The following is a 57,671-nucleotide window of genomic DNA, read 5'->3' as shown; positions in this document are numbered from 1 at the left end:
CTCTCCCAAATGATCGGAAGCGTCATGATTTGGGCGGACAAGGGCGGGGAGGCTGAGGATGCGGGGCGAACAGAACGGCAGTGCGGGCGAGCATGCGCGGGCGGTGGCCGAGGATATCGCGGCGCTGAAGGAGGATGTGGCCGAGCTGATCCGCCAGATGCGCGATAGCGCCCGGCGGGAGGCGAGCCGCGTGAGCCAGGACGCGGCCGATACGCTGAGCGACAAGGCGGCCGATCTCTACGAGACGGTCTCCGATACCGGGCGGCGCTCGGCCGATGCGCTGGGCGCGCGGATGGAGGAGAAGCCGCTGACGACGCTGCTGATCGCCTTCGCCGCCGGCTTCGTCTTCAGCAAGCTTCTCACCCGTTAGGCGGCCCGGCGGTATGTCAGGGGAAATGCTGCGGCTCGCGCGGATCGCGTTCGAGCTCGCCTTCAATCCGGCCCGCCTCGCCGATGCGGCGGCGAGCCAGGCCAAGCGCATGCTGGTCTTCGCGATCGCGGGGACGGCAGCAGGTTTCGTGCTGTTGCCGGCGCTCGGCTGCGCGGCGGCGGGCTTGTGGATTTTCGTGCAGCATCGGCTGGGGCCGGTCTGGGCCGCCTTCATCACCGCCGCGGCGCTCGCCATCATCGCGATCATCATCCTGCTCGCCGGCCTGCTGGCGATGCGCGAGCGGGGCGGAGCGCGCAGGCGGCATCTGGCCGAGCGGCAGGGCGGCGGTGGGCCGCGGCCGCTCGATCAGCTTGGCGCCGTGCTGCCGGCGCTGATCGGCTTCCTCGCCGCACGGCGGGAAGCGGCCGCCGAGCGCGGCAAGGCGGCGGCGTCCGATGTGCGCGCGCGGAGCCACGGCTTCTTCGCTCGCCATAAAGGGGCTTTCGTGCTGGCCGCGCTGGCCGCGGGCCTTGTCCTCGGCCAGGATATCCTGCGGCCGCGCCGCCGCCCCCGGCGGGATTGAGCCGCGCGCGGCCGGGCCCGGCCGCCATACGCGGCGGGCATAGCGGCCAAGCCTCGTCCCGATTTTCCTTCACCCAAGAAGCGCGCGCGGCTAATCTGTCGCACGCGATCGAAATCGGTCTCTCACGGTGCGCTTGTCGTCTGGGCCGGAGGCCAGGCGGCGAGTGTTACATTCCGTGATCACCAAACGGTTACTGCCAGTTCTGGGGTAATCGCCGGCTCGTGAAGAGACGAGTGTTTTGTGATCGTTCATATTTTCGGTCAAGCACTGCGACCGAACAGAGACGAGGTGGCGCCGATCTCGGGCCACCTTCGCAGAAAGGAGTCTTTGATGGCCCTTGGCATGATCAATCTCGCCCCCGAAGGCAACCTCTCGCGTTACCTTCAGGAAATCCGCAAGTTCCCGATGTTGACGGCGGAGGAGGAGCTGAGCCTTTCGAAGGCCTGGCGGGACAATGGCGACGTGGAGGCGGCGCATAAGCTTGTCACCTCCCATCTGCGGCTCGTGGCGAAGATCGCCATGGGCTACCGTGGCTACGGCTTGCCGATTGGGGAATTGGTGAGCGAAGGCAATGTCGGCATGATGCAGGCGGTGAAGCGGTTCGACCCGGATCGCGGCTTCCGCCTCGCCACCTATGCGATGTGGTGGATCCGCGCCGCTATTCAGGAGTACATCCTGCATAGCTGGTCGCTGGTGAAGATGGGAACCACGGCGGCGCAGAAGAAGCTGTTCTTCAACCTGCGGCGGCTCAAGGGCCAGATGCAGGCGATTGAGGACGGCGATCTGCGGCCGGAGCAGGTGGCCGAGATCGCCCGCTTGCTCGACGTGCCGGAGCAGGATGTGGTGAGCATGAACCGCCGCCTCTCCGCGCCGGACCATAGCCTCAACGCCCCAGTGCGCAGCGATAGCGAGGGCGAGTGGCAGGACTGGCTGGTGGATGAGCGGGACAGCCAGGAATCGACGATCGCCGATCATGAGGAAATGACCGACCGGCGGGCGCTGCTGGCGACTGCGCTCAAGACCCTCAACGAGCGGGAGCGGCATATCCTGATCGAGCGGCGGCTGAAGGACGACCCGACGACGCTTGAGGATCTTTCCCAGCAATACCGCATCTCGCGCGAGCGGGTGCGGCAGATCGAGGTCCGCGCCTTCGAGAAGCTGCAGAAGTCGATGAAGACGCAGGTGACGGACCGGCGCCAGCGGATCACGGGCGAGAATCCCGGCCTGCTCGCCGCCGCCTGAGGCTGACCGGGCCGTACCGGCCGACGCCAAAAAGGCCAGCCCCCAGATCGGGGGCTGGTCTTTTTGTTTGCGCGCTGCGCCGGCGGTTCAGCCGGCGCTGCCGCCCGCGATCGTCTCCGCCCCCTGGCGGAGCAGCGCCCGCCGCGCCGCCCGGCGCTTCTGGGCGCGGCGTTCCAGCCAGACGGCGAGGAGCATGGCGGCGAGCGCGGTGAGGCTGAAGGCGCTGCCGACCCAGGGCAGATCGGCATAGCCGATTCCGGCCGAGACGAGCACGCCGCCGATCGAGGCGCCGAGCGCATTGCCGAGGTTGAAGGCGCTCTGATTGAGGGTGGAGGCGAGGCTCGGCGCCGCGCGCCCCTGGTCCACCACCCGCATCTGCAAAGGCGCGCCGACGCCGAAGGCGAGCGCGCCCCAGACCATCATCGTGATGACGGCGGGGATAGGGCTCGCGCTGGTGACGGTGAAGAGCGCCTGCACCAGGATCAGCACGCAGAGCATGATGATGATCGCCGTCATCAGCCGCCAATCGGCCGCCCGGCCGCCCGCGAGATTGCCGAGCGTGATGCCGACGCCGAAGAGCAGCAGGGCGATCGAGACGCCATGCGGGCTGATGCCGGTCACGTGTTCCAGGAGCGGCGTGATATAGGTGAAGACCGAGAAGAGCGCCGCCGAGCAGAGCACGCTGCCGGCCATGGCGAGCAGCACCTGCGGATGGCTGATCGCCATGATCTCGCGCCGCAAGCGCGGGCGGCGGCCCTGCCGCACCTCCGGCACCCAGATCAGCAGGGCGATGAAGGCAAGGGCGCCGATGCCGCAGACTGCCCAGAAGGTCATCCGCCAGCCATAGGCCTGGCCGAGCAGGGTGCCGGCGGGAACGCCGAGCACATTGGCGAGCGTGAGGCCGGAGAACATCAGCGAGATTGCCATGGCGCGCTTGTGCCGCGGCACCACCTCGGCGGCAACGATGGCGCCGATGCCAAAGAAGGTGCCATGCGCGAGCGCGGTGAAAACCCGCGCGGCGAGCAGAGCATCATAGCTTCCCGCCAGCGCGCAGAGGCCGTTGCCGAGGATGAAGATGATCATCAAGGCCAGGAGCGATTTGCGGCGAGGGAAGCGGCCCATGAGGATCGCCATGATCGGCGAGCCGATCGTGACCGAGAGGGCGTAGCCCGAGACCAGCTGCCCTGCCTGCGGGATCGACACGCCGAGGCTGCGCCCGATCTCCGGCAGCAGGCCCATGATGACGAACTCGGTGGTGCCGATGCCAAAGGCGGCGGCGGCCAAAGCGAGCAGGGCAGGGGATAGGAACAAGGTGCGGCTCCGCGACGAATGTGCTCTTCTAGCGGCGCAAGATGGCAGGAGCGAGGCGTTTTTTGCATCTGCGAAGAGCCTGGGCGTGGCCCGCCCGGCCTGGCCGGGCGCCGCCTCAGGCGCGGCCCCGGCCCTCGCGCTTGACCCGGTGGCGGAGCCGCAGCGCGATGCCGAAGGCGGCGAAGCCGGGCACCGCCGCCACCGCGAAGCACCAGAGGGCGGCGCGCAGCACGATCTGCTCCGAGACGCCCGCGGCGAGGCCCGCGGCATTCGCCGTGATGCCGCCCAGGGCGGCGCCGATGGCAAGCCCGGTCGAGAGGATGCCGGGCAGCATGGCCGAGGCGCGATCCCGCTCGGCGGGTTCTGCCGTCCCCGTCATCACCGTCTGGCTGAGAAAGCCCCAGGCGAGGCCGTAGCCGGTGCCGATGATCGCCTGGCTCGCCAGCAGCAGCCCGAGGCTCAGCCGATCCATGGCGAGCCAGCCGAGCAGCAGGCCGAGGGCGAGCAGCGCCGGCCCGCCCCAGAGGAAACCCGGGGCGCGTCGCGCCGCGGCACGGCTGACGACGAGGCCGACCGCCCCCCAGGCGGCGACCATCGCGGCCCCGAGGATCGCGGCGGGCAGCGGGCCATAGCCCCAGAGCCGCTCGATGAAGAGAATGAGGTAGGTCGCGGGGCCGGTATGGGCTGCCGGCATCAGCAGCACCACCCAGAAGGCGAGGCCGGCGCCTGTCTGCCAGGAGAAGGCGCCGCGCGGCAGCAGGCGGTTTGCGGCGGCGAGATCGCGCCGGGCGATCAGCGCGAGCCAGGCGAGGGCGGCCGCCGCGCTCAGGAGCCGCGCCCAGAGCGCGCCTTCGATCGCGGCGAGGGAGAGCAGCAGGATCCCGCCCGCGACGCCTGCCAGCCGGGCGATCGGCAGGCGGCCGAGGGCGCTGCGGCCGCGGCCATCGCCCATCACCGCCAGGCCGCCACGCCGCGGGATGACCGACCAGACGAGCGCCATGAAGATCAGGATCGGCGGCACTTCCACGAGGAAGGCGGCGCGCCAGGACACCGCCTGGGTGAGATAGCCGCCGACGATCGGCCCGGCGAGCGCGCCGGCCGCCCAGATTACCGCTTCGAGGCCGAAGACGGCCGGGATCGCAGCGGCCGGGAAGATCTCCGGGATCAGGATGTAGGTGAGGCCGGAAACCGCGCCTTCGCCGAGCCCTTGCGCCACGCGGCCGCCGAGCAGCACCCAGATATCGGGGGCGAAGCCGCAGGCGAGGCTGCCCAGCAGGAAGGTCAGCGCCGCGCCTTGCAGCGCCGCCCCGGTGCCGAGGCGCCATTTCAGCGGCGAGGCAAGGATGCCCGCGATGATCGCGGCGATGAGGTAGAAGGTGAAGCCCCAGCTCATCAGGTCGAGATGGCCGAGCCCCTGCACCGCCGAGGGCATGGCGGCGGAGACGAGGAAGGCGGCGAAGGCGGAGAGCGCCGAGCCGAGGCCGAAGATCGCCAGATAGGGCGCGTAGGGCGGGGCGAGCAGCCCGCGCCAGCCGAGGCTATGCGAGGTCATGAGGGTGGCGCCTGCGGCCCTCAGCCGCGGCGGGCGCGCACCGCGCGGCCCGGCCATTCGACGATATGATGCTCGAGCGGCCCAGCCTCGCGCTCGTCGATCACTCGTCCGGCGGCGGAAGCGCCGGAGGTGATCACCGTCTCCGCGGTGCCGCTGACGAGCGGGTGCCAGGCCGGCAGATCCTTGCCCTCGGCGAGCCGGCGATAGGCGCAGGAGGGCGGCAGCCAGTCGATCTCGGCAAGCGCCGCCGGGGTCAGCTGCACGCAATCGGGCACCTTGGCGAAGCGGCCGGGGTAATCGCGGCAGCGGCAGGTCTCGGTATCCAGCAGCCGGCAGGCGACATTGGTGAAGGAGAGCGCCTCCGTCTCCTCGTCGCGCAGCTTGTGCAGGCAGCAGCGGCCGCACCCGTCGCAGAGCGATTCCCACTCTGCCGCGCTCATCGCCGCCAGCGGCTTGGTTTTCCAGAAAGGCTTCGTCATCCTCTGCCTATAGCAGAGACCGCGGCTTCAGGAGGAGGTACGCCGGCGCCAGGACACCCGTTCAAGCAATGCGCCCGGCGCAATGATCGAGAGAAGCCGCGCGGTCGGCGCGGCGTAGCAGAAGGTGCCGTTCTCCAGCGCGCCGATCAGCCCGCTTTCGATCGCCCCATAGCTATGCCCTTCGGCCAGCAGGTTGATGAGCGCGGCCTGCAGGGGCGGCAGGCCGGGATTGTAGGCGGCACTTTCGATGGCCGAGCCGGTGATGACGGTGCCGCCGCTGAGACGCAGCGCGACCGCGGTGGGTGCGCCGCTATAGGGGGTGTGCGACAGCTCACCCGCGGTGATGAGGGCATCGAGCGCCACGGGCTCCGTCAGCCCGAGATCCTCGGCGGGTTCGAGTGCGAAGCGCCAGCGCCGCTCCGCCCAGGGCCTGCCGAGATCGCGCGGGCCGAAGCCGAGGGGCAGCAGATCGGTGAGGTCGAGCGGGCCGAATTCCGGATCCAGAATGGCAAGCCCGGCACCGCCTGCGAATTCGTTCATGAACTGCCGGCAATGGCCGCAGGGCCGGGCGGAGACCGCCATGCGCTCGATCGTGAGGCCGAGGTGGAAGGCGCGGGAGAAGAGGAACTGCTCGGCATGGATGGTATCGCCCGGCACGCCCGACGGAAATTCGACGTTGGCGCCGAGTAGCAGATCGCCGGTTTCCTGCGCGCGGCCGACGGCGCCGACATGGAAGTGCGAAATCGGCGCCCGGGCCATCGTCTGGGCGACCGGCAGCAGCGCCGTCATCAAGGCGTCGCTATCGGCGAGGCCCGCCTCCGCCTGGAGCAGGTCGGCCGCCGCAGCCGGCAGGATCGCGCCTTTGGTGAGGGATTGCTGCGCCCGCGCGAGGAAGTTTTCCCGCTCCATCAGAGCCCGCCTTGAGCCTTCGCCGAGCCCGGCGGCCGGGCTGCCCAGCTTTGCACCACAAAGGCCGCGATATCATTGGCGGCCTCGCCCCAGAGCTTGCTCATCCCGCCGACGATGGCGCTGACGAGAGGCCCATCGGCCGGCGCCGCATAGTGCAGGCTGCGCGTCGCCAGCAGCGCGAGGCTCACGCCATCCCGCAGGCCCACTTGCAGGGTGAGCACCATCTGCCCGTTCGGGTCCGGGTCGAAGCGCAGCACATTGGTCTCCAGCAGAAGGTCGGCGCTCGGGCCGATCGAGCCGCCGGCGCCGAGCACGGTGGTGCCCGGCAGCCGGGCGGTGAGATCCTCGACCATCGCCGCTTCCAGCATCTGTGCCAGGGGTTCCGCCCAGAGGTCATTCTGATGGATGTCGAGCTGGTAGCCGATCGCCTTCTTCACGATGCCCTGGCGGTCGAGATAGCCCGGGATGCTGATGCTCCGCACTTCGAGGCGGGGCGGCCCGCCGGTAAGCGCCGGGCCAGGCACGGCGCCGATCCGGTAGTAGTTGGGGTTGGGCGAGGTGCAGCCGGCCAGCGCGGCGAGCGCGAGCGGGCCGAGCCCCAGCATGGCGAGGAGGTCTCTGCGGCGAGGGGCGCTCATTGTCCACCTGTGGCTTTGCCGGTACGGCCGAGGATGAGGGCTTCGGGATGGCGGTTGAGGAAATCGGCCAGCTGCTTCACGGCGCGGAGCGCCCCATCCGCCTGCTGCATGAGCCCGGCGAGGCTCCGCTGGAAATCCGAATCATTGCCGTAGGAGCGGCTGAGCTGGCCGATGGCGAGATTGGCGCCTGCCAGCGTGCGGTCGAGATTGGCCGTCATCGCGGGCAGTTGCTTGAGCGCGGGGGTCAGGCCCCGATTGGTGTTCTGCACCAGTTGCTGGACGCTCGCGAGCGTCTTGGAGAGATTGGCGAGCGCCGATTTCACCTCAGACCCGCCAAGCGTCTCGTTCGAGGTCTGCAGCAGCTTGTTGAGATTGGCGCCGATCTCGCCGAAGGGAATGGCCGAGACCTTGGCCAGGATGGTGGAGGCGGTGGCAAAGGGATCCGCCCCGCCTTCGAGCGAGGGCAGCACATAAGCATCGCCCTCGCGGGTGATGGTCTCGTGCTTGCCCGTCGGGTCCATGGTGAGGGTCATCTCCTTCTGGCCGGTGATGAAGCTGCTGGTGGCGAGCGAGACGCGCATGCCGTTATCCACCAGCCGTTGCAGCACGCTGCCGGGATCGAGCGATTTGGGGAAATCGCTGGTGTTGAACACCCGCTCGGGCTGCAATTCGGCCGAGACGCGCACGCGCGTGGTGCCCTGGAGCGGGTCGATCAGCAGTTTCACATCCGTCACCTCGCCCACCTGCATGCCGAAGATCGTGACCGGCGTGCCGCGCATGATCCCGGCAACCGAGCTGTGGAAATAGGCGATGATCGGGATCTTCTGCAGGTAGCCGGCCGATTCGGCATCCTGGCGGTTGCGGAAGAGGTGGAAGGTCGCGTTGTTCGGGCTCGGCGCCTCGCGCACCGCATCTGCCGGCAGATCGAAGGTGACGCCGCCGGCGATCAGCGCCTCGACCGATTGGAACTCCACATGAAAGCCGCCATTGCCGACGCCGAGGGTGATGCCCGAGGAATCCCAGAAATGGCTCTGCGGCTTGACGAGCTTGTTGTAGGGCGCGCGCACGAAGATATTGATCGTCACCGGGCCGATGCCGTCCCCCAGATCGTAGCCGAGCACCTCGCCCACGATGACATCGCGATAGAAGACCGGCGAGCCGGAGGAGAGCGAGCCCACACTCGCCGCCCGCAGCACGTAGGTGCTTCCCGGCTCGTCCGAGCGGACGCCGGGCGGCTCTTCCAACCCCTTGAAATGCAGATCCTCCCGCCCGCCGGGCGGCCCTGGATCGACGCCGATATAGGCGCCCGAGACCAGGGTATCGAGGCCCGAGAGGTTGGTGACGGAGAGGCGCGGCCGCACCACCCAGAAGCGGGCATGGTCGGTGAGGAAGCGGGCGCCGAGATGGTTCATCCGCACCCGCACGATGACGTGGCTGTTGTCCGCCGAGAGGTCGATGCTCTCGACCGTGCCGAGCGTCACCGCCTTGTACTTCACCTGGGTCTGGCCGGCGGCGATGCCCTGGCCGTTGTTGAAGGTGATGGTGACGAGCGGCCCCTGCTGCATGACGGTGCGATAGCCGAGATAGATCGCGATCACCGCGGCGAGGATCGGAATGATCCAGACGAAGCTGAAGCGGCGCTGCCGGATATGCACGGGCGGCGGCGGCATCTGCGGCTGGGGCGGGGCTTCGTCCACCGAGGGCGGGCGGTCCGGATCGGTCATCGGGAGGCGTCCTTGGCGCCGGGGAGAAAGGCGGGGCCGGCGGGCCGCGCGGCGGCGGCCAGGCGGCGGCCGCTCGCCCTGTCCCACATCACGCGCGGATCGAAGACGATCACCGCGATCATGGTGAGGATGACGACGGCGGCGAAGCAGGGCGCACCGACCTGGGCCTGGATTTCGGCGACCTGGCCAAACTGCACCAGCGCCACCAGGATCGAGACCATGAAGATGTCGATCATCGACCAGCGGCCGATGAAATCGATGATGCGGAAGGCGCGGGTGCGGCCGAGGAGATGGCCCTTGGCGCCGCGCATGGTCGAGATGAGCAGGTAGCCGAGGGTCACGAGCTTGGCGAGCGGGATCGTGATGCTGGCGAGGAAGACGAGGGCGGCGAGCGGCCATAGCCCATAGGCGACGAGTTCGCGGATCCCGGCGAAGATCGTGAAGCTCTGCGTGCGGCCAAGCTGGGTGATCGTCATCACCGGGTAGATATTGGCCGGAATATAGAGGCAGAGGGCGGCGACGATGAAGGCCCAGCTGCGGGTGATCGGCTCGGGCTTGCGGGGGCGGAGCGGCGTCGCGCAGCGGAGGCAGGGGGCGCCCGGCTCGTCATGATTGATGAGATAGCAGGTGTGGCAGCCGATCACCGCCGGATGCCGCTCCTCCTGCGTATCCACCGTCTCGTAGCGGATTTCGGGATGCCGCCGCAGGTAGCGGATATCGGCCGCCGTCTCCGCCCGGTCGAGCGCACGCCACACGGCTTCATGGTCGAGCGCGCCATCGGCCGCCGCCATCGAGACCATGAGGCCGATCAGCGCGTAGAGCGAGGTATCGAGCTCGACATGGGCGATCGCGGTAAGCCGGGTATAGGCGACGAGAAAGCCGAGGAGATAGACGTCGATCATCGCCCAGGGGGTGATCCGCTCATACCAGCGGAAGAGCGCGATCGAGAGGCGGGGCGAGACGAGGCCGGTCTCGATGCCGATGAGCGTGACCAGCAGGATGCCGAGCTTGATCCCCGGCGCGATGGCGGTGACGCCCATGACGAGGATGCCGAGGAGGAGGAAGCCCTGCGCCATCAACTGATCCGGCCCGGTTTCCAGCCGCGCGAGCTGGAACCGCCCGTAGGAGGAGATTTCGAGGAAGGGCGCGATGAGGGCGAAGGCGTAGAAGAGCGTCGCCGCCAGGGCGCAGGCGATCGGGAAGCTGAAGGGCGCGCGCCGCATGCGCCAGAGCGCGCGGCCGCAGCGCGGACATTCCGCGACATGCCCCGGCTGCGGATCGGGGAGCGAGGATAGAAGCCCGCAATCGGGGCATTCCCGCCAGTGATGCAGCCGGAAGACGGCGCCGGCTTCCTTCACCTCCCGCTCTGGCATGCTTCTCTTTCGGGCAGCGGAGACATCCTGGGCTGGCGGGCCGCGAGGCCCTGGGGGAGAGGGGATGGGATAGGATAGGATAGAGGCGGCACGGCCCGCGGCCGGTTCCTCACCCTACGGCCATCGCTATGCCGCAGCGCGAGATATAGGCCGCATCTGAAAGCGCCAAGGGCTGCGCGTCAATCGGCTTCGCGCGAAAATGACCGTTCGGTCAGCGCGGCGGGCGGGCGCGGCTGCGCGGCGGTGCCGGGCGGGTGAAGCAGACGACTGATTCGAGCCGCGCCGACCATAGGAACTGGTCGATCGGCTGGGCGGAGGCCAGCGCGAAGCCGGCACGGCGCAGCACCGCCGCATCCCGCGCCAGCGCCTGGGGATTGCAGCTGACATAGATCACATGCGTCGCGGCGGAAGCGGCGATCGCCTCGATCTGCGGGCCGGCGCCGGCGAAGGGCGGATCGAGCAGGATGCAGGCGGCCTCGGCGAGTTCGGGCGGGCCAAGCGGGCGGCGGATGAGATCCCGCCGCTCGGCGATGATGCGCCCATGCAGGCCGGCTGCGGCGGCCGCCTTTTGCAGCGCGAGGACGGCAGGGCCATCGCCTTCGAAAGCCGCGACCCGCGCGCGGGCGGCGAGCGGGAAGGTGAGGGTGCCGCAGCCGGCATGCAGTTCGATGATCCGGTCTTTCGGGCGGAGCTTGGCCGGCAGGGCGGCAAGCACCGCTGCCACGATCGCCGCTTCGCCCTCCGCCGTCGCCTGGAGGAAGGCGCCGGGCGGCACGGATACGGCGACGCCGCCCAAGGCGATGCGCGGCTCGCTCAACTGCGCCGCGATTTCGATCGGGCCATCGCCCTCCGCCCAGGCGATGCGGGCGATCCCCTCGCTTTCGGCGAAAGCGGCGAGCAGTCGGCGATCTCCCGGCGTCAGCACCCCATCAGTGCGGAGCAGCAGATCGGGGCCGGTATCGAGCAGGTTGATGGCGCAGCTGGCATCGCGCTTGAGCCCCTGGATGCGCGGCAGGAGGGAGGCGAGGGGGCCGAGCAGGGCGACGAGGCGCGGGGCGGTGACGGGGCAGAGGCCGATCGTCACGATCTCGTCGCTGCGCAGGCGGTGGAAGCCCAGCGCCACGATGCCGGCCTGCTTGCGGATGGCGAGGTCGATGCGGCGGCGGGTACCGGCGGGCGAGGTGCTGAGCGGGCCGGGCGGGGGGTGGGCGAAACCCGCCTCCGCCAGAGCCGCGGCGAGCAGCCCGACCTTCCAGCGGCCGATCGCGTCGTTCTGCCAATGCTGCAAGGTGCATCCACCGCAGGCACCGAAATGCGGGCAGGCGGGGGCGGCGCGCTCGGCGCTCGGCTCCAGGATGGTCTCGGCAAGCCCCGCGAGGCCGCTGCCGCGGCGCCCGAGCGGACGCGCCTCCACCGTCTCGCCCGGCAGGGTGAAGGGCAGGAAGAGCGGCCGGCCATCGGCCAGCCGCGCGATGCCATCGGCATCCGCGCCCATCGTCTCGATCCGGGCTGTCAGCCTGGGCGGGTCAGCGGCTAGTGCCATCGGCGCGGGCGGCCTCAGCCGAGGTCGTCCTCATCGGCGCCGGCGCGTGTCCTCAGCGCCTCGCTGGCGAAGGCTTCGCTCTCCTCGGCATGGGGAACGAAATCCGGCGCGTCCAGGCTTTCCACGCCTTGGCTGCGGCGGCGGACCAGCATGAAGGCCGGGATCTCGGCCCCGAAGCCGATCACCGGGCTGCCGCTGTCGCGATCGCGATCGCGCTCACGATCCTGCGGGCCGCGGGCGGTGCGGCGCGGCTCCTCAGCCGCGCGTGGGGCGGGGGCTTCTGCCGCAGCCGGCTGCTTCGCCTTGGCAGGCTGGCGCGGCGCGCGGCGCGACTGTTCGGCTGCCTTGTCCTTCTCGCCGCGTCCTTCGGTCTCGCCGCGTGCCTGGTTCTCGCTCCGCTGGGCGGGCTTGGCCTCGCCGCGCGGCTTTTCCTTTCCCTTGTTCCGGCCACGGCCGCGGCGGCCATGCGCGTCTCCTTCCTCGGAGAAGGCGAGCGGCTCGAAACCCTCGACCGTGACGACGGGGATCTCTCTGCCGGTGAGCTTGACGATGGCGGCGACCGCTTCGCTCTGGTCCGGCGTCGCGATGGTGAACGCGCGGCCCTCGCGCCCGGCCCGGCCGGTGCGACCGATGCGATGCACGTAATCTTCGGAGTGGTGCGGCACGTCGAAATTGAAGACGTGGGAGAGGCCGCCGATATCGATCCCGCGGCCGGCGACATCCGAGCAGACAAGCAGTTGCAACTCGCCCGCGCGGAATTTCTCGAGCGTCGCGAAGCGCGCGGATTGCGGCATGTCGCCATGCAGCGCACCGGCGCTGAAGCCGTGTCGCTGGAGCGACTTGTGGAGAATATCCACATCCCGCTTGCGATTGCAGAAGATGAGGGCGTTCTGCACTTCCTCGGCGCGGATCAGCCGGCGGAGCGCGCGCCGCTTGTCCGCTTCCGCGACGATGACGAGCCCGCTCGTGATCGTGGTGGCGACTGAGGAGGGCGCCGAGGTCTTGATCTCCTTGGGGTTCTGCAGGAAGGCCTCGGCCAGCCTGCGGATCTCCTTCGCCATGGTGGCGCTGAAGAGCAGCGTCTGCCGGTTGCTCGGCAACAGCGAGACGATCCGTTCGACATCGGGGATGAAGCCCATGTCGAGCATGCGGTCCGCCTCATCGATGACGAGGATGCGGGTGTCGCTGAGCAGCAGGCCGCCACGCTCGAAGAGATCGATCAGCCGCCCAGGCGTCGCGATCAGCACATCGACGCCGCGCATGAGCACTTCCTTCTGATCGGACATGCTTTCGCCGCCGATCAGAAGCGCGTGGTTGAGCTTCAGATATTTGCCGTACTGAAGAAAGTTTTCCGCGACCTGCAGCGCGAGTTCGCGCGTCGGCTCAAGGATGAGGCTGCGCGGCATGCGCGCCCGCGCCCGCGAGCCGGAGAGGATTTCGCACATCGGCAGGGTGAAGCCCGCGGTCTTGCCGGTGCCGGTCTGCGCGACGCCGAGAACATCGCGGCCTTGCAGCACGATGGGGATCGCCTGCTCCTGGATCGGCGTCGGGTATTTATAGCCTTTCTCTTCGATCGCGCGGAGGAGATCGGCGGAGAGATGCAGATCGGCGAAGGTCATGCGCGGGGCTTCGGCCTCGGCGGCCGGTGGCGCTTCTGCCGGGGCATCGCCCACCGTCGCCGCGTCACCTGGCGCGACGGAAGGAGGAGCGGCGTCAACCATGCCGGGAGGCGCGGCCTCGGGCGCGGCCGCCGGCATGGCGCGTTCGGAGGCGGCCGGCTCCTGCGCCGCTGCCTGATCGGAATACTCGTTTTGGGCGGCCTCGGCTGCCGCCTTGGCTTGTGCGTCGGCTGAGGACGCGGCTTGCGAAGACAAAGAGGAAATGATCCCGTAGTGGACTTGCCAATGGACCGTGCGCCCTGAGCCGAAGGGGCCCGGCGAACGGTTCGATAAGATGCGGCGCTGCCTCCGCTTGCGATAAGGTTGGGCATCGCACAACGTTCGGGCCGGCCGCAACAGCGCGGATATCGCCGCGCGAGCCGAGCAAAGTCAATGAGTTTTCTCAGTGGATCCGGCCGTGCGCCGCAAGGCAGCCCGGCGGGCGGGCGGTCGCTCAAGGTCCCGCCCGGAATTGAACCGGGGTTCACGGATTTGCAGTCCGTTGCATCACCACTCTGCCACGGGACCAGCGAGAGCCCGCGCTACATGCGCGAGGCCGGGCGCGAGGTCAAGCGTCGCGGTCTGCGGCCAGCGATGTCCTGCCTGCTTGGCGCAGCGCAGCGGCATCGCTATGCTCCCGCGAGCTTTCGTGATGCGGTGGGGATGATGGTTCAGTCTGCTCTTTCTTTCGCAAGCGCGCGGCAGTTCATGGTGGACAGCCAATTGCGCCCGAACAGGGTGGTCCACGCCGCCGTGCTGGAGGCGATGCGCCGCATTCCGCGTGAGATCTTCCTGCCGCCCACTGCCTTTTCGGTCGCCTATGCCGATCAGGACGTGTCGCTCGGCGGCGGCCGCGTGCTGATGGCGCCGCTCGCTTTCGCCCAGCTTGCCCAGGCGCTCGATCCGCGCGAGGGCGAGCGCATTCTCGTGGTCGGCGCCGGCTGCGGCTATGGCGCGGCGGTGCTCGCCGCCTGCGGCGCGCGGGTGACGGCGCTTGAAGCCGATGCCGGCTTGGTCGCGGCGGCGCGTGCCGGCTGCCGGGCGGCGGGCCTCGATGTGGCGCTACAGGAAGGCGCGCTCGCGGGCGGCATTCCGGGCGCCCAGCGATGGGACGCGATCCTTATCGAAGGCATGGTCGATGCCGTTCCGCCGCAATTTGCCGCCCAGTTGCGGCTGCATGGCGGGCGGCTCGTCACCGTGCGCCGCCAGGCGGGCGTCGGCGGTGGCGGGCAGCCGACGGGGGTTGCCGTGCGGGCTGAGCCGCAGGGGGAGAGCTTCGTCGTCCGCCCGCTCTTCGACTGTCAGACCGCGCCGCTGCCCGGCTTCGAGCGGGAGCTGGAGTTCCAGTTCTGACAGAGAGAGTTAGGGCCTGCGCCCTCACCGCGTCGCCGCGCCGCGTAAAGAATTGGCCTTGGCGGCTGATTTCGTGGCAAAGGCCATGAGCGAAATGGTGGGCTGGCTTCGGCCCGGTCCGCGCCGGATGATCCTGCTGCATCCTTGCACCGGCAAGGCGGCATCGAAGATTGGAATGGAATAGATGGTGTCACGCATTGGCATTCTGATCGGCCTCGGCCTTGTCGTCTTCGCGGGGCCCGCTTCGGCGCAGACCTTGAAGCAGGCCTTCGCCGCGGCCTACGCCAATAACCCGACCCTGCAGGCCGAACGCGCCAATCTGCGCGCGACCGACGAATATGTGCCGCAGGCACTGTCCGGCTGGAAGCCGACGGTGACCGTGCAAGGCAGCGCCGGCTATACCCAGGGCAATCTCTCCACCGCGGCCCAGAGTTTTCTGGGTACCAGCGCGAATGTCACGACCTCGGAGAATCGTGATCTGGCGAGCGTGCAGGGCACCATCACCGAGAATATCTACAATGGCGGCGGCACGCGGGCCGCGGTCGCCCAGGCCAAGGCCAAGGTGCAGGCAGAACGCGCCAATCTGATCAATATCGAGCAGCAGGTCTTCCAGAACGTGGTAAGCGCCTATGTCGGCGTGATTCAGGACCAGCAGCTTCTCTCCCTCGCCATCAACAATGCCAACGTCCTCAAGGAGCAGTTGAAAGCGACGCAGGATCGCTTCGCGGTGGGTGAGATCACTCGCACCGATGTGGCGCAGAGCGAAAGCGCGCTCGCCCAGGCGGAAGCGGAGGTGCAGACGGCGCAAGGCAATCTCAAGAGCGCGGAAGCGACCTTCGTGGCGGTGATCGGCCTGCGGCCGCAGCATCTCACGCCGCCGCAGCCGCTCAGCCTGCCGGTGCAGACCAAGGCTGAGGTGGAGGCGCTTGCGGCGCACAACAACCCATCGGTGGTGCAGGCGCAGTTCACGCAGGCGGCGGCCGCGGACAATGTGGATGTCGCCTGGAGCAAGCTGATGCCGCAGCTCTCCCTGCAGGGGGTGATCTACAAGGATATCAATCAGGCGCAGCGGGACTACGTGCAGAACGGGGCCGAGGTGCTAGCCAACCTCACCGTGCCGATCTACCAGGGCGGTACGGAATACGCGACCATCCGCCAGGCAGTGCAGCAACGGGAATATGCCCGCCAGCAGTTTGAGCTGCAGCGGCGTACGGCGGTGCAGAATGCCGAGCAGTATTGGGAAACCCTGGTCGCCACCCGCGCCACGATCACCAGCACCCGGGCCGAGATTGCGGCCAACCAGATCGCGCTCGACGGCACCGAGCGGGAGGCCATCGTCGGTTCCCGCACAACGCTCGACGTGCTGAACGCCCAGCAGCTGCTGCTGCAATCGGAAGTGACGCTGGTGCAGAACCTCGCCAATCTGGTGATCGCCTCGTACAACGTGGCGGCCGCCACCGGCCGCTTCACCGCGCGCGATATCGGCCTCAACGTTCCGATGTACGACGATAACGCCTATTACAACGCCGTGAAGAATGCCTGGTTCGGCACCGGTGACCCGACGGCGAATACGCCGGGCGATGCCAATGGCAGCCCGGCCGACAATCTCAGCAACAACAACCAGTAAGCAGGGCAGGCGCTGGGGGTGATCCGCCGGGCGGCGCCCCCACTGCGTGGGAGAGGCTGAAGGCCATGACCGTGACGCCCGAGCGCCCGCATCAGACGGGCGGGCAAGACCAGGATCCTTCGATGGACGAGATCCTCGCCTCCATTCGCCGCATCATGCTGGAGGAGCAGTCGCGCTTCCAGGCAGGGCAGCCCGCGCCTCTGCCGCCAGCCACGGTCTCCCGGGTGGCAGCGGAGGACGATGCGGCTGTGCCGCCCGTTCTGCTGCTCGATGAAAGCATGGCCGTCAGCAGTGCCGGCGACGACGGGGCCCCCTTGCGCACGCCTCCGCCTGCGGCCGAAGCCGCGGCCGAGGCCAGGATGCCGCCGCCCGAACGGTTTTCCGGCGTGTCGCTCGCCTTCGACCTGCCGGGCTTCAGCCTCGCCGCCGAGCCCGATGCCTATCCGTCCGGCGGCCCGCCGCCGCAGCCGCCGCTGGCCGTGACCATGGTGGAAATCCCGCCGAGCGCACCGCCGAGCCTGCCCGAGGGCAGCGGCCCGGCCGAAGGAGAGGAAGGAATGTCCGGTCTTACGCAGAAACAGGTTGAGGAGTTGCTGGCGCCGGCGGTGGCCGCGGCCGCAAGCTCATCGGTGGAAGCGCTGCTCCGCCGTCTCGAAGCGGAGCGCCAGGCCAGCCTACAGATAACCACCACCGGCAGCATCACGCTGGAAGAGGCGGTGCGGAGCGAATTGCGGCCGATGCTCAAGGCCTGGCTCGACGAGCACCTGGCCGACATCGTGGAACGCGTGGTGAAAGCCGAAATCGCCCGGCTGACCTTCCGTCATACGCCCTGACTGCCGTCTCGCCGCCCTCTCTCCGTCACCCGCGGATTTATTTCGTGCGCCGAGCCGCCACCGAAGGCGTCTGCTCTCGGTCGTGCGGTGGATGCGCGCCGCAAGTCCGCGCCTGCTGAGGCTCCGTGGACGACGCTGGTGCGCGCAGCACCTCCCAACCGCCAGAGGGCCCCGCGCGGGTGGGCCGGGGCGCCTCAGTCGCTCAACGCAACCGAGCTTGCCGGGGGCAGGGGCTTGGCCCAGGGTTCCGAACTATCGACAACGATCACCGCATCGCCGGCGAGCGGCGTCGGCTGCAGTTGCGGCGAGAGCAGCGCCCGGTAGCCGGCGTCGGTGGCGCCCAGCCGCTCGATATCAGCGTCGATGATGCCATGGCGATCGAGAAACCGGTTGAGGGCGGCCGGAATGCGGATGCAGCCTTCCGAATCGGCGCTGCCGAGCCGCTGCGCGAGCACTGCCGGATCGGTCGCATGCATCTCCACCCGCACCTGCATGGTCGCGCCCGGGGTTCGCCAATCCTCACTGGTCTGCCAGCCGAAATCCCAAACCCGCATGCCCTTCACGCCGAGCCCACGGATGTGGTTCTGGTTGTAGGTGCCTTGGGCGCGGTAGCCGAGTTCCGAACCGTCGTTCAACAGCACGCCCACCGGCGTCTTGAAATGCTCGCGCCGCCCCGGCTTGCCGGTGGAAACCGGCCGGGTGCCAAGGATCGTCCAAGGCGCATCGGGCTGCGCGAGGGCAAGGGAGAGCGTCTGCCCTTGCCGTGCGCGATCGACGATGAGGACGAATTGCGGGCGGCGGATGATGAGGTGGCCCGCTTCCGCCATGCGCTGGGCGAGGCCAATGAGCAGCGCCTGCCTCGGCGGCGATAGCTGGATCGGCTGTGGCACGGTGTCCGCCATCGCGATCCGTATCTCGGCCTCCGCGACCGCGACGGCGGTGGGCGTGAGAGCGGGTGCGCCCGCCGCGGGCGTCGCGGGATTAGGCACGACATAGCCCGTGCGGCGGACGAGCCCGGCGAAACCCACGCCGCGCATCGCCTGCGAGCCATCTCCCACCAGGGCCGGGGGGATGGGCGTCGCACCCGGTGCCGGTGCTACCGGCGCGGGGGGCGGGGGCGTCGGGAAGGAGGGGGACATGGGCGCGCTGCGCCGGCCGAAGAGTGTGTCCATCACGTCGCTGGTGCTGCTGAGATTGACATCGGCATTGCAGCCAGCCAGCGCCAGCAGAGCCGCCATCGCGAGGCCACGGCGCAACGACACGACAGGGCGGAGGCGGCGGAGCATGCAGGGCGGCCTTTCGCGCGCGGAGAGTAACAAACGCCTGAGCTTAAAACACAATTCTATTAATTCTAAGCAACGTTTCTGGTTCGTTTGGGGGCTCCCCGTCACGTTTCCGCCATCGCCTGCAGCGGTTCGAGACGCCGCATCGTCCGATCGGCTCAGGCTTCCGCCGGCAGCCCTGGCGCTGGCGGTGTGCCCGGCGTCTCCAGTTCCGCGAGCGGCCAGCGCGGCCGTGGCCGAATATCCCGCCCATCCTCGGCGAGGCCCACGCGCAGCCGCTCGATCGCCGCCCAGCCGATCATTACCGCATTGTCGCCGCAGTAGCGGAGCGGCGGGGCGGCAAGCGGCAGCCCCCGGCGCGCCGCCACGCTTTCGAGCGCGCGGCGAATGGCGCCATTGGCCGCGACACCGCCGGCCACCACCATCAGCCGCGCTTCGGGCATCAGGGCGAGAGCGCTCGCCGCGCGATCGGCCAACACATCGACGACGGCCGCCTGAAAGCTCGCCGCGATATCGGCCGCTTGGCGATACGGCAGTGGCCCCGGTGGCAGGGTGGCAACATGTTGGGCGACCGCGGTTTTGAGCCCTGAGAAGCTGAAATCGCAGCCCGCGCGCCCGAGCATCGGCCGCGGCAGGGCCAGTGCCGTCGTATCCCCCGTCTCGGCCAGCCGTTCCAGCGCCGGGCCGCCCGGCAGCCGCAGGCCGAGCAGCTTCGCCGCCTTGTCGAAAGCTTCGCCGACCGCATCGTCGATGGTGCCGCCGAGCCGCCGGTAGCGGCCGACGCCCTCCACCGCGATGCACTGGCAATGCCCGCCGGAGAGCAGCAGGAGCAAATACGGGAAGGGGGCTCCGCCGGGCAGCAGACCGGGCAGCCGTGCTGTCAGCGCATGGCCTTCGAGATGGTTGACGGCGACGAAGGGACGCCCGGCGGCCAGCGCCAGGCCTTTGCCGAAGCCCGCGCCGACCAGCAACCCACCGATGAGGCCCGGCCCGGTGGTCGCGGCGACCGCGCCAAGGCCTGCGGGGGTGAGCGCGGCTTCCGCCAGCAGGCCCGCCACCATTGCCGGCAGATGCGCGAGATGCGCACGGGCGGCGATTTCGGGCACCACGCCGCCGAAGGGCGCATGCTCGGCGAACTGGCTGAGCACGCGCTCGCCGATCACCCGGCCATCGGGCGCCAGAAGGGCGGCGGCGGTTTCGTCGCAGGAGGATTCGATCGCCAGAACGGGGCCTGCCGACTTCCCGTTCCATTCAAGGCCGATGTGCAGCACGGTGGTCTTTTCTTCGGTTCCCTATCGCTTTAACACGCGGCGATGCAGTCACCAGAGGTTCTTGCGCAAGCGCCGCGCGTCAAGCCCCATCGCCGAGCGCTACCGTTGCGCGTCGGCACGCGCGGCTCGCCCCTGGCGCTCGCCCAGACGCGGGCCTTCCAGGCGCGGCTCAGTCGGTTCTGCCCGGTGCTCGATTCGATGAAGGTGTTCGAGGAGCACATCATCACCACCTCAGGCGATCGCATCCTCGACAAGCGGCTGGCAGAGGTGGGCGGCAAGGGCCTCTTCGCCAAGGAAATCCACGAGGCGCTGGCGGATGGGCGGATCGATTTCGCCGTCCATAGCTTGAAGGACCTGGAAACCGAGTTGCCGCCCGGCATCGTGCTGGCCTGCACGCTCAGGCGCGAGGATGCGCGGGATGTGCTGATCCTCGGGCGTGGCATCGGCCAGCCGGACAAGGCCGAGCCCTTCGCGAGCCTGCCGCCGGGCGCGCTCGTCGGCACCGCTTCGGTCCGCCGCCAGGCGCAGCTTCTGCATGCGCGGCCGGATCTCACGGTGAAGATCATCCGCGGCAATGTCCAGACGCGGCTCGGCCGGGTGCGGGAGGGCGAGTTCGATGCCAGCCTGCTGGCACTCGCCGGACTGCGCCGCCTCGGCCTCGCCGAGGAAGCGTCCGTCATCATCGAGCCGGAGATCATGGTGCCCGCCGCCGGCCAGGGGATCGTCGGCATCACCGTGCGGGGCGACGATGTTGAACTGCTCCAGCTTCTGGCCGCGATCGAGGACCCGGAGGCGCGCGCCGTCTCGCTCGCCGAGCGCGGTCTGCTCGCGGCGCTGGACGGCTCCTGCCGCACGCCGATCGGCGGCTATGCGCGGATCGAGGAGGGCGTCCTGCACCTGACCGGCCTCGTCGCGCGGGAGGATGGCTCCTTCCTCCTGCGCGACGAGGCCAAGGGCAGCCCGGCAGAGGCGGAGGCGCTCGGCCGGGCTCTCGGCGCGGAGCTGCGCGGCCGCTCGCCCGCCGATATCTTCCTGGAGTGACGGCGGGGCCCGCCATGCCGGCCTTGCCCGTGCTGGTCACCCGGCCTGAGCCGGGCGGCCGCCGCACCACCGCGCGGCTCCTCTCCCTCGGCTTTGCTCCCGTCCTCGCGCCGCTGCTGCGGGTGGACCCCCTCACGCCTGCCCTGCCTGCGGCGGCGGCTGTTCGCGCCGTGGTGGTGGCTAGCCGCCACGCCCTGCCGGCCTTGCCGGCCAGCTACCGCAGGCTGCCGCTTTTCGCGGTGGGGGACGCGACGGCGGAAGCCGCCCGCCGGGCCGGCTTCGCGGTGGTGCGGAGCGCCGGGGGGCGGGCCGAGGATCTCGCCGCGCTGGTGGCGCAGAGCCTGACGGCCGAGGGTCTGCCGCTTCTGCTCGCGGCCGGGCTGGGCCAGGGGCATCGTCTGAATAACCTCCTGCAAGAGTCTGGATTTGCAGTATTGCGGGAAGAGGTTTATGTCGCCCAACCGGTGGCCGAATTGCCGGAAAGCGCGGCCGCGATGATCCGCTCTGGCCAGGAGGGCTGGATCTTGCTCTTCTCGCGCGAGACCGCACTTTGCTTTGCACGGCTTGCTGTGGCGGGCGATCTCGCTCCGGATCTCGCTCGCTTCTCGCTTGCGGCTATCGGCGAGCCGGCCGCCGCCGCAGCCAGCGCCCTGCCGTGGCGCCGGGTCAGAGTGGCGGTTCAACCGACGGAGACAGCGGTGTTGGCGCTTTTGAATGACTGACGAACCAGAGACGAGCGGCATGGGCGAGAAGGCGGCGCTGCCGCTACGGCCGGATGGGGCGAAGCCGGAGGTTCCCCCCGCGCCCCCGGGCGGCGCAGCGGCTTCGGCGCGCGGCACGGCGTCCCCGCTGCCCCCTTCACCCGGCGCCCGGCCCGAGGCGACGAGCCCGCGCGCTGCGCCGGCACCCCTGCCCGGGCGGGATAGCGCCAGCCGAATTACCCCGCTGCTGACGGTCGCTGGCTTCGTCATTCTTGCCGGCTGCATCGCCTATCTCTGGACGCGGCCGGCGCCAGAGGCGCCGATGCCGGCCTTGCCGCCGAATGAGAGCGGGGTGATCGCCGCGCTCCGTACCGAGATTACCGGCTTGCAGGATCGGCTCTCCGCGCTCGATCATCGCGAGCGCGCCGATATCCTCGCGCTGCACCAGGAAATCGCCGGCCTCGGCACCGCGGCGTCCGGCCCGGGCCAGAGTGTCGGCCAGAACGGCGGCCAGCCCGCCACCGCCGCAGCAGGCGCGGCGGCGCCCGATCTCTCGGCCGAGATCGCGGCCCTCGGCGCTCGGCTCCGCCAGGTCGAGACGGCGAGCGCCAGCGCCTCGGCCAATGCCCCCTCTGCCGCCGCACTCGGCACGCTGAGCAGCAAGCTTGATGGTCTGGCGGCGCGCCAGTCCTCAGATATCAAGGGTGTCGAGGCCGATCTCGCGACGCTCCGGCAGCAGATCGCGGATCTCGGCACGCAGACCAAGACGCTCGCGGCGGAGGCCGGGGCGGTGCCGCGGCTTTCGGCCGAAGCACAGCGTCTCGGCAGCCTCAGCCGGGCGGCAGCGCGGTTGGCGGCCGGCCAGCCGCTCGGCACGCTCGCCGACGCGCCACCCGCCCTCGCGCGCTACGCGCATCGCGCGCCGCCGACCGAGGCGGCGCTTCGCCTGAGCTATCCCGCCGCCGCCCGCGCCGCGGCCGCCGCCAGCCGGCCAGAGACCGGGCGGCTCGGCTTTTGGCGCGGCATGTGGCTGCGGGTGGAAAACCTCGTCACGCTGCGGCAGGGGGACCGCGTGATCGTCGGCGATCCGGTGAGCGGCGTGCTCGCCCATGCGCAGCGGCTGCTCGACGCCGGGGATCTCGCGGGCGCCGTCTCGCTGCTCGGCGGCTTGCCGGCGCCTGCCGCCGCGGCCATGGCCCCCTGGCTTGACGAGGCGCGCGGCCTGATCGCGGCGCGCCAGGCGCTGGCCGAGATGGCGGCGCACTGATGCGCAAGCTTCTCGGCTTTCTGCTGATCGCGGTGGTTCTCTTCGCCCTCGCCTATGCCCTTGGCAGCATCCCAGGCGAGATCACGGCGCGCATCGGCGCCTATAGTTTCGCGACCAGTATGCCGGTCGCCATTCTCGCGCTCTTGCTCCTGCTCGGCGCGCTCTACGGCCTGCTGCGCCTCGGCGCGCTGATTGTGGGCGCGCCGGGGCGGTTCGGGCGCGGGCGGCATCAGCGCCAACTCCGCCTCGGCGACATCGCGGTGACGCGGGCTTTCGCCGCCCTCGCCGCGGGGGATGGCAAATCCGCCCGGCGGGAAGCGGCGCGCGCCCGCCGCCTGTCCCCGCGGGCGCCGATGGCACTGCTGGTCGCGGCCGAGGCCGCGCGCATGAGCGGTGCGGCGGCGGAGAGCGAGGCCGCCTATCGCGAACTGGCGAGCAACCCGGATGCCGCCTTCCTCGGCCTCCGCGGCCTGCTGCGCCAGGCGCTGGACGCTGGGGATTATCTGCGCGCGGCCGATATCGCCCGCCGCGCGGAGCTTGCCCATCCGGGCGCGGCCTGGCTTCGCGCCGAGCGGGCGCGGCTCGCTTTGCAGACCGGCGCCTGGGGGGAAGCCCTGGCCCTCGCCGGGCCCGAAGCGCCGCGCGCGGCAATCGCGGTGGCGGCGGCCGATGCGACGGCAGACCCCATCCAGGCGCTGCGGCTGGCGAAGGAGGCTTTCGCCGCCGATCCGGCCCTCGCGCCTGCCGCTCTCGCCTATGCGCGGCGCTTACGCCGCGCCGGGCAGGAGCGGAAGGCCGCGCAGGTGGTGGAGCGTGCCTGGGCGGCAGCCCCCCATCCCGATCTCGCCACCTTCTATCTGGAGGCCGAGCAGACGCCGCTCGCCCGCGTCAAGCGCGCGGAAGCGCTCGCCGCCTGCAAGCGCGGCGATCGCGAGAGCGCTTTGCTGCTGGCCGCCGCGAGCCTTGGCGCGGGCCTGACCGGAGAGGCCCGGCGCCATGCTGAGGCGGCGCATGCGGCGGGGCTCGACCAGCGGCGGCTTTGGGTGCTGATGGCCGATATCGCGGAGGCGGAAGCGCGGGATGGCGGTGGGGAAAAGGCGCGGCTGCTCGCCCATGAGGCGCTTCGCCGCAGCCAGGCGGCGGGGGCGGACCCTCGCTGGCGCTGCGTGCAATGCGGGGCCGAGCCGGGGGCGTGGTCTCCCGTCTGCCCGTCCTGCCGCGCGATCGGGCCATTGCGCTGGACGGCCGAGAGCACGCCGGCGCGGCTGAGCGCCGAGGCAAGACCCGTCACCCTGCTGCCCGGCGCCGGCTGAGCGCCTTACCCGAGGGCGGCGAGCGCCGCTTCGGGGGTGATCCGCCCATCATAGAGCGCGCGGCCGACAATGACGCCGGTAATGCCCGGCGCCGCCGCCGCGGCCACCCTCAAGGCGGTGAGGTCGGCCAGGCTGCCGACCCCGCCGGAGGCGATCACCGGCGTCGTTACCGCGCGGGCGAGGGCTGCCGTCGCTTCCAGATTGAGGCCTTCGAGCATCCCGTCCCGCCCGATATCGGTGAAGATGATCGCCGCCGCCCCGGCATCCTCGAAGCGGAGCGCCAGCGCCTCGGTGGTGAGCGCCGAGGTCTCGGCCCAGCCCTCGGTCGCGACCAGCCCGTCCCGCGCGTCGATGCCGACGGCGATGCGGCCGGGAAAGAGCCGGCAGGCCTCGCGCACCAGGGCCGGGTTCTTGGCGGCGACGGAGCCGAGGATCACCCGGCTGACGCCTTCGGCGAGCCATGCCTCGATCTGCGCGAGATCCCGGATGCCGCCGCCGAGCTGCACCGGCACGGCCGCGGCGCCCGCGCCCTCTGCCGCCCCGGCGAGGATGGCGCGCACCGCCGCCGCATTGACCGGGCGGCCGGCGAAGGCGCCATCGAGATCCACCACATGCAGCCAGCGGCAGCCCGAGGCGACCCAGGCGCGGGCCTGGGCGCCCGGATCATCGCCATAGACGGTCGCCTGCGCCATGTCGCCCCGGCGAAGGCGCACGCAGGCGCCGCCCTTGAGGTCGATCGCGGGGAAGAGGGTCAGTGGTGTCATCGGCCTGCTCAGCTCTTGCGCTGGATGAGCTTGTAGAAATAGGCGCCGGCGATCAGCTGGCCGCCGATCCGCGCATAGGCCGGGTGCGTGCCCCAGCGGGTGAAGCCCAAGCTTTCGTAGAGGGCGATCGCCCCGGTATGGGTCTCACGCACGTCGAGGTTGAGGATCTGGTAGCCCATCGCCCGCGCCCGCTCCTCCACCCGCGTCACCATGATGCGGGCGAGGCCGAGGCGCCGGGCATAGGGGGCCACGAAGGTCTGGGTGATGCTGGCGGCCATGGCCTGCGCCTCGTTGCTGCGCGGCGGCCGCACGAGCTGGGTGGAGCCGACGATGACGCCATCGACCCGCCCGACATAGACCTCGCGCTCGGGCACCATCAGCAGGCCCTTGAAATAGCTTTCGAGCACCGGGCGGCCCGGCGGCTGCAGCCAGCCGAAGCCGCCGCCGTCGATGATGGCGGCATCCGTCGCCTCGCAAAGGGCGAGCAGATCCTCCTCGGTGAAGGCGGTGATACGGTCCACCGCCAGGCGCGGCTTGGCGAAGGGCAGCGGCCCCGCCGCCTCGCCACCCGCGGCATCGCCGCCGGGAAGATCGGCCGCCGGCAGGCTCATGGTTGCCATGTCAGGAAATTCTTCATCATGGTCAGCCCCACCTCCTGGCTCTTTTCCGGGTGGAATTGCATGCCGGCACGGTTCCCGCGCGCGACCATGGCGACCACCGGGCCGCCGTAATCGGTGGTGGCGAGGATTTCCGCCGCCGCCCCGCCCGAGAGGGCGTAGCTATGCGTGAAATACACATGATCGCCCGGGGTGAGGCCGGCCAGCAGCGGATGCGCGCCGGGGGTGAAATCGAGCGCGTTCCAGCCCATCTGCGGCAGCCGCAGGCCCGGCGCGGTGATACGGGTGATCTCCCCCGCGATCCAGCCGAGCCCCTCGGTCGCGCCGTATTCGAGGCCGCGCTCCGCCATCAGCTGCATGCCGACGCAGATGCCGAGGAAGGGCGTGCCGCCGCCGACCGTCTCTGTCAGCGCGGCGCGCAGCCCCGGCACCGCGTCGAGCCCGTTCATGCAATCGGCGAAGGCGCCTTGCCCGGGCAGGATAATGCGCGCGGCGGCGCGGATCTCGGCCGGATCGCTGGTGATGCGGATCTCCGCGGCAAGGTCGGCGAGCCCCGCCGCCCGTTCCGCCGCCCGCGCGGCGGAGGCGAGGTTGCCGCTGCCGTAATCGACGACCACGACCTTCATGCCCGCTCCTCCGCCAGCATGCCGGGGGTGACCGCACAGGCGCGGAGGAAGGCGGCATCGGCATCGGGTGCCGCGACCACGCCCGCTTCCGCGAAGCCCCGCCGGCTGAGGGACCAGCGCCGTAGATCCCGCCCCTGGGCGCCGAGCATCAGGGCATAGCCGATGAGAAGCGCGGCCCCAAGCCCGGCCGAAACTGCGGCCGCGACGATCCAGAAGCCGATGAGCACGACGAGCGCGAGAAGGGCCGCGATCCAGGCACGATGCGCCATGAGCCAGAAGGGGCCGAAGAGGAAGGCGCCCCAGGAAAACCCCTCCGGCACCAGCAGAGGCGCCCGGCCAGGCCGTGTATGGGCGGAATAGATCCTCATCCGGCCAGCGAGCCCTTGGTGGAGGGGATTGCGCCGGCGGCACGGGGATCGGCCTCCACCGCCATCCGCAGCGCCCGCGCCACCGCCTTGAAGCAGGCTTCGGCGATGTGATGGTCGTTCCGGCCCGCCTTCTGTACGAGATGCAGGTTGAAGAGGCCGTTGGCCGAGAGCGCGCGGAAGAATTCCTCGCAGAGCTGGGTATCGAAGCTGCCGATCTTGCCGGTGGCGAAGGAGACCTGCCAGCCGAGCGCCGCCCGGCCGGAGAGATCGACCGCCGCTTCCACCAAAGCCTCGTCCATCGGGATCAGCGCCTGGCCATAGCGACGGATGCCGCGCTTTTCGCCGAGGGCCTTGAGGATGAGCTGGCCGAGCACGATGCCGACATCCTCGACCGTGTGGTGATCATCCACATGCCGGTCCCCCTCCACCGCGATCTCGAGATCGAAGAAGGCGTGCCGGCCGAGCGCGGTCAGCATATGGTCGAAGAAGCCGATGCCGGTCGCGGTCGTGACACGCCCGCTGCCGTCCAGATCGAGCCGGATGGTGATCGCGGTTTCCGCGGTGCGGCGGGTGAGGCTCGCGCTGCGCGCGGCCGGGGCCTCGGCGGAGGGGCTCATGTCCATGGCTGTGCCATACCTCATCCCGGCCGAAATTTCACGGCCGGAGGTTTGAGAAAGCCGACGATCTGTTCCGCTTCCGCGACGATCGGATCGGCGATCGCCTGCGCCCGCGCCGCACCGGCGAAGAGGAGGCGGTCGATATACCCGGGATCGGCGAGCAGGCGGCGGGTTTCGGCGGCGATCGGGGCGAGCTTCGCGACCATCAGCTCGGCCAGACGCTCCTTGAAGGCGGCGAAGCCCTGGCCGCCGACCTCGGCCAGCACCTCCGCCGGAGACTGGCCGGAGAGGGCGGCGAAGATGCCGACGAGGTTGCGCGCCTCCGCCCGGGTTTCGAGCCCGGCCGGTTCGGAGGGCAGGGGTTCGGCATCGGTCCGCGCCCGGCGGATCTTGGCGGCGATGGTCTCGGCATCGTCCGAGAGATTGATGCGGCTCTGATCCGAGGGATCGGACTTCGACATCTTCTTCGTGCCGTCCCGCAAGGACATCACCCGCGCCGCCTCGGGCATGATCAGCGGCTTGATCTCGGGGAAGAAGGGCTGGCCGTAATCATGGTTGAACTTTTGGGCGATGTCGTTAGCGAGTTCGAGGTGCTGCTTCTGATCGTCCCCCACCGGCACATGCGTCGCCCGGTAGGCGAGGATATCGGCCGCCATGAGGTTCGGATAGACGTAGAGGCCGGCGGAAGCGGCCTCGCGGTCTTTCCCGGCCTTGTCCTTGAACTGCGTCATGCGGTTGAGCCAGCCGATGCGGGCGATGCAGTTGAAGATCCAGGCGAGGCGGGCATGGGCCGGCACGGCCGATTGATGGAAGAGGATGTGGCGCTCGGGGTCGATCCCGCAGGCGATCAGGGTCGCCGCCATTTCCCGCGTCTGCCGGCGCAGCTGCTCGGGCTCCTGCCAGGTGGTGATGGCGTGCAGATCGACGACGCAATAGAGGCAATCATGCTCCTGCTGCAGCGCGACCCAATTGCGGATGGCCCCGAGATAGTTGCCGAGCGTCGGGATGCCGGAGGGCTGGATGCCTGAGAATACGCGCTGCATAAAACCTATACCTCTGACAGGGGAAGCGGCCGGGAGCGCCGCACGCGCAGGCTGGCCGCGCCCGGCGGTGGAAGGCTGGGCAGGGGGCTTTTCCCCGTATCCCGGCCGGGCGTCAATTCCCGCCGAAAGGCCGCGGCTGGGCGGGCGTATGTTGCGCTGCCGTTCTCCCAGTTGACCGCTCGGTCAGCTCGCTCCACAATCCGGCGTGACATCTTCGTCATGTCAGTTTCGCTGTCCTTTCGGATCAGCGCCGGCACCCCGCCCGGCGGCTCGCTTTCGGATGGCCGCTGGTTCCTTCGTCAGCCCAAGGGTTTCTCAATGCGTGTTCGGCTCTTCCCGATTGTCCTTGCAAGCCTGGCGCTCGGCACCGCGGGCGAAGCGAGGGCGCAGATGGGCCCGGGCGGGCCGCCGCCGGTGGGCGTCACCAAAGCGAGCGTGACCCCGATCTACCCGACGAGCCAGTATATCGGCCGCGTACAGGCGATGAAGAAGGTGACGATCCGGGCGCGCGTCACCGGCACGCTGGAGGAGCGGGATTTCAAGGAAGGGGACGAGGTCAAGAAGGGGCAGCAGCTCTTCGTGATCGAGCAGGCGCCCTACCAGGCCGCCGTGCTGCAGGCCCAAGGCCAGCTTCTTCAGGCGGAGGCGGCGCTCAAAAACGCCAAACAGAACCTCACGCGCTCGCAGACCCTGCTCAACACGCCGGCGGGCCAGCGCTCCACCTTCGATACGGATGTGGCGACGGCGGGGCAGAGCCAGGGCCAGCTTCTGGTGGCCGAGGCGGCGCTGAAGACCGCGCAGATCAACCTCGGCTATACGACCGTGACCGCACCGATCGACGGCCGCATCGGCATCGCCACCGATCCGGGCAACACCGTCTCCTTCGCTGATGCGGCGCTCGCCACCATCGTCAGCCAAGACCCGGAATACGTGACCTTTCCGGTCTCCGAAGTGGAGGTGATGAAGCTTGAGCAGCAATATGCCGGCAAGGGCGGGCTCGGCGCGCTGAACGTGCGTATCAAGCTGCCGAACGGACAGATGTACGACCAGACGGGCCATATCAACTTCAGCGATATCAGCGTCAACGCCTCGACCGATACGATCGCGCTGCGGGCGACCATCCCCAATCCGCTGCATGGCGCGCCCAACGATGCCGGCGGCAGCCGCACCCTCGTCGATGGCAGCTTCGTCACCGTGCTGCTCGAAGCGGCCCAGCCGGATCAGGCGATCACCGTTCCCCGCTCCGCCGTGCTGGCCGACCAGCAAGGCTATTATGTCTTCGTGATCGGGCCGAAGGATGTGGCCGAGCGCCGGAACGTGACGCTCGGCAGCTCGCCCGATCCGACGCTCGCGGTCATCGCGAGCGGGCTGAAGGCGGGCGACGAGGTGGTGGCCGATGGGGTGCAGCGCGTCCATCCGGGCGCGGCCGTGAAGCCCGTGCCCTATACGCCGCCGAAGCCGCCCTCCTTCGCGGAACCCAACGGATCCAGCGGCTAAAGCAGCAGGCAGCGCCCAGACATGTTCTCCGCTATCTTCATCGATCGGCCGCGGCTCGCCGTCGTCATCGCCGTCCTGATCACGCTGGCCGGGCTGATCGCGCTGACCCGCATCCCGGTCGCGCAGTTCCCCGATATCGTGCCGCCGCAGGTCTCCGTCACCACCACCTATCCGGGCGCCTCGGCCTCCGTGGTGGAAGCGACGGTCGCGCAGCCGCTGGAGGCGCAGATCGTCGGCGTCACCAAGATGCTCTACATGCGCTCCTACAGCGGCAATGACGGCAGCTACAGCCTGACGGTGAGCTTCGCGCTCGGCACCGATCCCGATATCGACGTCGTCAACGTGCAGAACCGGGTGACGGCGGCACTTTCCCAGCTGCCGGCGGAAGTGCAGGCGGAAGGCGTGCAGCTGCGGCAGAAATCCTCCTCGATCCTGCAATTCGTGCTGTTTTCGAGCCCGGACAAATCGCTCACCCCGCTCTTCATCTCGAACTACATCACGATCAACGTGCTTGACGTGCTCTCCCGCACGCCGGGCGTGGGCCAGGCCTTCCTCTTCGGTGCGCAGAACTACTCCATGCGCGTCTGGCTCAATACCGATCGGATGACCCAGCTCGGCCTCGCGCCGAGCGATATCATCAGCGCGATCCAGGCGCAGAATACCCAGGCCGCTGTTGGCATCATCGGTGCCGAGCCGACCTCGAAGGAGACGCAGATCCAGGTCAATCTGCAGACCCAGGGCAGGCTGGAAACGCCCGAGCAATTCGGCAACATCATCCTGCGCGCCAATTCCGACGGCTCGATTCTGCGGCTGCGGGACGTGGCGCATATCGCCCTCGGCGCCGAGAGCGAGAACACCCAGGATCAGCTGGACGGCAAGCCCTCGCTCGGCATCGGCATCTATCTCGAGCCGGGTGCGAATGCGGTGGAGACGGCGCAGCGCGTCAGAAGCGTCATCGCCGGCCTCTCCAAGCGCTTCCCGAAAGGCCTGACGGCGCAGGTCGTCTATGACACCTCGGACTTCGTCAACGAGACGGTCCACGAAGTGATCCGCACCATCGTCGAAGCCTTCATCCTCGTCGTTCTCGTGGTCTTCGTCTTCCTCGGCGGTAATATCAGGGCGACGATCATCCCGACGATCGCCGTGCCGGTCAGCCTCATCGGTGCCTTCGCCATCCTCCTCGCGCTCGGCTATTCGGCGAATACGATCTCGCTGCTCGCCCTCGTTGTCGCCATCGGCGTGGTGGTGGACGATGCGATCGTCGTGGTCGAAAACGTCGAACGCGTGATGGACGAGCATCCGGACATGGACCCGCGGGACGCGACCAAGCTCGCCATGCGCCAGATCATCGGGCCGATCATCGCGATCTCGCTGGTGCTGCTCTCGGTCTTCGTGCCGGTGGGCTTCATTCCTGGGCTTTCCGGTGAACTCTTCAAGCAGTTCGCGGTGACGATCTCCGTCACCATGCTGATCTCGGCGACCAATGCGCTGACGCTCTCGCCCGCGCTCTGCGCGCTCTTTCTGCGCCCGGTGAAGAACAAGGACACGCGGCGCGGGCCCTTTTCCCGCATCAGCCGCGGGATCGACCGGGTGCGCAACGGCTATGCCCGCAGCGTCAGCCGGCTGGTGCGCATCGCCCTCATCATCGTGCCGGTGATGATCATCCTGGTGCTCGGCCTCGGCTTCCTGGCCGGCCGCACGCCGGGCGGCTTCTTGCCGGAAGAGGATCAGGGGGCCTTCTTCACCGCCGTCGAACTGCCGGACGGTGCTTCCATCAACCGCACGCAATCGGTGGTCGATCGGGTCGTCGGCATGCTCAAGACCATGCCGCAAGTGGCGCATACCATCGGCATCGTCGGCTTCTCGATCCTCGATGGCGCGGCCGAGCCGAATGCCGCCTTCGTTGTGGCGCGTCTCAAGCCCTTCGCGGACCGGCCAGGGCCGAAGAACAGCGTGCAGGCGCTGATTGGCCAGATGTTCGGCATGTCGCAGCAGATCATGAGCGCGAACGTCTTCCCCTTCAACCTGCCGCCGATCATCGGCCTCTCGACCGGCGGCGGCTTCGAATACCAGCTCGACGCGCTGGAAGGGCAGAGCCCGCAGGATATGGCCTCCGTGCTCGGCAGCCTGCTGGTCGCGGCCAATACCAACCCGCAGCTGAGCCGCGTCTTCTCCACCTATTCGGCTGGCAACCCCTCGATCTACCTCGATATCAATCGCGACAAGGCGGAGGCGCTCGGCGTCAATATCGACGATATCTTCACCACCCTGCAGGCGACGATGGGCGGTTACTACGTCAACCAGTTCAACCTCTTCGGCCGCACCTGGCAGGTGAATATCGAGGGCGAATCGCCCTATCGCGACAATCTGGACGCGCTGTGGAAGGTCTATGTCCGCAATGCCAGCGGCAAGATGGTGCCGCTGCGCAGCCTGGCGACGATCCGCATCGTCACCGGCCCGCAGGTGATCACCCGCTACAACAACGTCCGCTCCATCACGATCGACGGCTCGCCCGCGCCCGGCGTCTCGTCCAGCCAGGCGCTGGCGGCGATGGAGGAGATTTCCAACAAGGTGCTGCCGGCCGGCTACAGCTATGAATGGACCGGCACCGCCTATCAGGAAATCCAGGCGGGCGGGCAGACCGGCGCGGTGCTCGCGCTCGCGGTGATCTTCGCCTATCTCTTCCTGGTGGCGCTCTACGAGAGCTGGACCATCCCGATGTCGGTGCTGATCTCGGTGGTGGTGGCGGGGCTTGGCGCCTTCATCGGGCTGACGGTGACCGGCCTGCCGCTCAACCTCTACGCGCAGATCGGGCTCGTCACACTCATCGCGCTTTCCGCCAAGAACGGCATTCTGATCGTTGAATTCGCCAAGGAGCAGCGCGAGATGGGCGTGCCCATCCGCGAGGCTGCGGTCGCCGGGGCGCGGCTGCGGTTCCGCGCGGTGATGATGACCTCCTTCGCCTTCATCCTCGGCCTGGTGCCGCTGGTCATGGCGACGGGCGCGGCGCAGATCAGCCGCCGCTCGGTCGGCACGCCGGTCTTCTTCGGCATGATCGCGGCCAGTTGCGTCGGCATCTTCGTCATCCCGATGCTCTACGCGGTGTTCCAGAGAATGCGCGAATGGGCGCGGGTGAAGATCTTCCGCCTGCCGCCGATGGAGTTCCATAAGCCGAAGGCTTGGGAAGAAGAGCCGAAGGACTGATCGCCCGCTAAGGCCGCGCCATGCCCGCCCCCTGCGGCGACGGGGGTGGAGCAGGGCGAGGCGGGGGCTGCGCGAGAGAACCAGCTTCCCGCATCGCCGGCCCTTGTGGGCGGCGTCAATTGTTGGGGGGCCATGAGAGCCGGTCAGACTGATCTGGAAGCATCCGTCGAATGCGTCACGCCGGAGCTTGTCACGGGCATCCACCCGTGACGGTGCCCCCGGACGTTTGGATCCTCGGCATGAAGCCAGGCACGACGAAATTGAGGTTGTTCGGGCGGCTTCTGACGCACTCCGGGGCGCGTCATCGACCCGGGGCATTGATCAGCTGTCGTGAAAAGCGGGGGAGCCGAACTACCGGATCGAATCCACTTCCTATTCCGAGTGGTTTATGGTAGGTTACATGTAACTAATTCGGAGGCCCGGTCATGGCGCAGGCAAGAGGCGCGAAGCCAACACGGGTGAAGGTGCAGGAGCATCGTGACCGGCTGCGCGCCCAGGGTCTGCGGCCGATCCAGATTTGGGTGCCGGACGTGCGCGCCTCGTCCTTCCGGGCGGAGGCGCACCGGCAATCGCTGGCTGTGGCGGCAAGCGCCCATGCGGCCGAGGATCAGGCGTTCATCGACGCGGTGTCCGACTGGGACGATGAATGAGGCGGGGCGAGGTTTGGACCGTCTCCGGCGGTAAGGATTATGCGGGCAAGCCTCGCCCCGTCGTCATCATTCAAGACGATGCCTTTGACCCGACGGACTCGATCACGATCTGCGCCTTCACCACGGACCCGACCGAGGCCCCCCTGTTCCGGCTCTCGGTGGAGCCGAACGAATGCAACGGCCTGCGCTCTCCCTCCCGGCTGATGGTGGACAAGGTCACCACCGTCCCGAAATCCAAAATTGGCGAGCGGGTCGGGCGGCTCGACGATGAGGACGTGGTCCGGCTCAACCAGGCGGTAATGGTGTTCCTGGGCCTCGCGGTGTCGCCGAGAACGGGCCGCAAGGGGGAATGACGAGGAGCGCTGCAAACTCAGTGCCCACTCAGGGACTGAACTGGCGGAGAGGGTGTCCGCCTACATAGTTTCCAACACAATCCGAAAGCACCCATAAAACCCTATTTGAAAACAATAATTTCGGCTTCTCTATTCCAACCGGTTCCAACACAATATACCCTGTTCTAGGTCAAGACTGTGGGTAGAGACGAGGGTAAGCGAGTTGGGCGGAAGGTTGGCTTTAAGGCTGTCGGCGCGGTCGGTCGCCACGATCCGGGAGCCAGGATATCACCCGGATGGCGGTGGTCTCTACCTGCAGGTAACGGGGGCCGGGGGTCGCTCCTGGATCTTCCGCTATCAGCGACATGGCCGGGCGCGGGAGATGGGGCTGGGTCCGGTATCCCTCGTGCCGTTGGCCGAAGCACGGGCTCTGGTACAGGAGTACCGCCGGATGTTGTTCGACGGTATAGACCCCATCGCGGCGCGGCAAGCGAAGCGTGCGAAAGCCGGCCCGCCTCCGTCGATGAGCTTTGATGAATGTGCTGACGCCTATGTGGCGGCGCATCGCCCCTCCTGGCGGAACGTGAAGCATGCCGAGCAGTGGTCGAGCACGATCAAGACCTATGCCTCGCCGCTGATCGGTGGGACGCCGGTTCGCGATATTGACACCGAGGCGGTGATGACCGTGCTGCGGCCGATCTGGGCGAGCAAGAGCGAGACCGCCAGTCGGCTGCGCGGCCGCCTCGAGTCGATCCTCGACTGGGCGAAGGTGCGCGGCTTTCGGGAAGGCGAGAACCCGGCCCGCTGGCGCGGCCATCTAGACAAGCTCTTGCCTGCGAGGGCGAAAGTCCAGCAGGTTCGCCATCATCCGGCACTTCCCTATGCCGAGATCGCTGCTTTCATCGCGGCGCTGCGCCAGCAACCGGGCACCGCCGCCAAGGGTCTGGAGTTCCAGATCCTGACGGCCGCACGCACGGGCGAGATCATCGGCGCGCGCTGGGAGGAGTTCGACGGGGATAAGCGGATCTGGACAATCCCTCCAGAACGGATGAAAGCGAAGCGCGAGCATCGCGTGGCGCTCTCTGCGGCCGCGCTCGCCCTCGTTCGCGAGATGCGCAAGCGAGCCGAGTCGGAGTTCGTCTTTCCCGGCCATCGTCCGAACCGGCCGCTCTCCAACATGGCCTTCCTTCAGCTCCTCAAGCGTATGGGGCGCGCAGAGATCACCGCCCACGGTTTCCGCTCCTCCTTCAAGGACTGGGCAACGGAACAGACCGAGTTTCCCGCAGAGGTGGTCGAGATGGCGCTCGCGCACACGATCTCGGACAAGGTGGTGAAGGCCTATCAGCGTGGAGACCTTTTGCAGAAGCGCTTCCAGCTGGCCGAAGCTTGGGGCCAACACTGCACAGCGGAAGCGACCGAGGCCGCAGCCTGACCCATGAGCACGGCCGAAGAAGCGGCGCTCGAGGAGAAGATCGCCAAGCTTGAATTGCGGCTGCGTAAGCTCAAGCTGCGGCTGCGCAGCATCCGGGCGACCCGCGCCAGTGCCGCTGCCCGCACCCATGCTGCGCGAGACGCTGAGATCCTGGCGGCTTACGCCGAGGCAGACGGCCGCTACGGCACGGTCAAGCAGTTGGCGCAGGAATGGAACCTGAGCACCAAGCAGATCCATCGGATCTTGAGCCGGGAGCGCAAGGCTCAGCCTTCTGCGTTCGGTGCCCGATAGGCTTCAGCCACAATGCGTTCAGCCGCCTCTACCTCATCATCGCGCAGGCTCGCGAAGTCTTTCTCGCGCCGCGCCTTGGAGAGACGGCCGCCGTTTTGGCGGATAAACCGGATGAGCAGCGAGATCCGCTGATCGGCCATTTCGAAAAGGGCGGCAAGCCCTTGGCGGGCCCGGTCGTACGCTTCGATTTCCCCAATCTCGCGTGGCAGATCCTGCTCGACCGTCCGCGCGACGCAGGCATAGAGGAATTCGGCAAAATCGGTCACATCGAACAGCGCGTAGAGATCACGCGTGTCGTTCAGCACCTCGACATTGCCGGCCGCCGTGGGCCGCCAATCGATGTGATCCATCAGTGGTGCTGAGCGCTCCCGCAGCAGACTTGCGTAGGTATCGATCTCCGCCAGGATCGCGGTTGAGACGGGGAAGAGGATACCGGGCGGAGAAAAACCACGCTCGGCTAGCACGTGGTGGATGAGAAAGCGATGCAGCCGCCCGTTTCCATCCTCAAAAGGATGCGCGGTCACGAAACCATAAGCGATGGCAGCCGCCTGAAGCACAGGGTCCAGGCCGCCGCTCGTCATCCGCGCATTGGCGGCGATCATGCCATCCATGAGAGCGGCGAGATCGGTTGGTCGCGCACCGATCAGCTCCGGCACCGGCATGCCATCCGGATCGCGGTCACCAAGAAAGACGCCCTCCGTTCGTAGCCCTGGCCTGATGTGCCGCGCATCCTCCACCAGAACGGACTGGAGGCGCTCCAATTCCGGCACGGAGAGCGGCCGCTGCCCAGCCTGCATCACGGCGCGACCCCAGCGCTCGACCCGATTGCGCGGGGGCGTTTCGCCTTCGATGCGGAAGCTCGCTTGGCTATCGGCGAGCAGCAGGAAACTCGCGGCTCTGGCAAGAACCCGCCGATCCGCACCCTGCGCGATCGCCGCAGCGCGCTCCGCCAGCCCCACGGCCGCGAAGCTTGCGAGAGCCTGAGTCCGGCGGATCACGGGGCAGAAGCCGGGAACGCCCGGCAGATTGTCCCGCACCCGATGGCGGGGCGAATTCACCGAAGCCACCACGAAGCAGGTGTCCGGGCTCAGCGCTTCGACGTAATTGCCGGCGGTCGCATCCGGCAGGTCAAGCCGCCGGCCGGTCAGCCACTCGAAAAAGAACCACACCCTTCGCGCCCAGGCCCCAGTCGGCGACTGGCGGACAAGAAGCGCGATATCGGCCTCCGGCACAGTATCGAAGATGCGCTTGAGCGCTCTGAGATCAGGCTCTTCATGGCGGAGCGCGAAGACAAGATGCGCCCCGATCTCATCCTGCGGGCGATAGCGGTGATCGAAGAGAACAAGGCCATCCAACGCCCGGCGCCCTTCCCGTACCGCGGCCAGAGAGACGCAGGCGATCGACCGCAACGGGACATCAACGCCCAGCGCATGCACGAGCGCCGCATAGCCGGCGAGGCTTGCCCCCTCCGGGACAATGCGTTCCTTGAAGATGCGGGGTGTGGTGAATCTCGGCGCCATTGCGGAAAACCGCTTAGCATGCATAGCAACCCGTTACAAATCGCGGCTTGTGCGGAAAATCGATGACCCGCAACTCCATGCCCGGATCAACCCCATTTAGGATGCCCGTACGGTTCTGGCGGCTATCGGCGAATGGTTCGAGGCCTGCAACAAGGTTCATCCTCACAGCAGCCTCGCCTACCAAGCGCCGAGAGGATATGCCACACCATCATTGCCGGATCATACGTCGGGAAGCCACGGGAGTCGGCGTAGGTCGACACGATCTCGCTCAGATCCAGCCCCCCGCGCACGAGATATCTTCCGGCGTCAATCATGCTGGAAAGCCAGCGCTTCACGGCAACAATGAACTGGCTCGTGCCTTAACTCACACGCTCGGGATCAGTGCCTCTATACAGTCCTGTGTGTGCTTACGCGGTTCGTCTCCTGCTGACAAAAGTCGGTGCATCGCCATAGAATGGTCGGGAGAACAGTCTCCAGAAAAGCGGGCGTATGTCTGATGGCACATGATATTTTCGTTTCATATGCGACCCCAGACAAGCTGATTGCAGACGCTGCTGTGAACATATTAGAATCAAATCGGATACGCTGCTGGATTGCTCCACGGGATGTATTACCCGGGGGCCAAGTGTCCTGGGCAGCGCAGATCGATGCTGCCATACGGCAGAGCCAAATGTTGGTATTAGTCTTCTCGGGCCATGCGAATAAGTCGACTATGGTAGAGCGAGAAGTGAATCTGGCACTCGACTCTAGTATCCAGATCGTGCCCTTCCGCATCGAGGATGTAAAGCCAGACGGAGGGCTTGCCTTTTACATCGGCACGATGCACTGGCTCGATGCGCTTACGCATCCGGTCGAAGCGCATCTTGCCCGCCTCGTTGACGTCGTGAAACGCAATTTGCCGAACAATCCGACTCCGACTCAACCCAGCGATCGATCAGATTACAAAGAAAGTTCTGAATCTGTCGGTCAATCGCAGCCAGAGGCGTCAGGTCCACCACCGAACCGTTTCGGACGTCAATCTAAGCTTATCGCAGCAGGGATGGGCTTATGTCTCATCGTCGGAGGATGTAGTATCTATTTTATTGAGGGAAGCGGTACAAAATCACGAGCCCCGGCCGCGGTTGCTCCTCTTCCACCGGTGGTCGTGGCGTCGCCACCTCCGGGCAATACTGCCGCAGAGGTGTCCAAAAAGAAGGAGGGCAAACTCCCGGCCATCCTCGGCACCTCCGTTGCCCAGCCACCTTCAGCGGCGCCGACCGAAGCGGCACCACTGCCCCCAGTGACGGTCAGTCCGAAGGCTTCCGCGCCAGAAACGACCTTAGAGCAGGCGCAGGCTCAGGAAACAGCTCTAGGACTGAATTATCGGCAGCGTCGTGCAGTTCAACAGGGTCTGACCTACAATGGTGTCTACAGCGGCCCTTTGGATGGTGTTTTCGGTCCCTCTACCCGCGCCTCCATCAAAGAGTATCAGCACAAGAAAGGCCTACCTGAAACCGGTTTTCTCGATGGTGGACTATTGAGCAAATTGACGGTTAATGCTGTAGAAATACAAAGGTCTGAGAACCGGAGGGTGGCGCCCGAAACGGTCGTGCCTACGTCCTCTACCGCCTCTCCAGCAGCCGCACGCGTATCCGCACCAAACCAAGTCCAGTGTGTTCTGGCCAACGGCGCACAGCTAAAGATGGATCTTTCGACTTGCCGCAATGAGGGCGGACTTGTGGTGCAGTAAAGGCTTAAGCCATAGATTGATGCTGCAAACAATCGCAGCTAAACATCCGTTGAAAGGATAAGATGCCGTGGACACCACTCGCCTGTTACTGCTGGGCTGTCTTGCTCTGCCAGGATGCATGGCATCCACAAATAATGGTTGGCAGACAATGCTCAACTCGCAAGATCTTTCCGCCTACAATAGCATGCAGGTCGATCCGAACGTGCCCAACACGAGGCTTTCCTATACGGCACCTGTGACATGTCGCTATCAATTCAACTCTGCTGCAGTCGTGCGGGCCGCTGAGAGCGATGTGGATCAAGTGTCTGTCTATCCTCTGGGTCGGAATCTGAGGGTTGTCATCAAATCGACGCCGATCGACGCGCCCGGGCAGTCTGTCACGCTTTCGCAGTATCTGATCACCCATCGCGGCCAGGTCCTGGATTACAATGCGGCAGACACGCTGATTGACCTCACCAAGCGTGTTGATCCAGAAAATGACCCCGCCTTCACGGCAGCCCTAACGGCGAAGGCGCAAAAGGTCAAACCCCTCTTTTCAACAGTCTCCGTTATCCAAGACTTGAACATTCTTCTCCCGGAATACATTTCAACGGAATTTGCTGATGGCGCCGATACCGCTGTTGTCAAGAAGACGGATGGCCAAGTGTGGGCGACCTATGTCACCGGCGGCTCTACGATCTATAACGGCCGCAATGTTGTAGAACTGGATCTGGTGCATCAGCCCCCTGATCTTCCACCTCGGGACAGATATCTGGTCGGATACGCATTGATCGATCCAACAAATCTAATGCCCGTCCTCTCCGTGGTGGATTCCGGTTCGCATGAAAGCTACAGACTAATCTCATGCCGCAGCTAGAGTGGGTCGGTTTTCGTAAAGCAGGTGCGCCGATGCATGTCTTCATCAGTTACGGACACGATCAGAACACGCCGCTGGTGGACCGCATCCAGGCGGATTTGCAGGCGCATGGGCATACCGCCTGGCGCGATACCGGGCTGAAGGGCAAGGATATCGGCATCAATGCGGGGGATGCCTGGCGAGAACGCATCGTGACGGCGGTGCGCAAGGCCGATTGGGTGCTTGCCTTCCTCTCCCAGCATTCGACGCGGGAGACCGGCGTCTGCCTCGACGAGGTGGCGATCGCGCTCTCCATGCGCGGAGGTGGGGTCTCTACCGTGCTTGTCGAACCAGTGGAGCGGATCACCGCGCCGCCGACCATCGGGGATATCCAGAGGGTAGACATGGCGGATTGGGCCGCGCGCGAGGCGGCGGACCCCGCGGCCTTCGAGGTTTGGTATCAGGCGCGCCTCAGCGAGATCCTCGACATCCTGAACAAGCCGGAGAACCAGCGCTACGCCGCAGAGATCCGCCATCTGGAACAGGTGCTCGACCCGGCGCCGCAGGGCGCCGATATCCCGCCGCTCCTGCGCCACTTCGTCGGCCGCGAATGGTTGCTGGAGCGGGTGGATGCCTGGCGGCGCAGCCGGGAGCGCACGCAGCCGGCCTGGCTGGTTGGCGAGCCGGGGCAGGGCAAGAGCGCATTTGCCGCCTGGCTCGCGCAGCGTCATGCCGGGCATGTCATCGCCATCAATCTCTGTCGCTTCGGCCGCAGCCGCCGCAACGATCCGCCCGCCGTGATCCGCACGCTCGCCTTCCAGATCGCCATGCGCGTGCCCGAATACCGGGCGGAACTGCTGCGCTGGCTGGAGGGTCAGGACCCGAACGGCGCGGCCTTCTCCCTGCGCAGCCCGGCGGATCAGTTCGATGCGCTGATCATCCAGCCGCTGCACCACGCGCATATCGATGGCGGCCGCAGCGCGGACCCTCTGCTGGTGGTGGTGGACGGGCTGGACGAGACGGTGCCGCGCGGCGGCACGCTGCTTGATAGCGACCTGGCGCGGCTGCTCGCGGAGGAGGCGAGGCACCTGCCGGACTGGATGGCGCTGTTGGTGACCGGACGGCCCGAGGCACCGCTGCATCCGCTCTTCGCTCATCGCGCGCAATTCAACATCGGCACGGCAGCGGCGGAGAATGCGGCCGATTTAGGCGTCTATGTTCAGGCCTGGCTCGGCGCGGACAGGCCGGAGCTGATCGCGCGGATCGTCGCGGCATCGGAAGGGAATTTTGCCTATCTGGCGGCGCTCCGCCAGGCCGTGGCGGCCGGGCGGATTGACCCTGCGACCGAGGCGCATCTGCCGCGCGGGCTCTTCGCTTTGTATCATCAATGGTTCGACCGGCAGTTTCCGCGCGGGGTGGATTACGAGCCGGTGCGCGCGGCGCTCGGCGTGCTGCTCGCGGCCCGTCTGCCGATGCCCGAGGAGGTGCTGGCCGGGGCCTTGGGTTGGAGCCCTTTGGAAACGGTGGCCATGCGGGAGAGGCTGGGCAGCCTGTTCCGCTGGCAGCCGGAGGGGATCACGCCCTTTCATCAAACCCTGCGGGATTGGTTGATCGATCCTTCGGCGGAGGATGGACCGGGCAGCCGGTTCATGGTGGTGATCGGCGGGCCGAAGGGCGGCGCCGAAGTGTTGCGGGGCTATCTCTGGGCGCGTTTTGTGTCGGAGGCCGAAGAGCCCGATGCGCCCCAGCCCGATAGTTTCACCATGGCGGAATTGCCGCCACTGCTGGCAACCCGGCAGCCGGATGCGCTGGCGCGGGACCTGGCGGGGGTGGAGGACCCGATAGCCGTTCTGTCACGGGCCTGGGATATGGCGAAGGCTGAGGAAGCCCTTTATCGCTGGGCTTCGGCGCTGGCCTGGTGGGATGTCACAGCTTGTCTCGCCGATGCGGCCGGGCCTGCCGGCGCCTCGTGGCGCGTGGCGCCTCGCATCTTCCGGGGCGATATTTTGCAGAGGCTTGGGGATACCCGTGGCGCCTTGGCGGCCTATGCCGAGGCGCGGGCAATCGCTCACCACCTTGTCGAGACAGACGCCGAAAATACCGAATGGCAGCCGAATCTCGCCGTCAGCCATGAGAGAATCGGCGGTGTGAAGCAAGCCCAGGGTGACTTGCCCGGCGCGCTCTTCGCCTACTCTGCCGCCATGGCTATCCGCCAACGGCTGGTCGCGATCGACGAAGGCAATGCCGAGTGGCAGTGGGATCTCTCCGTCAGCCACATCAAGATCGGCGAGGTGAAGCAAGCGCAGGGCGACCTGCCCGGCGCGCTCTCCGCCTACTCTGCCGCCATGGAGATCGCGCAGCGCCTGGCCGCAATCGACCCAGGCGATACCCAGTGGCAGAAGGGTCTCGTCGCCAGCCACGACAGAATCGGCGCTGTAAAGCAAGCCCAAGGCGACCTGCCCGGCGCGCTCTCCGACTATTCCGCCGCCATGGAGATCACGCAGCGCCTGGCCAAGATCGATCCAGGCAACACCGAATGGCAGCGGGATCTCTCCGTCAGCCACGAAAACATCGGCGATGTGAAGAAAGCTCAGGACGACTTGCCCGGCGCGCTCTCCGCCTACTCTGCCGCCATGGCTATCCGCCAGCGCCTGGCCGCGATCGATCCAGGCAATACCGTTTGGCAGCGGGATCTCTCCGTCAGCCACAACAAGATCGGCGACGTGAAGAAAGCTCAGGGGGACCTGCCCGGTGCGCTCTCCGCCTACTCTGCCGACATGGAGATCGCGCAGCGCCTGGCCAAGGTCGACCCAGGCAATACCGAGTGGCAGCGCGATCTCATCAGTTCCAAGGTCAGGATCGCCGAGGTGAGCCCAGACGAAGCGCCAAAATTGCTGGCGGAAGCCCTCGCCATTGCTGAGGCGCTGCGGGATACGGGCCGGCTGGCTCCGAAGGACGCCTCGATACCAGCCGAGGTGGAGCGACGCCTCGCCGCCGCCATCGCGCGGCGCGACGGCGCTTGAGCCCACGCGCGACGCCACATGAAGGGACAGCGGGATGGACGGAACGATCAAGCGGCGCGGTGCCCTTCTTTTTTTGATCAGCTTTTGCGTGGTCTTTCTCCTCGCCCTCGTCTCGCTCCGCATCACCGATCAGGGCACGCGCGGCTTCATCCAGGATAGCTATCGCGCCATCGGCCTCTTCACCGCCAACGGCTCCTGGGCCTTTGATTCCACCGCCACCCCCCCGCCGCCGCTTCTCTTCAAGCTCCTCGCCGTCATCGCGCCACTCGTCTCCGTTCTCGGCCTCACCGAACTCATCACCGGCCGCGCCGCCTCCGATTGCCTGCGTCTGCGCGCCATCGTGCTCGTCGGCCTCGGCCGCAAGACGCCGACCGCGATCTTCGGCCTGACACCGCAAAGCCTCGCCTTCGCCCGCTCGCTCCGCCGCGCCCGGGGGCGCGAACTGCCGGTGATCTTCGACCCCGCGCCCAGCCTCGCCCTTCTCGATCTCTGCGACCACGAGCGCATCGCGGTCTTCACCCTCCTGCCGGCACAGGACGGCTATCTCTGGCCACATCGCTGGTATCCGACGCCGCACGGCGTGAAGGCTTCTCTGCTGCTGCGCGCCCGGCATCACGTCTCCTTCCTGGCCCAGGCGGATGATCAGGTCGGCTTCGCCCAGGCGCTCGATCAATGGCTGCGCGAGAGGGAGGTGAAACGACAGGACTTCTGGATGATGATGACGCAGCGCGGCTTGCGCCAGCGGCTGGATGGTTCCCTGCGATTCCAGCATCAGGCGCTGCGGCTGCGCTTTTTCGATCTCCATTCCCTGGCGGCGCGGCAGATGCTGCACAAGCACCGGCTGGACCTGTGGGCCGATGCGCTCGGCCAGGCGCAGATCCATCTCGCCATCTACGGTTTCGGCAATCTCGGCCGCGCCATCGCCAAGGAGGCGGCACGCTATTATGTCACCCGCGCATCGATCGCGGGCCCGCAGCCGAAGCTGCGGCTGACCATCATCGATCAGGCACCCGATGCCGCCAAGGCCGCCTTTCTGGCGGACGAGCCCGAAATCGAAAAGATCATCGCGATCGAGCTGCGCACAGCCCGGCTGCATCCCGGCGGGCTGGATAGCGAGACCGTCCGACAGGTGGTGCCGGATCGGGTGACTGCTCATATCATCACGCTGAACGAACCCGAATGGATGGTGGCGCAGGCGCTTTCCTTGCGCCGCTGGCTGCTGGAGCCGCCGGCCGGCGCCGATCAGGCCTGGATGGAGACGCACCGCAACGCGCCGATCTTCGTGCCGATCGACCATTGGGGCGGGCTCGGCAGCCTCGTGCGTTCGCCGCATGATGGCCCGGCCGGGGAGATGCGCCGGCTGGAGGTGCCAGACGCGATCTTCGGTTTCGGCAAGACGGAGGAATTGCTGCATCATGATTGGATCATCGCGCAGGACCGGGATGCGGGGGGCCGCGCGATCCAGGAGGCTTATGAGGCCATGATGCGGCCACACCGCCAGAACCGCCCGGCGGCAGTCCCCTGGTCTGATCTCGAACCGGCTTTCCGCTCCTCGAACATGTTGAGCTATGACCATATCGCGGTGAAGGCGCGGGCAGCCGGCTACCGGATCTCGCCGCTGCCCGCGGGCGCGGACCTGCCCGATGTCCCTTTCAGCGAGGCGGAGAAGCAGCTTCTCGCCCAGGTGGAACATCAACGCTATCAGGCGGAGCGGATTTCGGAAGGCTGGCGGCAGGGTGACATTCGATGTGATGCGCTGCGCATCCATCCCGATCTGCGGGATTGGTCCGCGCTCGGGCGGGCGGAACAACAGATCGACGAGAGGCTGATTGAGGTGCTGCCGGCAGCCCTTCATGCCGTCGGCAAGCGCTTCGTGAAGGCGCATCTCATTGGCATCATCGGCCACCGCCTGCCCGATGCGCGCGATGCCGAAGAGGATGCGGCAACCGCCCCCCGGATGGACGAGGCACGCGTGCGCGCGCGGTTGAAAGAAAAGCTGAGCGGCCTTCAGAGCGCGTATCCGGGCGCCGTTCTGTTGACGGCGCTGGCGACCGGCGCCGATAGCTGGGCCGCCGAAGTGGCGGAAGAGCTTCACCTGCCCTGGATCGCGATTCTGCCCTTGCCTTACGAGATTTACCGCGAGGATTTCAGCGCGGCAGCCGAAGGCCGCGCCGCGCGGCCATCCACCGCGCCTAGCTGGGACGAGACCTTCCGCCGTCTCGTCGCCAAGGCCGAATTCTATGTTGAAATGCCGCTCGGCGCCGTGCGGTGCAGCGCGATGAGCCGGCATGGCAACACGACCCCCGCCGATGCAGCACGAGGCCTGCGCGCCGCGCAGTATGAGCGGGCGGGCCGCTATATCGTCGAGCGGTCTGATACGCTGCTCGCCGTGTGGGATGGTGAGGCTGGTCGTGGGGCCGGCGGAACGGCCGATCTCGTCGCGCTCCGCGAGCGGCTGTGCGCAGCCGCGCCGGCTGACCGGCCGAACTCCGCCTTCTTCCCCCCGCCGCGCATGGCCCTACCGGACGTCATCGGAGCGAAATGAACCTGCGCTTAAAAGGGCTCAACCGGTCGCCGCGCTTGACATGCCGTAAAGCCGACTGACCATAGCGCATCCGCAGGGAACTGCGCCCAGCCGAGGAGCGGCAGACAGCGATGGCAGCGTTCGACGATGATTTGGCGGAGGCACGGGCGCGGATCGCGGAAGAGGCAGAGCGGCGAACCGGCACGCTCGACCTGCGGGATCTGAAGCTCGAATCCCTGCCCGATGAGGTCTTCGGGCTGCGCCATCTGCGGGTGCTTGGCTTTGGCACAGCTGATACTCATCTAGATGGGGTTCGCCTGAACAGGATCAATTTCTGCCGGCACCGGCTCAGCGAACTGTCGGATTTGGAAGGGCTGTTCATTCCTTGGACCGATCTCAAGTCTCTCGATTTTGCGCGGGCTTTGCAGCACTTGCACGCACTCGACTGTGCGGGGACCGCCGTAACCGATCTGAGCCCGCTCTCCGGCTTGACGGCGCTGACGTCGCTCGACTGCTCGCGCACCGCCGTGAGCGACCTCAGCCCACTCTCCGGCTTGACCGCGCTGACGTCGCTCGACTGCTGGAACACATCCGTGAGCGATCTCGGTTTGCTCTCCGGCTTGACGGCGCTGAGGTCGCTTAACTGCGCGGACACCTCTGTCGACAATCTCAGCCCGCTCTCCGGCTTGACGGCGCTGACCTATCTCGACTGCTTGTCCACCGCTGTCAGTAATCTCAGCCCGCTCGCTGGCTTGACGGCGTTGACCTATCTCGACTGCTCGTTCACCTCCGTGAGCGATCTCAGCCCGCTCTCCGGCTTGACGGCGCTGACGTCGCTTAACTGCGCGGACACCTCTGTCGACAATCTCAGCCCGCTGTCCGGCTTGACGGCGCTGACGTCGCTCAGTTGCTCGTCCACCTCCGTCGACGATCTCAGCCCGCTGTCCGGCTTGACGGCGCTGACCAACCTCGATTGCTCGTTCACCTCCGTAAGCGATCTCGGCTCGCTCTCCGGCTTGATGGTGCTGACCAACCTCGATTGCTCGTTCACCTCCGTGAGCGATCTCGGACCGCTCTCCGGCTTGACGGTGCTGAGGTCGCTCAGTTGCTCATCCACCGCTGTGAGCGATCTCAGCCCGCTCTCTAGCTTGACGGCACTGACGTCGCTCAAATGCTCGCACACCGCCGTGAGCGACCTTAGCCCGCTCTCCGGTTTGAAAGCGCTGCAAAGGCTCGACTGCTCGTATTGCCGGTTGCTGGAATTGCCTGAGGCGATATGGAGTAAGCCGTCTCTTGAAAAGTTGTACCTGTTTGGCAGCCATATAATGGGATCGGATAGCAACATCCTGTCCAAGTCGCGAGGAGCAAACTGCCTGGAGGCGGTGCGTGCCCACTACGCGGATTTTGCCGCGGGCAAGGAGTCTATAACAGACATCAAGCTAATGCTCCTCGGCAATGGCGGTGCCGGCAAAACACAGATCGCGGGTTGGCTGAACGGCGCGGAGTTCGATCCACACTCGAACTCGACCCACGGTATTCGGATCGTCCAAGCTACCGAACCGGGCAGCGTTGCGGCCAGGCTCCGTCTGCAGATATGGGATTTCGGGGGGCAGGATATCTATCACGGCACGCATGCCCTCTTCCTGCATGGCCCGGCCATCGTGATGCCCGTTTGGGCGAAAGATCGCGAAAATCGCGATACCTATGAACATGAGGGCATCACCTTCCGCAATCATCCGCTGGCCTATTGGGTTGATGTTGCGCGAAACCAGGGCAATCCGCTCAGCCCTTGCTTGATCGTGCAATCAAAGTGCGACCACTATGAGGACGAGCAGAGACATCTGTCGGTTCCGCCTGAGGCGCTGGACGCTTTGCCGTATTGGAAGACGCTTCATGTCAGCCCGAAGACCGGGCGCGGCCGCGGCGCGCTGGAAGATGCGCTTCAGGACGCGATTGCCTGGCTGCGCAACCCGGAGCGTCTTGGCCTTCCGGAAATCGGCGCGGGGCGCATGCGGGTCATCCGCGCATTGGAGACGATGCGGCAAGCCGATATGGCTTTGCCGCCCGAACAGCGCCGCCGCTTCCTGGAGCAGGAGACATTCGAAGCCATCTGCACGCAGGCCGGCGGCATTTCCTCTCCGTCACAGTTTCTCGCCTATCTAGATGCCAGCGGGGCGGTGTTCTACCGGCCCGGCTTCTTCGAAGATCGCATCGTGCTGGATCAGGGCTGGCTGCTGGAAGCGATCTATGCCGTCTTCGATCGCAAGAATGTCTATCGCCAACTGCGCGCGCAGGATGGGCGGTTCACTCGGTATTTGCTGGGATGCCTGGTGTGGCAGAACTACAAAGAGGAAGAACAGGAACTCTTTATCAGCGCCATGCGCTCCTGCGGGATCTGCTTTCAGCAGCGGCGCTTGGATGATGGCGATGCGATCTATGTCGCGCCGGATTTATTGCCTGATAAGCAGGATGTTTTGATCGACGCGGCAATCGGTTGGGCCGAGGATGCGGCCGGCGAAAAGGCCGAGTTCCATTACGCCTTGCTGCATGGCGGCCTGATCCGATCGATCCTGGCGGAGATCGGAGAGCTGGCAGGCGAAAGAGCGCTCTATTGGCGCGGCGGCTTGCGCGGGTTCGAGGCAGACACTCAGAGTCGCTTCATGGTGGAGGAACATCTAGCCGATGGCGCATGGTCGGGCTCCATTCGGGTCCGCACCCAGGGCGGCCGGGCGGCTGAGGCCCTGCAGAAGCTGATGACGCTGATCGAGCGCGTCCAGAACCGCCTCGCGATGCGGCCGACGCATATCGATCGATCGTCATCTCCGATTGTATCGGAGAAAGACAGCACGCTTTCCATTGGTCAGGAGAAGTCCTCAATGCCTGAATGGTATGTGTCTTACGGCTGGGGCGACAAAACCCCAGAGGGGCAAAATCGTGAAGCGGTCGTGGACGAGTTTTGCCGCGCAGCCGAGGCGAAAGGCCGCCAGATACTGCGCGACAAGAATGTCATGCGTCAGGGAGACCGTATTTCGGCATTCATGCGGAAACTCGGCGCTGGCGATCTGATTTTCGTTTTCATGAGCGAGAAATACTTGCGGTCGGCGAATTGCATGTTCGAGCTGAGCGAGATCTGGCGCACCAGCCAACAAGAGGGAGACCGGTTTCTGCAACGTGTGAGGCTTTGGGTCATCGATGATGTCAAGGTCTGGAAGCCGGTGGATTGGGGCCGGTGGGCCGAGCATTGGAAGCAGGAGTATGACGAGCTTGATGCGATTGCCCGCAGAAGCGGCGGCGCCATCATCGGTGAGACGGGGCATCGCCAGCTGATGCTGATGCAGCGGTTCTATACCCAGGTGGCCGATATCCTTGGCACGCTTGCCGATGTCATGCAGGCGCGGAACCTTGGCGAGCTTCTCGATCAGGAGTTTTGACCGGCCTGCGGGCTCCTGCTTTGGGGCCGTTCCTCAGGCGGGTCAGTCGCCGCCTTCCGCCATTGCGGCGGCTACCTCCTCCGGCGGCACGTCCTGCCGGGCGATGAGGAGATCGACGACGCGCATCAGCGCTGTCTGGTGCGCACGCAGGCGCTCCAGCGTCTCGCCATACAGCCGGTCGAGCGTGCGGCGGGCTTCGTGCAGAATCTCGTCGCCCAGCGGCAGGTTTCGGATGGCTTCCGCCGTCATGGCGCGCGGCTTGCCATCGCTCTGCCAATCGAGCCACAGCAGGCCGCTTGCCTCCGAGAAGCCGAATTGCGTGAGCATGCGCAGCGCGAGGCGGCTGGCGATCGCCAGATCGCTGCCCTCGCTGCCGCCCGCACCGGTGGTGATGGCGGCGCGGCCGAATACCAGCTCCTCCGCGGCACGGCCGCCAAGGATCACGCGGATGCTCTCCTCCAACTCCTCATGGGTTGAAAAGACACTCTCATCCGGCATCTGCGCGACGAAGCCGAGCGAGCCGTTGGCCCGCGGCGTGATGGAAATCCAGGTCAGCCCCGCGGCCCCGCGCGGCCCGCTGATCATGGTAAGGGCGTGCCCGGCCTCATGCACCGCAACGCGCCGCATGGCATCGGGCGCCAGCATCACCTGCAAGCCATCGGGCGGGCGATTGGTGATTTCGGCTTGCAGATCGGCATCCGTCAGTCTCTGCCGCCCCGCGCGCCGGGCGCGGCGGATAGCACCCCGGACATAGAGTTCGACATGCGAGCCGGTGCGCCCGAAGGTCATCCGGGCGAGCTGCGCCACATCCACGCCATCCGCCGAGAAGCCCTCAGCCGCCGCCTTCGCAAGGTAATAGGCGTAGATCTCGCTCAGCGCCGCGACATTCGGATAGCCCAGCTCGACGATGCGATCGAGCCGGCCCGGTCTCCGCAGCGCCGGATCGATCTCCTCCGGATTATTGGTGGCGCCGATGACGATGACGCCCTCGCGGCCCTGGAAACCCTGCATCTCTTCCAGGAGCGTGTTGATCACCACCGTCTGATACTGGCTGTTGCGTTCCTCCACATGGCCGCGCCGGCCGATACTGTCGAGCTCGTCGATGAAGAGAATGGCCGGCGCATAAAGCCGTGCTTCGCGGAAGCTCGCGCGGATGTTCTGGATATGGGGCCCGAGCGAGGTGCCTTCCTGCCAGACACTGGCCGAGGCGAGGACGAAGCGAATGCCGCATTCGCGGGCCAGCGCGCGCACCAGCGTGGTTTTGCCCGTGCCGGGCGGCCCCACCAGCAGGTAGCCGCGATCCACCTTGTCCCAGTCGATGTCACCGCGAAGGGCGGCCGCGATGTCTGTTGCCAGCTCCTCCATACGGAACCGTGCCTCGCCCATGCCGTGCAGATCGGCAAGCGTAGGGCCGCCGGCCTCGGTGTAATGGGCGAGGCGGCGCGAGACCGTATCCTGCAGTTCCGCGAGGAAGGGCCCGATCTCGCTGGTTGCGGTGGCGGCGCGCGCGATATCGCGCGGCAGCACATAGCGCATCCAGTCCTGCATGCCGTCTCGCCGCCGCGCCTTGCTGCCGAACAGCGCGCGGGCGCATTCCCAGAACTGATCCTCCGAAAGACGGCCGACCGTGAGGCGCAGATCGATCACATCCCGCGCGCTCTGATCGAGTGCTGCGATGCGGCCGACGACGAAGAGGCCGATATGCGGCCCGTGGACGATCGGCTCCAGCGCGAGCGCGGTATCGGGTGCCGCACCTTCGGACATCTGGCCGAAGCTCGCCTCGGTCAGCAGCATGACCGAGGGATCCGACAGCATGACGCGCTGCGGAGGCGCGGCGGCCGATTGCAGAGCGCGGTTGAGCGGCAGGCCGCAGATCTCTGCAATGATTTCCGCAAAATCCTGGCGCAACTCTCCATAGGGCGTTTCGATCGCGATGGTCGGCCGATAGACGCGCAGATACTCGGCGAAGGCTTCCCCCGGCTTGGCGACCTTCCGCCCCCGTGGCCGGAAGCCGGTGCGGACGGCCTCCTTCAACAAGATCCCGGCGACGAGCTTGAAGACATCGGCAAGTTTGCGCGGCGGTGCGGCCGGATGCGCGGCGCTCTCTGCGGGCGCTTCGGCGTTGGCCTCATGCCGATCCTCCTGCGCCATCTCCTCCGGCACGATGCCCGCGAGTACCTCGGAGAAAAGGCTCATGAAGGGCCTGAGGGGAGGGGGCAACGCCAGCAGCGGCTCGGCGCACACCGGCTCCTCCCCCCGGGTGATGACGAGACCATCCGGCCAGAGGATGAGCTTGCGCAGAAGGATCCGTCCCTTCGCTTGCACCATCGCCGTGCAGGCTCTGCGGCCATGTGCATCCGGCTCGCCGATGCTAATCGGTTGCAAATGGGCTTCCACGGCCGCGCGCGCCTCCGCGGCTATCGTCTCCTCTTGCCAGATGAGATCGACGGGCTCCTCCACAAGAAACCAGCCTTTGTCGCCCCGGCTGATATCGAGATAGAGGCGGAGATAGGCGCGTGCTTCGTCAACCGTGCCGAGCGCGGGGCGCCGATGGAGATTGACCGCATAGAGATCGCCTTCGCTGCCGTCGATCCGCTGCACGGCTTCATCCCGCATCAGGGCGAAAACCGGCCAGCCATCATCTATGGCGATGCGCAGGATGAGCAGGCCGACATGGCAGGGGCTGCGCTTGACCCAAAGCCTGACCGTAATGTCGGCCGCGCCTATGCCCGCGGCATAGGGGCCAAAGATGCGCCGAATGAATTCTTCCATGACCGGCGCATCCGCCGGAATTTCCTGCCAGCCAACGGGCTTTTCGAGCCGGCCAGCATGTTCCTCGGCAAAATCCGGTGTGGCGTCATTCATCAGCGGTTTGATCCTGCATCACGTCCAAGCCTTCAAGCAGAAGGGTTTCGTTTTCGAGCGCCAACTGCCCGATCGTCATGTCGACGGCTTCTTCATCGATCTCGCGCCGCAGCGGGCGGGTTGCGATCGCGATGCCGGTGCGAAAGAGCGCGTTTTTGAAGAGGACGGTCGAGGTAAGGCGGATGCAGCCGCCGGCGTCGATGCCGAGATAGGTGAGCGGGATGAGCAGATCCGCCGCCTCATCCCGCATGGCTTGAGGCGCATCCGGTGCCCAGGGCAGGTCCTCCACGCGCTCCACAATAACGAAATGCCCCAATCGGCCGCGCACGAAATGAAAGAAGAAGCGAGCGTAGAGCGGCGCGGTCTCCGGCGTCAGCAGCGGCGCCTGGCGTTCGTTCTGATGGTAGATCGGCTCGTTGGTGCCGTCGAGCTCGCCGTGGTCGAGCAAAGTGCCCGCGCGGGTGAGGGCAAAGATGTCATACGTTTCTCCGGCGAAGCGGATCGCCGTGAGATCGCAGCCTGGAGAGAAGGGCAAAGCGGCGGAAGCCGCGTGCAGCACCTGGCCCGGCAGGGGCGCACCGCGGGCCAGCCCGATCGCATCCAAGATCGGGCTTGCGGCTGAGATGGGCAGCGGCAGCCAGGTCAGAAACCTGGCGGATGCCACATCAAGCCGCAGTGTGGATGCCGGGCGAAGCGCGGGCACAGGCTCTGTCATGTCTCGATCTCCGCGAGCAGTTGACGCGCTTCTCTTGCCTGATCCTGAATTACAGCATCATGCGGAAACTGGGCGGCGATGGCGAGAACGGCATTGATCGCTGCGCGCGCTTCCGAAGCCCCGGCACCGTTTGGCACCTGGCACCAGGCATAGGCCTCGTGTCTGCGGGCGACAGCGGCCTCGCGATTGATCGGAGCATTGTCAGGAAAGCGACTGGCGATAGCAGCAACAGTATCGGCCGCGGTGCGCGCCCCCGAAGCCCTGCTCCCCCCTGAACGTTGGGACCAAGCATAGGCCTCGTGTCTGCGCGCCTCAGCGGCTTCCTTATTGTTCGGCGCATCGTCGGGAAAGCGACTGGCGATGGCGGCAGTCGCATCAGCCGCTGCGCGTGCTTCTGAAGCCCCGGTACCGTTTGGCTCTCGGGACCGGGCATAGGCCTCGTATTTGCGCGCCTCAGCGGCCTCGCGATTGGTCGGGGCATCGTCGGGAAAGCGACTGGCGATGGCAGCAACAGTATCGGCCGCGGTGCGCGCCTCCGAAACCCCAGCACCGTTTCGCACTTGGCCCCAGGCATAGCCCTCGAATCTGCGGGCTTTAGCGGCTTCGCGATTGATCGGGGCATCGTCGGGAAACCGACTGGCGATGGCAGCAGCAGTATCGGCCGCCGCTCGCGCTTCCGAAACCCCTGCACCGTTTGGCACTTGGCCCCAGGCATAGGCCTCGAATCTGCGCGCGTCAGTGGCTACGCGATTGATCGGCACATCGTCGGGAAACCGGCTGGCTATGGCAGCAACAGTATCGGCCGCGGTGCGCGCCTCCGAAACCCCAGCACCGTTTCGCACTTCGCTCCAGGCATAGCCCTCGAAACGGCGGGCTTGTGCGGCTTCGCGATTGATCCGGACGTCGCCGGGAAAGCGACTGGCGATGGCAGCAGCAGTATCGGCCGCTGCGCGCGCTTCCGAAACCCCTGCACCGTTTGGCACTTGGCACCAGGCATAGGTCTCGCATTTACGTGCTTCAGCGGCTTCGCGATTGACCGGGGCATCGTCGGGAAAGCGACTGGCGATGGAAGCAGCAGCATCCGCCGCCGCTCGCGCCTCTCGGGCGCTCGCGCCGCCCGGAACCTGTGCCCAAGCCAAAGCCTCATATCTGTATGCCTCACAGGCTTCCGCTTGAAACAGCGGCTCATCCTCGAAGCGTACGGCGACAGCGGCCACAGATTCCGCGGCTGCCCGGGCTTGCAAGGCACTGGCGCCAGCCGAGACTTGGCCCCGGGCATGAGCTTCGTATTTGCGCGCCCTGGCGGCTTCCAACTGAACCCCAGGATCATCCGGAAAGCGAGAGGCGACGGACGCCGCCGCTGCCGCGGCCTCTCTCGCCTGTTCCGGCCTTGCACTCTCCGCCATGGCGGCGAACCGTGAAGCGCGGACCGCTTGCCCGGTACGCGCAGCGTTGTCCGACAAAGCCCGGAAGAGCGGTGCCAGATCCGCCCGCCAGTCTGCCCCCATGAGCCATGCGGCTTCCGCCAAGGCATCCGCCTGGGCTTCATCCGCCACAGCCTCAGCCGAGCGCACAAGGTCTTCCGTTCCGCGCAAGCTTCCGATGGCGCGACCGTCGAGAACCGTGAAGAGCGCGATCCAGTGTGCGGGCGGTACCACCTCCGCCTCCCGCGCCGCTTCCAGCATGATCTGCATGACGATCTCGACCCGCAACTGACGGTCCTGCCGCTGGCCGGCCGGAATGTCACACAAACGGGCGAAGCCTTCGCAGAAGCGGTGCCGATCGGCAGGGCTCAGCTTGGAGATCAGCGCAAGAGCGGATGCGCAAGACGCTGCCCGGCTTTCGGCGGTGGAGAGCGGACGATCCGCCGGCTGGCAGATGGCCGCGACATCCGCGAAGCCCAAGGCAAGCTCCACGGGGTCCGCCCCCGGAATGGCGGCCGGATCGATCTCGCGCAGCGCCCGCGTCATCGCTGAAGACTCTGGCCGCGCACGGCGCAGATTGCGCAGCATATAGGCCGGCTTCATCCTGAACCCGGCCTCGGCGAGGCTTTTGGCGCGATCCGGACCGATAGTCGGCAGGACGCAATCGATGAAAGCATCTCCCACAAGATCCGGGCGGATCGGTGGAATGACCATCGCATAGCCCGGCAACAGAGGATCGGTCGGGAAGCAGGCCTTCAACTCCGGATAGCTGGGCAGGGTCTTGAGGACTTCGAAGCTGCCTTTGAGTTCCCTATAGATCTGCTCCTCCGCCCCGCCGCCGATAAGGGTGGAAAGGGCCAGGGCAGCCAATTTGCTGGAATCAATGACTTCGCGGTGCTTGAGCGCATCGAGAATACGCTTCGCGCGGGCAAGGGTGAGGGCTTCCGCCGTCAGGCCCTCCAGCCGGCAAGAAGCGCCATCCCGCTCGGCAATCCATTCAACTGCAAGCTCCACCAAAAGCGGGTTACCTTCGGTGATCCGGTAGAGATGCTCCCGCACATCGCGCTCAACCGCGATCGATTTGCCCAGGATGCGCCCTGTGGCAAAGGCGATCTCGACCGTCTCTTGCGGCATAAACCAGCTTTCTGCCGCGAGGCAAAACGGCTGCGGAACGGCCGGCACCTCTTCCTGGCTCCAGCATCCGCTCAAGGGATCGTATTGCAGCCCACTATCGGCAGGAACCGTTTGATTGGTGACCAGCAGGCAGACAGCATGGCGGAAGGCGCGCTGCGCGTGCGCCTCGTGCAACGCTTCCCACAAGGCGTTTGTCCTCTGCGGCAAGGGATCATCCAGCAACAGCATCGTCGGACGGCGTGGCCACCATCCAGCAAGGATCTTGCTGAAGTGCTTGGGCGTGGTGCCCGCAGGCGGGATCAGCAAAGCGACACCCCACGGGTCGTCCCTCCGGCGCCTGAGGCCGGGGAGCGCATGCCGTAGATAGACGCCGACAGATCGAAGGCCTGCGGCGAGAGGTGACACTTCCTTCGTGCGATCCCACCCCGCCAGGTGCCGCGCCAGTTCATAGGCCATCCGGCTTTTGCCGGAGCCCGAGCGCCCGGTGAGCACCCCCATCGAAAGGGGCGCACGCGATCCCCCGCGCCGGCCGACAGCCTCGGCATGATCTTCGCACCAGGCTTGGAGCGCCTGCCAGGTCTCGTGGCGCGGTCCAGCCGGCGGAATCGTCCAGCGGAGCTCGACGAATTGCAAAACCGCGGCGCTGTCCTTGTCCGGTCGGGACTGATCGCTGATCCGCGTCAGCACATCGTCGTTGAAAGAAGCCAGAAACCGATCATGGCAGCGTCCTCGGAAGGCGAGCGTGCCGAGACCGCCGAGGATAAAGAAGCCAAACACGGCCTGCGGATGGGCATCGAGCGCCGCGAGAAGGGCCCGGACGTGGGGTATCCCTTCGAAGGGAATGAGCATGCCGAACTTGTTCAGAAGCTGCGCACGCGCGAAATCGGGCGTGAAGTATCCAAGCCAAGGTAAATGAAGATCCACCAGGATCTGGCAAAGAGCCGCACCCATGAGGCTGAAGACGAACCAGATCAGCCAGAGCTTCATCCGCCGCCGGGACGCCCAGGAAGATCCGGCGCCGATCGCCAATACCCACCGCCCGACAGCCGGCATTCACCACCACCTTCGATCCAGAGACTTGAATTGAGCCACAGGAGCCACGCACAGGAATCGGGCAGGGAAATTTCTGAGCCAAATCGATCGCCGGCAGCCAAGCGACGCGTCTGCGACGAAGCCTGTCCGGCGTGAACCGCTTCTCGGCGCACCGTGGCGAAGCCCATCGCACGCCGCTCACTCTATCTTCAGAACGACCTTGCGCAAGGTCGAGATCAGCGTAAAGGCCAGGATATCTGGCCGTTTTCAACAAGGAGATGGCAGATTGCTTCCACGGAAATTCCCTAGACTTTGCCTAAAGAGATGGGATCTGCCTTTTTATCCCATTGACGCCCGGCTTGCGCTCTAGTCAGGCAGCTAAGTCGCGCTTTCGAAAAGGACATTTACAAAGCTCCAGCGCCACGTCCCGGTCGTGACGGAATCTTCCAAGGCCTTCCAACCCGATTCGAGAAGGCCTGATAATGACCAAATTCCTCCGCCGCCCTGCTGTTTGCGAACGCTACGGCCTGCCGGTCAGCACCCTGTATGACTGGATCGCCAAAGGCCGCTTTCCGAAGCCCGTGCGGCTCGGCATGCGTGCCGTTGCCTGGTCCATCGAAGACTTGGAGGCCTGGGAGCGCGCCCGAAAGGCTGAGCACGACGCCCGCTAAGAGCGTCCGCTATGCGCGCTCTCCTCCGGGGGCAGGACAACCTGCCCTTCGTCGACCCCTTCGAACCGCGCGTCCTTCCGAGGTCGGGCTCCTCTTGGTGGACCTTGAACACCCGGGAGCCCGACGGGGCTATGCGACAGCGGCCATATCGTCTCCATCAAATGGACTTCGTGCTCCGGCACGCGCGAACAAACGTCGATACCTATATGTCCCAGGGCCTGTTCGATGCGCCCTGCCGGCGCGCCCTCCATCTCGCCTGGCTCACCCATGCCTATGTGGATCTCGATATCTACAAAGTTGGCGCTGGTGCCCTCAACGTCGGCGCGCAGGCCATAGCAATCCGGCAGTTCTGCCGCGATGAGGGGATCCCGCCGCCATCCATCATCGTCTTCTCCGGCCGCGGCCTTTACCTCAAATGGCTCTGGTCGCATCCCATTCCGCGGCCTGCCGCTGGCCGCGCCCTTGCGGTGAACCGTGCCCTTGTCCGCCGCTTGGCGGAATGGGGAGCGGATCCCCAGGCGGTGGATGTCTCTCGCGTGCTGCGCGTAGTCGGCACCGTCAACACCAAAAGCGGAGAGCCCGCACGCCTGCTATGGCAACAGGAACGCAACGGCGAGATCCTCACCTACGATTTTGACGCGTTTGCCAATGAAGTTCTGCCCTATTCCCTGAGCGAGATCCGCCAATTCAGGGTGGCGAGCCGGGAACGCAAGGCGCGGCTCCATCTTCTTTCGCATGAGCGTGCCCAGCGCGCGGCAGAGGCTCGGCGCCTTGGCAATCGGCGTGCCTTCTGCGTGCCGGACTGGTGCTGGGGCGTGCTGGAGGACATCCGCCTGCTCATCACTCTGCGCCATGGAGGCATGGTCCCGCGCGGCGATGCTGCGGGTGCGGTCGGCGTCGATCTCTATGGCCATCTCGGCGCCTGCCAGCTCGCCCAGGTCTTTCCTGCCCATCTTCTCTGGCAGGAGATTCAGACTTGGGCCCGGTTGATCCTGCCGCCTGATTACCTGGACCGGGGTGAGTTGCTACGCCATTCATCCAGTCTGCTCACCAATGCCAGGCGCGCCGCTGCACGTCACACGGTGACGTTTAACGGCCGCACGGTCTCCCCGATCTATACCTACAGCGCGTCCAGGATGATCGAGCTCCTTCAGATCACGCCGCATGAGATGCGTATCCGTCCGGCGAGAGCCGTTGCCGAAGGTCAGGCGGCGGCGATTGCCTGAGTTTCGGATCGCCAATTCCAGGGCAGCAGG

Annotated in this window: 45 protein-coding genes and 1 tRNA gene; 24 read left to right on the top strand and 22 right to left on the bottom strand. The window is 66.9% G+C overall.

Translation table 11 applies throughout. From position 1 onward, the window contains the following. Positions 1-58 precede the first annotated feature (58 nt). The 3 genes from ACYQ7X_RS15660 (at position 59) to rpoH (ending at position 2,195) form a co-directional block, all read left to right on the top strand. Positions 59-370: a hypothetical protein gene (locus ACYQ7X_RS15660; RefSeq protein WP_459698002.1), complete on the top strand. Its 312-nt coding sequence runs from the start codon at positions 59-61 to the stop codon at positions 368-370. Between the two features lie 13 nt (positions 371-383). Further along, complete coding sequence (locus tag ACYQ7X_RS15655; RefSeq protein ID WP_459698001.1) at positions 384-953, top strand: hypothetical protein; 570 nt, start codon at positions 384-386, stop codon at positions 951-953. A gap of 330 nt (positions 954-1,283) precedes the next feature. Further along, positions 1,284-2,195 carry an RNA polymerase sigma factor RpoH gene (gene rpoH / locus ACYQ7X_RS15650; RefSeq protein WP_459698000.1) on the top strand — a complete coding sequence of 304 codons (912 nt, stop codon included), beginning with the start codon at positions 1,284-1,286 and terminating at the stop codon, positions 2,193-2,195. A gap of 87 nt (positions 2,196-2,282) precedes the next feature. Here the strand turns inward: rpoH and ACYQ7X_RS15645 are convergent, their stop codons facing one another. The 10 genes from ACYQ7X_RS15645 to ACYQ7X_RS15600 all read right to left on the bottom strand — a co-directional run bounded on the left by ACYQ7X_RS15645 (position 2,283) and on the right by ACYQ7X_RS15600 (position 13,910). Beyond that, entirely contained in the window at positions 2,283-3,506 is a 1,224-nt protein-coding gene (locus ACYQ7X_RS15645; RefSeq protein WP_459697999.1) for an MFS transporter, read from the bottom strand. 115 nt (positions 3,507-3,621) lie between these two features. Continuing rightward, positions 3,622-5,058: an MFS transporter gene (locus ACYQ7X_RS15640; RefSeq protein WP_459697998.1), complete on the bottom strand. Its 1,437-nt coding sequence runs from the start codon at positions 5,056-5,058 to the stop codon at positions 3,622-3,624. Between the two features lie 20 nt (positions 5,059-5,078). Then, positions 5,079-5,537: a YcgN family cysteine cluster protein gene (locus ACYQ7X_RS15635; protein WP_459697997.1), complete on the bottom strand. Its 459-nt coding sequence runs from the start codon at positions 5,535-5,537 to the stop codon at positions 5,079-5,081. A 27-nt stretch (positions 5,538-5,564) separates the two neighbouring features. Further along, a complete protein-coding gene (cdd, locus tag ACYQ7X_RS15630) occupies positions 5,565-6,446 on the bottom strand; it encodes a cytidine deaminase (RefSeq protein WP_459697996.1) in 882 nt (293 codons plus the stop codon). Further along, positions 6,446-7,084: a PqiC family protein gene (locus ACYQ7X_RS15625; RefSeq protein ID WP_459697995.1), complete on the bottom strand. Its 639-nt coding sequence runs from the start codon at positions 7,082-7,084 to the stop codon at positions 6,446-6,448. The genes cdd and ACYQ7X_RS15625 overlap by 1 nt, the downstream gene beginning before the upstream one ends. Further along, entirely contained in the window at positions 7,081-8,808 is a 1,728-nt protein-coding gene (locus ACYQ7X_RS15620) for a PqiB family protein (protein WP_459697994.1), read from the bottom strand. The genes ACYQ7X_RS15625 and ACYQ7X_RS15620 overlap by 4 nt, the downstream gene beginning before the upstream one ends. Further along, the gene (locus ACYQ7X_RS15615; RefSeq protein ID WP_459697993.1) at positions 8,805-10,181 is read right to left on the bottom strand and encodes a paraquat-inducible protein A; all 1,377 of its coding nucleotides are present in this window, start codon (positions 10,179-10,181) and stop codon (positions 8,805-8,807) included. Before ACYQ7X_RS15615 ends, ACYQ7X_RS15620 begins: the two co-directional genes overlap by 4 nt. A gap of 211 nt (positions 10,182-10,392) precedes the next feature. Further along, complete coding sequence (locus tag ACYQ7X_RS15610; RefSeq protein WP_459697992.1) at positions 10,393-11,724, bottom strand: class I SAM-dependent RNA methyltransferase; 1,332 nt, start codon at positions 11,722-11,724, stop codon at positions 10,393-10,395. Positions 11,725-11,738: 14 nt separating this feature from the next. Then, positions 11,739-13,481 carry a DEAD/DEAH box helicase gene (locus ACYQ7X_RS15605; protein ID WP_459698053.1) on the bottom strand — a complete coding sequence of 581 codons (1,743 nt, stop codon included), beginning with the start codon at positions 13,479-13,481 and terminating at the stop codon, positions 11,739-11,741. Between the two features lie 358 nt (positions 13,482-13,839). Beyond that, a tRNA-Cys gene (locus tag ACYQ7X_RS15600) sits at positions 13,840-13,910 on the bottom strand. A gap of 135 nt (positions 13,911-14,045) precedes the next feature. Here ACYQ7X_RS15600 and ACYQ7X_RS15595 point away from each other — a divergent pair. From ACYQ7X_RS15595 to ACYQ7X_RS15580, 4 genes are all read left to right on the top strand, one after another. Continuing rightward, positions 14,046-14,735 carry a protein-L-isoaspartate O-methyltransferase family protein gene (locus ACYQ7X_RS15595; RefSeq protein WP_459697991.1) on the top strand — a complete coding sequence of 230 codons (690 nt, stop codon included), beginning with the start codon at positions 14,046-14,048 and terminating at the stop codon, positions 14,733-14,735. Between the two features lie 58 nt (positions 14,736-14,793). Next, a complete protein-coding gene (locus ACYQ7X_RS15590) occupies positions 14,794-14,919 on the top strand; it encodes a hypothetical protein (RefSeq protein ID WP_459697990.1) in 126 nt (41 codons plus the stop codon). Then, positions 14,920-16,362, top strand: coding sequence for a TolC family outer membrane protein (locus ACYQ7X_RS15585; protein WP_459697989.1), 1,443 nt, complete (start codon positions 14,920-14,922; stop codon positions 16,360-16,362). It begins immediately after the preceding gene. A 65-nt stretch (positions 16,363-16,427) separates the two neighbouring features. Further along, on the top strand, positions 16,428-17,195 hold the full coding sequence (locus tag ACYQ7X_RS15580) for a DUF2497 domain-containing protein (protein ID WP_459697988.1): 768 nt from the start codon (positions 16,428-16,430) through the stop codon (positions 17,193-17,195). Positions 17,196-17,389: 194 nt separating this feature from the next. On the opposite strand, the gene ACYQ7X_RS15575 is transcribed toward ACYQ7X_RS15580, so the two are convergent. Then, complete coding sequence (locus ACYQ7X_RS15575) at positions 17,390-18,481, bottom strand: L,D-transpeptidase (RefSeq protein WP_459697987.1); 1,092 nt, start codon at positions 18,479-18,481, stop codon at positions 17,390-17,392. A gap of 155 nt (positions 18,482-18,636) precedes the next feature. Beyond that, complete coding sequence (tsaD, locus tag ACYQ7X_RS15570; protein ID WP_459697986.1) at positions 18,637-19,749, bottom strand: tRNA (adenosine(37)-N6)-threonylcarbamoyltransferase complex transferase subunit TsaD; 1,113 nt, start codon at positions 19,747-19,749, stop codon at positions 18,637-18,639. Positions 19,750-19,791: 42 nt separating this feature from the next. Here tsaD and hemC point away from each other — a divergent pair, with 42 nt between their 5' ends. The 4 genes from hemC to ACYQ7X_RS15550 are packed head-to-tail and all read left to right on the top strand — an operon-like array spanning position 19,792 to position 24,071. Further along, the gene (hemC, locus tag ACYQ7X_RS15565; protein WP_459697985.1) at positions 19,792-20,790 is read left to right on the top strand and encodes a hydroxymethylbilane synthase; all 999 of its coding nucleotides are present in this window, start codon (positions 19,792-19,794) and stop codon (positions 20,788-20,790) included. 14 nt (positions 20,791-20,804) lie between these two features. Then, positions 20,805-21,512 carry a uroporphyrinogen-III synthase gene (locus ACYQ7X_RS15560; RefSeq protein ID WP_459697984.1) on the top strand — a complete coding sequence of 236 codons (708 nt, stop codon included), beginning with the start codon at positions 20,805-20,807 and terminating at the stop codon, positions 21,510-21,512. Next, a complete protein-coding gene (locus ACYQ7X_RS15555) occupies positions 21,505-22,758 on the top strand; it encodes a hypothetical protein (RefSeq protein WP_459697983.1) in 1,254 nt (417 codons plus the stop codon). Before ACYQ7X_RS15560 ends, ACYQ7X_RS15555 begins: the two co-directional genes overlap by 8 nt. Beyond that, positions 22,758-24,071, top strand: coding sequence for a heme biosynthesis HemY N-terminal domain-containing protein (locus ACYQ7X_RS15550; protein ID WP_459697982.1), 1,314 nt, complete (start codon positions 22,758-22,760; stop codon positions 24,069-24,071). The genes ACYQ7X_RS15555 and ACYQ7X_RS15550 overlap by 1 nt, the downstream gene beginning before the upstream one ends. A 5-nt stretch (positions 24,072-24,076) precedes the next feature. On the opposite strand, the gene hisA is transcribed toward ACYQ7X_RS15550, so the two are convergent. Genes hisA through trpS form a run of 6 tightly spaced genes read right to left on the bottom strand, consistent with a single transcriptional unit; the run spans position 24,077 to position 28,106 of the window. Continuing rightward, positions 24,077-24,835 (bottom strand): 1-(5-phosphoribosyl)-5-[(5-phosphoribosylamino)methylideneamino]imidazole-4-carboxamide isomerase, encoded by a 759-nt coding sequence (gene hisA, locus ACYQ7X_RS15545; protein ID WP_459697981.1) that lies wholly within the window; start codon positions 24,833-24,835, stop codon positions 24,077-24,079. 8 nt (positions 24,836-24,843) lie between these two features. After that, the gene (locus ACYQ7X_RS15540; RefSeq protein WP_459697980.1) at positions 24,844-25,455 is read right to left on the bottom strand and encodes an N-acetyltransferase family protein; all 612 of its coding nucleotides are present in this window, start codon (positions 25,453-25,455) and stop codon (positions 24,844-24,846) included. Next, a complete protein-coding gene (hisH, locus tag ACYQ7X_RS15535) occupies positions 25,443-26,078 on the bottom strand; it encodes an imidazole glycerol phosphate synthase subunit HisH (protein WP_459697979.1) in 636 nt (211 codons plus the stop codon). Before hisH ends, ACYQ7X_RS15540 begins: the two co-directional genes overlap by 13 nt. Next, entirely contained in the window at positions 26,075-26,446 is a 372-nt protein-coding gene (locus ACYQ7X_RS15530; protein ID WP_459697978.1) for a DUF2628 domain-containing protein, read from the bottom strand. Before ACYQ7X_RS15530 ends, hisH begins: the two co-directional genes overlap by 4 nt. After that, positions 26,443-27,063, bottom strand: a complete 621-nt coding sequence (gene hisB, locus ACYQ7X_RS15525) for an imidazoleglycerol-phosphate dehydratase HisB (RefSeq protein WP_459698052.1) — start codon at positions 27,061-27,063, stop codon at positions 26,443-26,445. Before hisB ends, ACYQ7X_RS15530 begins: the two co-directional genes overlap by 4 nt. A 20-nt stretch (positions 27,064-27,083) precedes the next feature. After that, positions 27,084-28,106: a tryptophan--tRNA ligase gene (gene trpS, locus ACYQ7X_RS15520; protein ID WP_459697977.1), complete on the bottom strand. Its 1,023-nt coding sequence runs from the start codon at positions 28,104-28,106 to the stop codon at positions 27,084-27,086. Positions 28,107-28,424: 318 nt separating this feature from the next. On the opposite strand from trpS, the gene ACYQ7X_RS15515 reads away from it, so the two are divergent. The 6 genes from ACYQ7X_RS15515 to ACYQ7X_RS15490 all read left to right on the top strand — a co-directional run bounded on the left by ACYQ7X_RS15515 (position 28,425) and on the right by ACYQ7X_RS15490 (position 35,512). Continuing rightward, positions 28,425-29,603, top strand: a complete 1,179-nt coding sequence (locus ACYQ7X_RS15515) for an efflux RND transporter periplasmic adaptor subunit (RefSeq protein WP_459697976.1) — start codon at positions 28,425-28,427, stop codon at positions 29,601-29,603. A gap of 21 nt (positions 29,604-29,624) precedes the next feature. Next, on the top strand, positions 29,625-32,807 hold the full coding sequence (locus tag ACYQ7X_RS15510; protein ID WP_459697974.1) for an efflux RND transporter permease subunit: 3,183 nt from the start codon (positions 29,625-29,627) through the stop codon (positions 32,805-32,807). Between the two features lie 425 nt (positions 32,808-33,232). Further along, entirely contained in the window at positions 33,233-33,457 is a 225-nt protein-coding gene (locus tag ACYQ7X_RS15505; RefSeq protein WP_459697973.1) for an antitoxin MazE family protein, read from the top strand. Then, a complete protein-coding gene (locus ACYQ7X_RS15500) occupies positions 33,454-33,810 on the top strand; it encodes a type II toxin-antitoxin system PemK/MazF family toxin (RefSeq protein ID WP_459697972.1) in 357 nt (118 codons plus the stop codon). The genes ACYQ7X_RS15505 and ACYQ7X_RS15500 overlap by 4 nt, the downstream gene beginning before the upstream one ends. A gap of 202 nt (positions 33,811-34,012) precedes the next feature. After that, positions 34,013-35,221, top strand: coding sequence for a tyrosine-type recombinase/integrase (locus ACYQ7X_RS15495; protein ID WP_459697971.1), 1,209 nt, complete (start codon positions 34,013-34,015; stop codon positions 35,219-35,221). 3 nt (positions 35,222-35,224) lie between these two features. Then, positions 35,225-35,512: a hypothetical protein gene (locus ACYQ7X_RS15490; protein ID WP_459697970.1), complete on the top strand. Its 288-nt coding sequence runs from the start codon at positions 35,225-35,227 to the stop codon at positions 35,510-35,512. On the opposite strand, the gene ACYQ7X_RS15485 is transcribed toward ACYQ7X_RS15490, so the two are convergent. Continuing rightward, entirely contained in the window at positions 35,485-37,032 is a 1,548-nt protein-coding gene (locus ACYQ7X_RS15485; RefSeq protein WP_459697969.1) for a Fic family protein, read from the bottom strand. The genes ACYQ7X_RS15490 and ACYQ7X_RS15485 overlap by 28 nt on opposite strands. 454 nt (positions 37,033-37,486) lie before the next feature. On the opposite strand from ACYQ7X_RS15485, the gene ACYQ7X_RS15480 reads away from it, so the two are divergent. From ACYQ7X_RS15480 to ACYQ7X_RS15460, 5 genes are all read left to right on the top strand, one after another. Beyond that, the gene (locus tag ACYQ7X_RS15480; protein WP_459697968.1) at positions 37,487-38,761 is read left to right on the top strand and encodes a TIR domain-containing protein; all 1,275 of its coding nucleotides are present in this window, start codon (positions 37,487-37,489) and stop codon (positions 38,759-38,761) included. Positions 38,762-38,828: 67 nt separating this feature from the next. Further along, positions 38,829-39,617 carry a hypothetical protein gene (locus tag ACYQ7X_RS15475; protein WP_459697967.1) on the top strand — a complete coding sequence of 263 codons (789 nt, stop codon included), beginning with the start codon at positions 38,829-38,831 and terminating at the stop codon, positions 39,615-39,617. A 32-nt stretch (positions 39,618-39,649) separates the two neighbouring features. Then, on the top strand, positions 39,650-42,619 hold the full coding sequence (locus tag ACYQ7X_RS15470; RefSeq protein ID WP_459697966.1) for a P-loop domain-containing protein: 2,970 nt from the start codon (positions 39,650-39,652) through the stop codon (positions 42,617-42,619). Positions 42,620-42,707: 88 nt separating this feature from the next. Further along, positions 42,708-45,164, top strand: coding sequence for a hypothetical protein (locus ACYQ7X_RS15465; protein WP_459697965.1), 2,457 nt, complete (start codon positions 42,708-42,710; stop codon positions 45,162-45,164). Between the two features lie 110 nt (positions 45,165-45,274). Further along, positions 45,275-48,574 (top strand): leucine-rich repeat domain-containing protein, encoded by a 3,300-nt coding sequence (locus ACYQ7X_RS15460; protein WP_459697964.1) that lies wholly within the window; start codon positions 45,275-45,277, stop codon positions 48,572-48,574. Between the two features lie 42 nt (positions 48,575-48,616). Here the strand turns inward: ACYQ7X_RS15460 and ACYQ7X_RS15455 are convergent, their stop codons facing one another. The 3 genes from ACYQ7X_RS15455 to ACYQ7X_RS15445 are packed head-to-tail and all read right to left on the bottom strand — an operon-like array spanning position 48,617 to position 55,765. Continuing rightward, positions 48,617-51,439 carry an AAA family ATPase gene (locus tag ACYQ7X_RS15455; RefSeq protein ID WP_459697963.1) on the bottom strand — a complete coding sequence of 941 codons (2,823 nt, stop codon included), beginning with the start codon at positions 51,437-51,439 and terminating at the stop codon, positions 48,617-48,619. Continuing rightward, entirely contained in the window at positions 51,432-52,154 is a 723-nt protein-coding gene (locus ACYQ7X_RS15450; RefSeq protein WP_459697962.1) for a hypothetical protein, read from the bottom strand. The genes ACYQ7X_RS15455 and ACYQ7X_RS15450 overlap by 8 nt, the downstream gene beginning before the upstream one ends. After that, a complete protein-coding gene (locus ACYQ7X_RS15445; RefSeq protein ID WP_459697961.1) occupies positions 52,151-55,765 on the bottom strand; it encodes a hypothetical protein in 3,615 nt (1,204 codons plus the stop codon). The genes ACYQ7X_RS15450 and ACYQ7X_RS15445 overlap by 4 nt, the downstream gene beginning before the upstream one ends. 461 nt (positions 55,766-56,226) lie before the next feature. Here ACYQ7X_RS15445 and ACYQ7X_RS15440 point away from each other — a divergent pair, with 461 nt between their 5' ends. Both ACYQ7X_RS15440 and ACYQ7X_RS15435 read left to right on the top strand, forming a co-directional pair. Beyond that, entirely contained in the window at positions 56,227-56,415 is a 189-nt protein-coding gene (locus ACYQ7X_RS15440; RefSeq protein ID WP_459697960.1) for a helix-turn-helix transcriptional regulator, read from the top strand. Between the two features lie 11 nt (positions 56,416-56,426). Further along, positions 56,427-57,641: a hypothetical protein gene (locus ACYQ7X_RS15435; RefSeq protein WP_459697959.1), complete on the top strand. Its 1,215-nt coding sequence runs from the start codon at positions 56,427-56,429 to the stop codon at positions 57,639-57,641. Positions 57,642-57,671: the final 30 nt, after the last annotated feature.

This window comes from Acidisoma sp. C75 (assembly GCF_054665095.1).
Note: the sequence above shows the minus strand (reverse complement) of the source record. Positions and strands in the feature narration are given on the sequence as shown.

Bases quoted from the DNA above. Each gene is read 5' to 3' on its own strand.
- ACYQ7X_RS15530 (WP_459697978.1), bottom strand. From the start codon at position 26,446: ATGAGGATCTATTCCGCCCATACACGGCCTGGCCGGGCGCCTCTGCTG.
- ACYQ7X_RS15655 (WP_459698001.1), top strand. From the start codon at position 384: ATGTCAGGGGAAATGCTGCGGCTCGCGCGGATCGCGTTCGAGCTCGCC.
- ACYQ7X_RS15635 (WP_459697997.1), bottom strand. From the start codon at position 5,537: ATGACGAAGCCTTTCTGGAAAACCAAGCCGCTGGCGGCGATGAGCGCG.
- ACYQ7X_RS15440 (WP_459697960.1), top strand. From the start codon at position 56,227: ATGACCAAATTCCTCCGCCGCCCTGCTGTTTGCGAACGCTACGGCCTG.
- ACYQ7X_RS15435 (WP_459697959.1), top strand. From the start codon at position 56,427: ATGCGCGCTCTCCTCCGGGGGCAGGACAACCTGCCCTTCGTCGACCCC.
- ACYQ7X_RS15460 (WP_459697964.1), top strand. From the start codon at position 45,275: ATGGCAGCGTTCGACGATGATTTGGCGGAGGCACGGGCGCGGATCGCG.
- ACYQ7X_RS15455 (WP_459697963.1), bottom strand. From the start codon at position 51,439: ATGAATGACGCCACACCGGATTTTGCCGAGGAACATGCTGGCCGGCTC.
- ACYQ7X_RS15640 (WP_459697998.1), bottom strand. From the start codon at position 5,058: ATGACCTCGCATAGCCTCGGCTGGCGCGGGCTGCTCGCCCCGCCCTAC.
- ACYQ7X_RS15450 (WP_459697962.1), bottom strand. From the start codon at position 52,154: ATGACAGAGCCTGTGCCCGCGCTTCGCCCGGCATCCACACTGCGGCTT.
- ACYQ7X_RS15500 (WP_459697972.1), top strand. From the start codon at position 33,454: ATGAGGCGGGGCGAGGTTTGGACCGTCTCCGGCGGTAAGGATTATGCG.
- cdd (WP_459697996.1), bottom strand. From the start codon at position 6,446: ATGGAGCGGGAAAACTTCCTCGCGCGGGCGCAGCAATCCCTCACCAAA.
- ACYQ7X_RS15660 (WP_459698002.1), top strand. From the start codon at position 59: ATGCGGGGCGAACAGAACGGCAGTGCGGGCGAGCATGCGCGGGCGGTG.
- ACYQ7X_RS15470 (WP_459697966.1), top strand. From the start codon at position 39,650: ATGCATGTCTTCATCAGTTACGGACACGATCAGAACACGCCGCTGGTG.
- ACYQ7X_RS15615 (WP_459697993.1), bottom strand. From the start codon at position 10,181: ATGCCAGAGCGGGAGGTGAAGGAAGCCGGCGCCGTCTTCCGGCTGCAT.
- ACYQ7X_RS15595 (WP_459697991.1), top strand. From the start codon at position 14,046: ATGATGGTTCAGTCTGCTCTTTCTTTCGCAAGCGCGCGGCAGTTCATG.
- ACYQ7X_RS15580 (WP_459697988.1), top strand. From the start codon at position 16,428: ATGACCGTGACGCCCGAGCGCCCGCATCAGACGGGCGGGCAAGACCAG.
- hisB (WP_459698052.1), bottom strand. From the start codon at position 27,063: ATGAGCCCCTCCGCCGAGGCCCCGGCCGCGCGCAGCGCGAGCCTCACC.
- ACYQ7X_RS15610 (WP_459697992.1), bottom strand. From the start codon at position 11,724: ATGGCACTAGCCGCTGACCCGCCCAGGCTGACAGCCCGGATCGAGACG.
- ACYQ7X_RS15585 (WP_459697989.1), top strand. From the start codon at position 14,920: ATGGTGTCACGCATTGGCATTCTGATCGGCCTCGGCCTTGTCGTCTTC.
- ACYQ7X_RS15625 (WP_459697995.1), bottom strand. From the start codon at position 7,084: ATGAGCGCCCCTCGCCGCAGAGACCTCCTCGCCATGCTGGGGCTCGGC.
- ACYQ7X_RS15550 (WP_459697982.1), top strand. From the start codon at position 22,758: ATGCGCAAGCTTCTCGGCTTTCTGCTGATCGCGGTGGTTCTCTTCGCC.
- ACYQ7X_RS15515 (WP_459697976.1), top strand. From the start codon at position 28,425: ATGCGTGTTCGGCTCTTCCCGATTGTCCTTGCAAGCCTGGCGCTCGGC.
- ACYQ7X_RS15480 (WP_459697968.1), top strand. From the start codon at position 37,487: ATGGTCGGGAGAACAGTCTCCAGAAAAGCGGGCGTATGTCTGATGGCA.
- ACYQ7X_RS15490 (WP_459697970.1), top strand. From the start codon at position 35,225: ATGAGCACGGCCGAAGAAGCGGCGCTCGAGGAGAAGATCGCCAAGCTT.
- ACYQ7X_RS15540 (WP_459697980.1), bottom strand. From the start codon at position 25,455: ATGGCAACCATGAGCCTGCCGGCGGCCGATCTTCCCGGCGGCGATGCC.
- ACYQ7X_RS15555 (WP_459697983.1), top strand. From the start codon at position 21,505: ATGACTGACGAACCAGAGACGAGCGGCATGGGCGAGAAGGCGGCGCTG.
- ACYQ7X_RS15560 (WP_459697984.1), top strand. From the start codon at position 20,805: ATGCCGGCCTTGCCCGTGCTGGTCACCCGGCCTGAGCCGGGCGGCCGC.
- ACYQ7X_RS15445 (WP_459697961.1), bottom strand. From the start codon at position 55,765: ATGCCGGCTGTCGGGCGGTGGGTATTGGCGATCGGCGCCGGATCTTCC.
- ACYQ7X_RS15505 (WP_459697973.1), top strand. From the start codon at position 33,233: ATGGCGCAGGCAAGAGGCGCGAAGCCAACACGGGTGAAGGTGCAGGAG.
- trpS (WP_459697977.1), bottom strand. From the start codon at position 28,106: ATGCAGCGCGTATTCTCAGGCATCCAGCCCTCCGGCATCCCGACGCTC.
- hemC (WP_459697985.1), top strand. From the start codon at position 19,792: ATGCAGTCACCAGAGGTTCTTGCGCAAGCGCCGCGCGTCAAGCCCCAT.
- ACYQ7X_RS15485 (WP_459697969.1), bottom strand. From the start codon at position 37,032: ATGGCGCCGAGATTCACCACACCCCGCATCTTCAAGGAACGCATTGTC.
- hisA (WP_459697981.1), bottom strand. From the start codon at position 24,835: ATGACACCACTGACCCTCTTCCCCGCGATCGACCTCAAGGGCGGCGCC.
- ACYQ7X_RS15510 (WP_459697974.1), top strand. From the start codon at position 29,625: ATGTTCTCCGCTATCTTCATCGATCGGCCGCGGCTCGCCGTCGTCATC.
- hisH (WP_459697979.1), bottom strand. From the start codon at position 26,078: ATGAAGGTCGTGGTCGTCGATTACGGCAGCGGCAACCTCGCCTCCGCC.
- ACYQ7X_RS15620 (WP_459697994.1), bottom strand. From the start codon at position 8,808: ATGACCGATCCGGACCGCCCGCCCTCGGTGGACGAAGCCCCGCCCCAG.
- ACYQ7X_RS15605 (WP_459698053.1), bottom strand. From the start codon at position 13,481: ATGCCGGCGGCCGCGCCCGAGGCCGCGCCTCCCGGCATGGTTGACGCC.
- ACYQ7X_RS15575 (WP_459697987.1), bottom strand. From the start codon at position 18,481: ATGCTCCGCCGCCTCCGCCCTGTCGTGTCGTTGCGCCGTGGCCTCGCG.
- rpoH (WP_459698000.1), top strand. From the start codon at position 1,284: ATGGCCCTTGGCATGATCAATCTCGCCCCCGAAGGCAACCTCTCGCGT.